Annotated in this window: 52 protein-coding genes and 1 CRISPR repeat array (1 of these 53 running past the window's edge); of the genes, 12 read left to right on the forward strand and 40 right to left on the reverse strand. The window is 46.9% G+C overall.

Annotated elements, in window-relative coordinates:
* Positions 1 to 51: 51 nt before the first annotated feature.
* Positions 52 to 1668: direct repeats of the CRISPR family, unit length 33 nt; unit sequence ATCGCGGCCCGTATGGGTCGCGTGAATTGAAAT.
* A gap of 246 nt (positions 1669 to 1914) precedes the next feature.
* The 8 genes from cas4 to DW085_RS15375 all read left to right on the forward strand — a co-directional run bounded on the left by cas4 (position 1915) and on the right by DW085_RS15375 (position 10613).
* Positions 1915 to 2571, forward strand: a complete 657-nt coding sequence (gene cas4, locus DW085_RS15335; RefSeq protein ID WP_118493451.1) for a CRISPR-associated protein Cas4 — start codon at positions 1915 to 1917, stop codon at positions 2569 to 2571.
* A 5-nt stretch (positions 2572 to 2576) separates the two neighbouring features.
* On the forward strand, positions 2577 to 3626 hold the full coding sequence (cas1, locus tag DW085_RS15340) for a CRISPR-associated endonuclease Cas1 (RefSeq protein WP_118493453.1): 1050 nt from the start codon (positions 2577 to 2579) through the stop codon (positions 3624 to 3626).
* 4 nt (positions 3627 to 3630) lie between these two features.
* Positions 3631 to 3915, forward strand: coding sequence for a CRISPR-associated endonuclease Cas2 (cas2, locus tag DW085_RS15345; RefSeq protein ID WP_118493455.1), 285 nt, complete (start codon positions 3631 to 3633; stop codon positions 3913 to 3915).
* Between the two features lie 78 nt (positions 3916 to 3993).
* Positions 3994 to 4275 carry a hypothetical protein gene (locus DW085_RS15350; RefSeq protein ID WP_118493457.1) on the forward strand — a complete coding sequence of 94 codons (282 nt, stop codon included), beginning with the start codon at positions 3994 to 3996 and terminating at the stop codon, positions 4273 to 4275.
* A gap of 460 nt (positions 4276 to 4735) precedes the next feature.
* Entirely contained in the window at positions 4736 to 7270 is a 2535-nt protein-coding gene (locus DW085_RS15360) for a hypothetical protein (protein ID WP_118493461.1), read from the forward strand.
* A gap of 722 nt (positions 7271 to 7992) precedes the next feature.
* Complete coding sequence (locus tag DW085_RS15365; protein ID WP_118493463.1) at positions 7993 to 8985, forward strand: hypothetical protein; 993 nt, start codon at positions 7993 to 7995, stop codon at positions 8983 to 8985.
* Positions 8986 to 9879: 894 nt separating this feature from the next.
* The gene (locus DW085_RS15370) at positions 9880 to 10191 is read left to right on the forward strand and encodes a PHP domain-containing protein (RefSeq protein ID WP_118493464.1); all 312 of its coding nucleotides are present in this window, start codon (positions 9880 to 9882) and stop codon (positions 10189 to 10191) included.
* A gap of 77 nt (positions 10192 to 10268) precedes the next feature.
* On the forward strand, positions 10269 to 10613 hold the full coding sequence (locus DW085_RS15375; protein ID WP_147353964.1) for a hypothetical protein: 345 nt from the start codon (positions 10269 to 10271) through the stop codon (positions 10611 to 10613).
* 308 nt (positions 10614 to 10921) lie between these two features.
* Here the strand turns inward: DW085_RS15375 and DW085_RS15380 are convergent, their stop codons facing one another.
* From DW085_RS15380 to DW085_RS15455, 16 genes are all read right to left on the reverse strand, one after another.
* Positions 10922 to 11257, reverse strand: a complete 336-nt coding sequence (locus tag DW085_RS15380; protein ID WP_118493468.1) for a HigA family addiction module antitoxin — start codon at positions 11255 to 11257, stop codon at positions 10922 to 10924.
* A 76-nt stretch (positions 11258 to 11333) separates the two neighbouring features.
* The gene (locus DW085_RS15385; protein WP_118493470.1) at positions 11334 to 11561 is read right to left on the reverse strand and encodes a BrnA antitoxin family protein; all 228 of its coding nucleotides are present in this window, start codon (positions 11559 to 11561) and stop codon (positions 11334 to 11336) included.
* A gap of 581 nt (positions 11562 to 12142) precedes the next feature.
* Positions 12143 to 13207, reverse strand: a complete 1065-nt coding sequence (locus DW085_RS15395) for a tyrosine-type recombinase/integrase (protein WP_118493472.1) — start codon at positions 13205 to 13207, stop codon at positions 12143 to 12145.
* Positions 13208 to 13677: 470 nt separating this feature from the next.
* Positions 13678 to 16227: an MYG1 family protein gene (locus DW085_RS15400; RefSeq protein ID WP_118493474.1), complete on the reverse strand. Its 2550-nt coding sequence runs from the start codon at positions 16225 to 16227 to the stop codon at positions 13678 to 13680.
* Positions 16228 to 16419: 192 nt separating this feature from the next.
* A complete protein-coding gene (locus DW085_RS19225; protein WP_182430904.1) occupies positions 16420 to 16587 on the reverse strand; it encodes a hypothetical protein in 168 nt (55 codons plus the stop codon).
* A 130-nt stretch (positions 16588 to 16717) separates the two neighbouring features.
* Positions 16718 to 17278: a metallophosphoesterase gene (locus DW085_RS15405; RefSeq protein WP_118493476.1), complete on the reverse strand. Its 561-nt coding sequence runs from the start codon at positions 17276 to 17278 to the stop codon at positions 16718 to 16720.
* 163 nt (positions 17279 to 17441) lie between these two features.
* Positions 17442 to 17984: an ADP-ribosylglycohydrolase family protein gene (locus DW085_RS15410; protein ID WP_243034060.1), complete on the reverse strand. Its 543-nt coding sequence runs from the start codon at positions 17982 to 17984 to the stop codon at positions 17442 to 17444.
* The gene (locus DW085_RS19985; protein WP_118493480.1) at positions 17873 to 18469 is read right to left on the reverse strand and encodes an ADP-ribosylglycohydrolase family protein; all 597 of its coding nucleotides are present in this window, start codon (positions 18467 to 18469) and stop codon (positions 17873 to 17875) included. The genes DW085_RS15410 and DW085_RS19985 overlap by 112 nt, the downstream gene beginning before the upstream one ends.
* A 197-nt stretch (positions 18470 to 18666) precedes the next feature.
* Positions 18667 to 19200 carry a hypothetical protein gene (locus DW085_RS15420; RefSeq protein ID WP_118493482.1) on the reverse strand — a complete coding sequence of 178 codons (534 nt, stop codon included), beginning with the start codon at positions 19198 to 19200 and terminating at the stop codon, positions 18667 to 18669.
* Positions 19201 to 19672: 472 nt separating this feature from the next.
* Entirely contained in the window at positions 19673 to 21907 is a 2235-nt protein-coding gene (locus DW085_RS15425) for an MYG1 family protein (protein ID WP_118493484.1), read from the reverse strand.
* 69 nt (positions 21908 to 21976) lie between these two features.
* On the reverse strand, positions 21977 to 23356 hold the full coding sequence (locus tag DW085_RS15430) for a type IV secretory system conjugative DNA transfer family protein (protein WP_118493486.1): 1380 nt from the start codon (positions 23354 to 23356) through the stop codon (positions 21977 to 21979).
* Positions 23357 to 23590: 234 nt separating this feature from the next.
* Complete coding sequence (locus tag DW085_RS15435) at positions 23591 to 24190, reverse strand: hypothetical protein (RefSeq protein ID WP_118493488.1); 600 nt, start codon at positions 24188 to 24190, stop codon at positions 23591 to 23593.
* 578 nt (positions 24191 to 24768) lie between these two features.
* Positions 24769 to 27567, reverse strand: a complete 2799-nt coding sequence (locus DW085_RS15440; protein ID WP_347475122.1) for a glycoside hydrolase family 2 TIM barrel-domain containing protein — start codon at positions 27565 to 27567, stop codon at positions 24769 to 24771.
* Positions 27465 to 32270, reverse strand: a complete 4806-nt coding sequence (locus tag DW085_RS15445) for a SpaA isopeptide-forming pilin-related protein (protein ID WP_118493492.1) — start codon at positions 32268 to 32270, stop codon at positions 27465 to 27467. Before DW085_RS15445 ends, DW085_RS15440 begins: the two co-directional genes overlap by 103 nt.
* A 548-nt stretch (positions 32271 to 32818) precedes the next feature.
* Entirely contained in the window at positions 32819 to 33064 is a 246-nt protein-coding gene (locus tag DW085_RS15450; RefSeq protein WP_118493493.1) for a type I CRISPR-associated protein Cas7, read from the reverse strand.
* 380 nt (positions 33065 to 33444) lie between these two features.
* Positions 33445 to 35013: a hypothetical protein gene (locus tag DW085_RS15455; protein WP_118493495.1), complete on the reverse strand. Its 1569-nt coding sequence runs from the start codon at positions 35011 to 35013 to the stop codon at positions 33445 to 33447.
* A 329-nt stretch (positions 35014 to 35342) separates the two neighbouring features.
* On the opposite strand from DW085_RS15455, the gene DW085_RS15460 reads away from it, so the two are divergent.
* From DW085_RS15460 to DW085_RS19230, 4 genes are all read left to right on the forward strand, one after another.
* Positions 35343 to 35798: a hypothetical protein gene (locus tag DW085_RS15460; RefSeq protein WP_118493497.1), complete on the forward strand. Its 456-nt coding sequence runs from the start codon at positions 35343 to 35345 to the stop codon at positions 35796 to 35798.
* A gap of 79 nt (positions 35799 to 35877) precedes the next feature.
* Positions 35878 to 36000, forward strand: a complete 123-nt coding sequence (locus tag DW085_RS20235) for a hypothetical protein (protein WP_284525755.1) — start codon at positions 35878 to 35880, stop codon at positions 35998 to 36000.
* Between the two features lie 56 nt (positions 36001 to 36056).
* Positions 36057 to 36488: a hypothetical protein gene (locus DW085_RS15465; protein WP_147353966.1), complete on the forward strand. Its 432-nt coding sequence runs from the start codon at positions 36057 to 36059 to the stop codon at positions 36486 to 36488.
* A 71-nt stretch (positions 36489 to 36559) separates the two neighbouring features.
* Positions 36560 to 36736 carry a hypothetical protein gene (locus tag DW085_RS19230; protein ID WP_182430906.1) on the forward strand — a complete coding sequence of 59 codons (177 nt, stop codon included), beginning with the start codon at positions 36560 to 36562 and terminating at the stop codon, positions 36734 to 36736.
* 5 nt (positions 36737 to 36741) lie between these two features.
* Here DW085_RS19230 and DW085_RS15475 read toward each other — a convergent pair whose 3' ends face one another.
* From DW085_RS15475 to DW085_RS15600, 24 genes are all read right to left on the reverse strand, one after another.
* Positions 36742 to 37479 (reverse strand): hypothetical protein, encoded by a 738-nt coding sequence (locus DW085_RS15475; RefSeq protein ID WP_118493502.1) that lies wholly within the window; start codon positions 37477 to 37479, stop codon positions 36742 to 36744.
* Between the two features lie 428 nt (positions 37480 to 37907).
* Positions 37908 to 38498 (reverse strand): hypothetical protein, encoded by a 591-nt coding sequence (locus DW085_RS15485; protein WP_118493506.1) that lies wholly within the window; start codon positions 38496 to 38498, stop codon positions 37908 to 37910.
* The gene (locus tag DW085_RS15490) at positions 38491 to 39078 is read right to left on the reverse strand and encodes a hypothetical protein (RefSeq protein ID WP_118493507.1); all 588 of its coding nucleotides are present in this window, start codon (positions 39076 to 39078) and stop codon (positions 38491 to 38493) included. Before DW085_RS15490 ends, DW085_RS15485 begins: the two co-directional genes overlap by 8 nt.
* A gap of 12 nt (positions 39079 to 39090) precedes the next feature.
* Positions 39091 to 39483, reverse strand: coding sequence for a hypothetical protein (locus tag DW085_RS15495; RefSeq protein ID WP_118493509.1), 393 nt, complete (start codon positions 39481 to 39483; stop codon positions 39091 to 39093).
* Positions 39484 to 39755: 272 nt separating this feature from the next.
* Positions 39756 to 40835, reverse strand: a complete 1080-nt coding sequence (locus DW085_RS15500) for an RRXRR domain-containing protein (protein ID WP_118493511.1) — start codon at positions 40833 to 40835, stop codon at positions 39756 to 39758.
* On the reverse strand, positions 40832 to 41254 hold the full coding sequence (locus tag DW085_RS15505) for an RRXRR domain-containing protein (protein WP_182430907.1): 423 nt from the start codon (positions 41252 to 41254) through the stop codon (positions 40832 to 40834). Before DW085_RS15505 ends, DW085_RS15500 begins: the two co-directional genes overlap by 4 nt.
* Positions 41255 to 41464: 210 nt before the next feature.
* Positions 41465 to 41944 (reverse strand): hypothetical protein, encoded by a 480-nt coding sequence (locus DW085_RS15510; RefSeq protein ID WP_118493514.1) that lies wholly within the window; start codon positions 41942 to 41944, stop codon positions 41465 to 41467.
* Positions 41945 to 41967: 23 nt separating this feature from the next.
* Positions 41968 to 42426, reverse strand: coding sequence for a hypothetical protein (locus DW085_RS15515; protein ID WP_118493516.1), 459 nt, complete (start codon positions 42424 to 42426; stop codon positions 41968 to 41970).
* A gap of 34 nt (positions 42427 to 42460) precedes the next feature.
* A complete protein-coding gene (locus DW085_RS15520; protein ID WP_147353967.1) occupies positions 42461 to 43009 on the reverse strand; it encodes a hypothetical protein in 549 nt (182 codons plus the stop codon).
* A 142-nt stretch (positions 43010 to 43151) separates the two neighbouring features.
* Entirely contained in the window at positions 43152 to 43811 is a 660-nt protein-coding gene (locus tag DW085_RS15525; RefSeq protein ID WP_118493520.1) for a hypothetical protein, read from the reverse strand.
* A 35-nt stretch (positions 43812 to 43846) separates the two neighbouring features.
* Positions 43847 to 44251: a hypothetical protein gene (locus tag DW085_RS15530; RefSeq protein WP_118493522.1), complete on the reverse strand. Its 405-nt coding sequence runs from the start codon at positions 44249 to 44251 to the stop codon at positions 43847 to 43849.
* A gap of 215 nt (positions 44252 to 44466) precedes the next feature.
* Positions 44467 to 44793, reverse strand: coding sequence for a hypothetical protein (locus DW085_RS15535; protein ID WP_118493524.1), 327 nt, complete (start codon positions 44791 to 44793; stop codon positions 44467 to 44469).
* 306 nt (positions 44794 to 45099) lie between these two features.
* Positions 45100 to 45894 carry a metallophosphoesterase family protein gene (locus tag DW085_RS15545; protein WP_118493528.1) on the reverse strand — a complete coding sequence of 265 codons (795 nt, stop codon included), beginning with the start codon at positions 45892 to 45894 and terminating at the stop codon, positions 45100 to 45102.
* Between the two features lie 19 nt (positions 45895 to 45913).
* The gene (locus DW085_RS15550; RefSeq protein ID WP_118493530.1) at positions 45914 to 46192 is read right to left on the reverse strand and encodes a hypothetical protein; all 279 of its coding nucleotides are present in this window, start codon (positions 46190 to 46192) and stop codon (positions 45914 to 45916) included.
* Between the two features lie 77 nt (positions 46193 to 46269).
* A complete protein-coding gene (locus tag DW085_RS15555) occupies positions 46270 to 47133 on the reverse strand; it encodes a hypothetical protein (protein ID WP_118493532.1) in 864 nt (287 codons plus the stop codon).
* Positions 47134 to 47243: 110 nt separating this feature from the next.
* On the reverse strand, positions 47244 to 48626 hold the full coding sequence (locus tag DW085_RS15560) for a sigma-70 family RNA polymerase sigma factor (protein ID WP_118493534.1): 1383 nt from the start codon (positions 48624 to 48626) through the stop codon (positions 47244 to 47246).
* 111 nt (positions 48627 to 48737) lie between these two features.
* Entirely contained in the window at positions 48738 to 49295 is a 558-nt protein-coding gene (locus DW085_RS15565; protein WP_118493536.1) for a hypothetical protein, read from the reverse strand.
* A gap of 266 nt (positions 49296 to 49561) precedes the next feature.
* The gene (locus tag DW085_RS15570) at positions 49562 to 49963 is read right to left on the reverse strand and encodes a hypothetical protein (protein ID WP_147353968.1); all 402 of its coding nucleotides are present in this window, start codon (positions 49961 to 49963) and stop codon (positions 49562 to 49564) included.
* 403 nt (positions 49964 to 50366) lie between these two features.
* Positions 50367 to 53063: a hypothetical protein gene (locus DW085_RS15575; RefSeq protein ID WP_118493539.1), complete on the reverse strand. Its 2697-nt coding sequence runs from the start codon at positions 53061 to 53063 to the stop codon at positions 50367 to 50369.
* Between the two features lie 24 nt (positions 53064 to 53087).
* Positions 53088 to 55175, reverse strand: coding sequence for a hypothetical protein (locus DW085_RS15580; protein WP_118493541.1), 2088 nt, complete (start codon positions 55173 to 55175; stop codon positions 53088 to 53090).
* Between the two features lie 235 nt (positions 55176 to 55410).
* Positions 55411 to 55722 carry a hypothetical protein gene (locus tag DW085_RS15585; protein ID WP_118493543.1) on the reverse strand — a complete coding sequence of 104 codons (312 nt, stop codon included), beginning with the start codon at positions 55720 to 55722 and terminating at the stop codon, positions 55411 to 55413.
* 145 nt (positions 55723 to 55867) lie between these two features.
* Positions 55868 to 56134 (reverse strand): hypothetical protein, encoded by a 267-nt coding sequence (locus DW085_RS15590; protein WP_118493545.1) that lies wholly within the window; start codon positions 56132 to 56134, stop codon positions 55868 to 55870.
* Between the two features lie 321 nt (positions 56135 to 56455).
* Positions 56456 to 57508, reverse strand: a complete 1053-nt coding sequence (locus tag DW085_RS15595) for a hypothetical protein (RefSeq protein WP_118493547.1) — start codon at positions 57506 to 57508, stop codon at positions 56456 to 56458.
* A 30-nt stretch (positions 57509 to 57538) separates the two neighbouring features.
* On the reverse strand, positions 57539 to 57671 hold the 3' end of the coding sequence (locus DW085_RS15600; RefSeq protein WP_182430908.1) for a DHH family phosphoesterase. It continues 1622 nt past the right edge of the window; only the last 133 of its 1755 coding nucleotides appear in the window; its start codon lies beyond the right edge, outside the window — the gene reads right to left on this strand; the stop codon is at positions 57539 to 57541.

A 57671-nucleotide genomic window follows, 5' to 3' on the forward strand; every position in this document is an offset into this window, starting at 1 on the left:
TGGGTCGCGTGAATTGAAATAACCAGACAGATGGTGTTGTGTACACGGGAGATCGCGGCCCGTATGGGTCGCGTGAATTGAAATGTATGCATTTAACCGGGTCCCAGCCTGGTTGCTATCGCGGCCCGTATGGGTCGCGTGAATTGAAATTGTATGTGACTAACACCCCCGTGCACGGGGGTGATCGCGGCCCGTATGGGTCGCGTGAATTGAAATCAGAGACTTTTTGTAAAGTTTGATGCTGATGTATATCGCGGCCCGTATGGGTCGCGTGAATTGAAATTGTACAAGGTCTTTCTGTCGCTCTGCTGCATTATCGCGGCCCGTATGGGTCGCGTGAATTGAAATCTATAAAGAGACGAAAAACGGTTTCGAATGGTGGATCGCGGCCCGTATGGGTCGCGTGAATTGAAATACTGAATTTGGGCAGTTTGTGAACGCCCCTTGATCGCGGCCCGTATGGGTCGCGTGAATTGAAATGTTCTTTCAAAAATGGTTCTACCTGTAGATACGGCATCGCGGCCCGTATGGGTCGCGTGAATTGAAATATGTCATGGGACAACGTGGAGTTAATCCGAAACGATCGCGGCCCGTATGGGTCGCGTGAATTGAAATAGTGCAGACGACTTATGCAGAGTTTTTCCGGTCCCATCGCGGCCCGTATGGGTCGCGTGAATTGAAATGTGTGACAGAACGAGATATCAATCACATCAAGGATCGCGGCCCGTATGGGTCGCGTGAATTGAAATATCGAGGTCGTAATCCAGTGTCCTGCAGACTGCATCGCGGCCCGTATGGGTCGCGTGAATTGAAATTGGTTACGCTGTTTGAGGACGCTGTGGCGGAGCAATCGCGGCCCGTATGGGTCGCGTGAATTGAAATAAAACCCGATAGATAAGCGATAGACTCAGAAAGATCGCGGCCCGTATGGGTCGCGTGAATTGAAATAACAGACAGAAGCAGGTGGGGTACGGAACCCAGTAATCGCGGCCCGTATGGGTCGCGTGAATTGAAATCGACATGAGAACGTTGAGACTGCAATGATATACGCATCGCGGCCTGTAGGGTCGCGTGAATTGAAATGATAACAGTTTTTGGTAACACGGCAAAAAATCGCGGCCCGTGTGGTCGCGTGAATTGAAATAATATGGTTCCACCTTTTCCCCTACCGCTGCGGATCGCGGCCCGTGTAGGTCGCGTGAATTGAAATAACAAATAATCCGGAAATCTGTTGCATGTTTCCATCGCGGCCCGTTTGGTCGTGTGAATTGAAATGACTTATTGCCGCCCATATACATGCAAGGAATGAATCGCGGTCTGTGCGATCGCGTGAATTGAAATCAGGTGCACGTGGACGAAAAGCACCGAGGACCGGATCGCGGCCTGGGAGGTCGTGTGAATTGAAACAAGCATGGACATTTTGCATATGATCCGATTATTGTTCGCGGCCCGTTGGGTCGCGTGAATTGAAATAGATATAGACTGTACAAAAATGGAATCTTTGGATCACGACCCGTGGGGTCGTGCGGATTGAAATGGTAAACATCGTATCGTCTGCTGGACGATAAAAATCGCGGCCGTGTAGGCCGTGCGAATTAAAATAACACGGTCAATACCTGCCTCTGTGCGGTCAAGTGTCACGGCTCGCGTGGGTCGCGTGAATTGAAATAGCACATAAATCACTATCTCAACCGAGCGTTCTATCGCGGCCTGCGTGAATTTATACTGATTATACATACTGATTCCGGATGTCAAATCGCGCTCTACTGGTTGCATTGTTCGGAATTATACTAACCGAATTTGAAAAATTTGGACCAGGGCGGCGTGACCCATGCGAGCCGCGTAAATTCAAAATTCATGAACACATAGGCTGTAACCAGAAATAGTGGACCCATTTTTGAAAGGAATTGGCATATGAAAGAAGATCCAATAATTTTATTATCCTGGATTTCGGAATGGGCGTATTGTAAGCGCCGATTTTATTTACGGATCCAAGAACAAAATCACGAAGAAAATGAATATGTAGTAGAGGGCTCTATCGAGCACGCCCGTGCACATACTCACGCAATCGAAAAGCGTGGCTCTAAAATTATAGTAAGAGGGTTACCTGTATATTCGGAAAAATATCATTTATATGGCATTTGCGATGTCGTGGAGTTTCACAAGAATGACCATGGATCATGGATCCCATTTCTTGAATGCCGATGTGATGTTGTGCCAATAGAATATAAACACGGACGAATTCGTAATGAAAACGAATATAACTTGCAAATGGCCGCGCAAGCAATATGCATAGAGGAAATGTTTCACTGCAAAATTTCAACGGGATATGTTTATTATACCGGCTCTAACGAGCGCTATGAACAAATCGTGGATGAAGAAATCCGATCGGACGTATTGAAAATATCATCAGAAATTATGCAATACATTAAAAATCCATCAACAATACGTCCCGAATTGCGGCGTAGATGCAATGGATGCAGTATGAAAGACTTATGTGCTCCGAAAAGAATTTTGGTAAAAGAGTACATGGAGCGTTTAATAGCAAAATATGTTAATGGCGAGGAGTAAAGGGTATGAAATTGATAAAAAAAGTTTTATATATAAATACCAATACTTATCTTCATTGCGATCATGATGCGTTTGTCATCACTCAAACTTGCATAAACGAAAAAGAAGAAGAGGTAAAGCAAAAACATACCATACCGGCTCTGGATGTGGAACAAATTATTATCTTTGGGCAGACAACAGTTTCGAGCTATCTGCTTGGGTACTGCAATAAGCATGGGATTGCCTTGAGCTATATTTCTGAATATGGAACATTTTACGGTAAACTATGCGGAAGCAATATAGGTAATGTTTTGTTACGTATGGAGCAGTATAAAATCGCAAGCACGGAACGCAAACTGGAGATAGCCAAATCTTGTGTTTTGGGCAAAAGTATTAACCAGAAAAATCTATTGGCAAATGCATCTGAAAATGCAGAAGCAAAAAGCCGTGAAAGACTGATTGATGCCTCATACAAGATCAGCTCATTATTAGGGGATGTTACCGAAGCGCCAACCGTAGAATCACTTCGCGGAATAGAAGGCAGTATCGCTTCGATTTATTTTTCCGCGTTTGATGATATGATTAAACGCAAAGACACCGGTATGGAATTCATTGAACGCAGCAAACGGCCGCCGGTGAATTGCTGCAATGCGGCTTTATCATTATTATACACTATTTTAATTTCTCATTGCGTTGCCGCACTGGAATCGTTTGGATTAGAACCGTATTTAGGCTTCCTCCATGAAATTTTGCCAGGTCGAAAATCATTAGCATGCGATTTAGTAGAGGAATTTCGAGCCCCTCTCGTGGATCGATTTGTCCTCAATCTGATCAATCGGAAACAATTGACGCAAAATGATTTTGTTACATCTGATGGCGATATTCGCTTGAAAGACGCAAGTCGTAAACGCGTTTTATTGTTGTGGGAACAATGGAAAAGCGAAAAGGTCTACTTCCCATTATACGAAAAAGATGTTGAACGCAAAATATTGCCTTATTTACAGGCGCAATTATTGGCACAATATATTCGAGGCGATATTCCAGAGTATCCGCCGTATATATGGGAGGTTCGGTAAGTATATGTTCTTATTATGCTCTTATGATATTGCTGATAGTCCAGAGAGATTGCGGAAAGTGGCTCAAATATGTAAAAATTACGGAGTTCGTGTTCAAAAATCTGTTTTTGAATTAGATGTATCGATGGCTGATCTTATCAAAATGCAAGCAGAATTGCAAACAGTCATCAATAAAGACTGTGATTCCGTAAGATTCTACAGACTGGGAAAAAACTTTCGCGATCATGTGCAAATTCTTGGAATGCGCGAAATTGTAGAGTTAAGTAAAGATGATGCCTTAATATTTTAATTTCCTGCTTCCCCCACGCTCCTTGCAGCACCATACTGATAGTGTCGCAAATAATGGAATCGAGAAAGGAGAAAAAACATGGAAGTAACAAGAACTTGGAAGGTGTATGGCGCTGATGGGCACAGGCAGAAAGCATCCTTCGCGCCGTCAGCAACTTACGACTGGAGTTCCGAGGGAGATGTAAGAAAAGTTGCACTTGAAAATGCGGATATGACTGGAACGAATGAGTATGTGATAATTCGGATTACTAGGAACACCGCAGAGGAGTGTGAAAGAGAACTGGACGGCCAGATTTCCGATGGCTTTTTTGAGAACTGCGTTGTAGGGAAAGTAATCGAAATTTCGTCCCAAAATCCGTAATCCAAACGGGCCCTATCATGGCACATATGGACGGAATAACAGGAAAGGAGAAAAAGAGAAAAGAAAAATAGAAAATTGCAGTGAAAAACGCATAAGCGTGATACATACTGATAGTGTAGTTATGAAAGGAATTGAGTCTTTTGTAATTTACCGGGCGTACGGAAGGCGTTCCTTCTATTTTCTAATGGGAAGAGCCGTTCGAATGGGTGTTTATATGTTTTGTGCATATAGCATCTCGATGGGACGGCAACATGTTTTCCCTTCCACTGGCCCTGGTATGGAGTTACGTACAGCGTTCCTTCTATTTTTTAAAACATATACAGTTGTCCGGGATATCATATCCGGCGGGCAACAACATGTTTTCCTGTACACTGTCCATACCTTAAGGCTGACGCACATTTGGTCGTCAGCCTTTTTTCTTTATAAAAATATCAATCATTGCCGAAAGGAGAAAAAATAAATGAGTAAAGACAGAAGCAAGCAGGATATCATCCGCTACCGCATTGAACAGCAGAAACAGGCCGTCAAAAACAGTGCATATTTTGCGGCTCCGATGTCTGTACCGGAAATGGATTTTTTTGCGAAAACACGCGTATTCCAAGCATCCAGAAAATATATCGTGGATTCCATGGATATGCAAAATCCACAGGATCGCGAAACACCCGATCTTCAGCTGCGCAGCGCATTAACCATAGACCGGAACCTGCGTGGCGCTTATGGCATTGGACTGGATGCGGAATTGCTCCGGACGTTTGCTGCAGCTTCCATAGAAAGCCAGGCGATCGCATATCAGGAATTGGACCGCTTGATCCGTGACAGAATCGGATTCGATGAATTTCAGCAGGCCCACATGTTTTATCCGGGATTCCCGGAAGAAGTCATGGGAAAAAGTGATGTGGAACTTTATCTGAACGCGATCATTTATTACGGGGCTCGGTACGGTGCTGATATCATGGGGTTTGCGAACGTCATGCAGGAATACGGCATGATACAGAAAGAACCCACAGAACGCACGCCACTAACAGAAACCCTGAACAGAGAGATAAAATACGTCGGCGTCGGCCATGATTCCGATTTCCACGCCTTAATGGACGGCCATATTCATGGCAATGCTTTATCAGCCTCTGCGCGTGCGGATGTTTTGCGCTATGCTGCTTCCTGGACAGCCCGCTTTCTGAATTCTATGAGCAGGCCGTTTTCTTCCAAGGAAAATGAAGCGCTGTGTGCGGCATGGCTGCATGATAGCGACCTTGATTTTGTGGCATATGAAAATCATCTGTGTAAGGATGCAACCGATATTCTTCGGGTTATCTCCGTCATCAGCTGTACCAATGGCGCGCGTAATGGGCGTACGTACCGTGATGAAAATTATGTTCGCCAAGCTGGAAACCCGGAAAAGCTTTTGACCCCGAAAAGCTTCGAGGTCCGTCTGACGAAGAAAGACCGGCGCTTTATAAAGGAATTGATGGACCGGTGTCCCGGATTATATCGGGATATGTGGAGGGAAGAGAAGTACTGGAAGCGGGTTATGCGAAATATTGATGCCAGAAAAGGCCCGGATCGCGTTGTGCAGGCGTTTGATCACCTTGCAACCGGAAAGCATCTGGACGAACACGGGCAGAAACTGGATTCCCAGGCTGCCATGTTCTTGCAGGCGAAAGAAGCATTGCATGATGGCAATGGTTCTGCCCGCATGGCTGCTTTTGCCAGAAATAATCCTGGCTATTTCTTACAGCGTTGTCTTTACGTACTCAGCATGGCTCCGGATATAGAGAAACAGGCCGTTTATGATATGGCTCACGACGCGGCACAGAACGTGGGGCCGGCAGCAGCCTTGAAAGCGGAAAATGCAGTCCGGATGCGTGGGATGGCGGGGCCGCGTATTATCCGTAATCACAGCCGCGCACTGGTGCCTGCGCGTATCCAAAACGCCGTCCAATTGCCAGCGGAGGAGCGGGAAGAGCTTTCTGACGCAATCCATACCGGTCTTCTTCGCAGGCTTGAAAGCGCCAGGGAAATGCATCAGGTATATATCGATCCGGCATTAGATGGTATTCGCGTTCCGCAGAGACAGGATACAAAAGCTTCTAAAAATGCTTCCGTATCGACTGGCAGCCTGATCCCTGGCGTACACGGTGCAAACCTTGGCGCAGCAGGGATTAGCTGGAAAACGCCATGCCTTGATCTGGATCTACATGCATATCCGGTTGCCGTACGTAAAGATGGCTCCATGGAATACGGAACGGAAGTTGACTACACGAACTTACGGGAAGCGTGGGGAGTCCATAGTGGTGATTTCACGGAGGGGGATCCATATCGTGACGGGAAAGGTGCCCAGGAAATCGTCATGTTTGATAAGGATATCCTGAAACAGCATGGATATGATTATCTGATTTTTTCGCTTCATGGATATAACGCGAGCCTGGCTAATGACGACAGTATCCGCGCAATCATCATGGAGCGCGAAGGCACCCTTGATACGGCTTATAGTGGAAATTACCGCGATGAGCGTCCGTCCTTCTGCGGTGAGTTAATTGAAGCAAAAACGTTTACGGAGGCGTTTCAGATTTCAGCAACAAATAAGGATGTCACTATGTTTGCCTACGATGTCAGCCGGGACGGGTTTATCTGGCTCGACGAGCCATCCCTGAACCTGCCGGAACCGGGATATCAAAGTTGTGAGTCCATGGATGATTGTTCAAAAGCATTAGTCCATGCCCTTCAGAGTCCGGAGCCGACCATGGGACAGTTATTCCATGCATATGCAGAAGCGCAGCAGGCAACGATTGTGACCGATATAACAAAGGCTGACGCAGTGTTCACGTATCAGCCTGTAGATCGGGAAGAAGCAGGGATCCGCGAAGACGCCTCCTTAGTCAACAGTCTGGAGACACAAAAGATTTATGCGGAATATTGTGAATGCGGAGTGTCGGCAGGCGATGATAAGGGAGAACATGACCGCAAGGACAGAGTGACGGATGAACTGGAATTGTAGCCAAAAAGTGTTATCCGCAAAAACGCCTTCTGAAAATATACTCCATACTGATTCTACCATAGACATTTAAGATTGGATTGTGATTTTGTAGCCTCAGAGATTTTTGGAAAATTTAGTATCTGCCCCGTATGCACGGGGATGAACCTACGGCAAAAAATCGAATCAAGCCCAAAAGTGAATCTGCCCCGCATGCATGGGGATGAACCCAGATTCAGCTGATCGTGCTCGGTCAGCGCAAAATCTGCCCCGTATGCACGGGGCTGAGCCTTGGAACGGATTTCATCCGGTATTACTCGTCAGATCCGCCCCGTATGCACGGGGCTGAACCGGAGGTGAATAACTAATGGATATTAAAAAATACATCTGCCCCGTACGCACGGGGATGAGCCTCTGACCGGAATAAGGAAGTCAACCATCCTCAAATCCGCCCCGTACACGCGGGGATGAATCTCCTCCTCTCTTAGTTATCGCCCAGCCGATGATATTCGCTCCGTATGTACGGAGATGAACCTTTTAAAGGATCAACGCATAGGTGTATTATCCGCCCCGTATATACGGGGATGTCTTGCGTAGTCAACGCGCTTTGCAAAATATTACCTTACCACCGGACCTTGTCCCTACAGGGCCCGGTTTTTTATTCATAAAATATATCCTTCCCCGCCCACGGCAAAGCCATACTGAATATGTCACAAAAACAAAAGGAATCGAAGGAGGAAGAGAAGATGAAAGAAGAAATACGCAAAACAGGAAAATGTATGGCCGGAACGATTATGGCCACAGAAGTCGAAAAGCGGATATTTGAGCACAAGTGCTACGAAGCATACCGGCTGTACTGGATGCTCTCCCACGGAAATACGCTGCAGGAGTTATCTGGCGCGATCAACAGCCTGGCAGCAGAGCTCGTGGAAACCGACCCGGTCAGCGCGGCGACAGATGGGGATAGCACCAGACACTTGATGGAGAACGCGGAGCAGTCGTTTTTGTGCGACTCTGGATTTTGCGGGGCGGTCTGGGCTAACAAAGAGAAATTCCTGAGTGAGGAATTCTGCGACCCGGATTACATGAAAACCCTGCTCAGTCTCAGAAGCGACGGTGATGAAATGTGGAAATTTTATAAGGCACATTACATGCCAGATTCGAGCGGGGGAAAGAAGCCATATACTAATCAGGAATTGTTTCATGTTCTGTGCGAGCAGGTTGAAATGCCGGAACATCTGCAGTCGGCAATGCCAGCTGATGACGTGCGATCCATCAAACGGGCGGACGGACTATTCTGGAACCGTCTGGAATTTGGCAACAGCGGAAATATTTATCTGGAGATCGGATTGGAATATTTCAACCCTGAACATGAGATCATTGATCTCGGATGTTTTCTGACGCAGGATACCAGCCTGCAGGCAATAGAAGACATGGGAAAACTTCTGGCAGATCTCGTATATGTGATGGATGATCTCGTGAAAAAACACAGAGAAGACTTCGAATGGGAAGGATACCGGATTTGCGGTATCAAGGATGATGGCCAGCCATCTTATGCAAGTCGCTATTACCAAATCGGACTTACGATGTACGAAGTAGGCAAACTCTTAAAAAGCTATCCATACGTCCGATTATTTGATTACAGCGAACATACCGAATCGTATTACTGCACGGGAAAAGACAACGCATTGGTCAAGTGCAAAACCCTGGAAGAGTGCAAGCAAAAAAGAATGTCATGATAAGGAAACAAAATGAGAAAGAGGTGCCGCCGGCATCTCTTTTTTGCGAAAATAGTAAAAAATGACCAAAAAGTGTCATCCGCAAAATGCATTCCAAAAAGATGATACATACTGATTCTGTCATGGAATTTTGAGGCGGGAGCAGCTGCTCCGCAACCTCAGAAATTTTCTTAGGGAGTTTAGTATCTGCCCCGTATGCACGGGGATGAACCCTTGATTTCTACATTTTACTCATTGCCGGATGAGATCTGCCCCGTGTATACGGGGATGAACCATTCCCGGATGGTTTTGTAGTAGGTATTGACGTATTCGCTCAGTACGCACGGGGATGAGTCTATCACTTCTACATTCTTCGCACCACAACGCAAATCCGCCCCGTATCCACGGGGATAAATCTATCTCATACTGCCTACGCGACCATCGGTAGGGATCAGCCCTGCATACACAGGGGTAGGCTCACCGCAACGCTATAGACCTAAAATGTATCATTTCTGACTAATATTGACCAAAAAGTGTTATCCGCAAAAATATACCAATCTAAAATGATACATACTGATTCTGTTGCGGAAGTCCAAGACGAAGGAAAACGGCTTGCTAACAACAGGAATCTGCTTGAGAAATTTAGTATCTGCCCCGTATACACGGGGATGAGCCTAGAGCGAGTGATATGAGAGATATTGAATCATGATCTGCCCCGTATACACGGGGATGGTCCCTTTCGTAGCTTCCATACGAGATTTCGTAGAGAATCCACCCCGTATGCACGGGGATGAACCCAATAGATAGACCATAAATGCGGTGAAAAGCGTTCTGCCCCGTATGCACGGGGATGATTCTGTATCGCCCGATCAAAGGGGTTAAATTGTGATACGATCAAGAAAGAAGGAAAAATACATGAGAAGAATGGTTTGTTTGAACCCAGAAGAGGCTTTCCATATTCACACTTGGCGGTGCGGACATGCCGGAGATGAACGGGAAGATGCTTATATTAGAGTTGCCATGTATCTGGGCGCAAAACAAATCACATTCACGGATCATGCGCCGTTCCCAGGAGACTCTTTCCATGGAAGAATGAAGATGGCAGAGCTTCCGGAATATATTGAAACGCTTTCGGAACTCAAGGCTAAATATCAGGGAAAGATCCAGGTGCGGATCGGACTGGAAGCGGAGTACCTGCTGGATTTCTGGCATATTATGAGAAATTAAGGGAAGATGAACGGATTGAGTATTTGCTTCTGGGACAGCATTTCTATGAACTGGCGCCCGGAGTGTACAGCTTCTCCATGAAAGAGAAGAGTGGGCAAGTGGACGGCATTGTCCGGGCTGAACTTGCCGGGGTAGAAAGCGGATATTTCTCCGGTGTCGCGCACCCGGAACGAAGCTATCGATATCTGAAACCTGGAGAATCGGCAGATATGGGATTGGCAAAAGAGTTCATCATTGTCGCAAGAGAACACCATATTCCATTGGAGCGGAATCTTAGCTCCATGGAAACAGGCCAGTATTACCCGGAGGTATTCTGGAAATATTGCCCCGATGATTACCTGGTAGGGCTGGATGCGCATTCTGTGTCGGAAATGGTAAGAAGATATCATGAGGCTGCTTTCTGGAATAAAATGGAAGAGTAAGAGATGATCATGAAGGCTACAAAGCAACAGTTAGTAGAGAGGTAGTTGTCAATCATCCGAGTTGGAATATATTAGACAGACAGATTTTATTTTTGTCTGTCTTTTTTTTGACCAAAAAGTGTTATCCGCAAAATAGGTTAACATCAGTAGAATGCATTTGGGATATGTCCCCAAAATATCCAAAGTAGAAAATGTATATCTTTATACAATCAAAGAATTTACTCACTTGTTTGTAGATATAAAACACATGAGGCCAGTCACGGAAATTCCCGTGGCTGACCTCACATTTTGGTTCAATGGAGGCTCCATCAATATGGTGGATCCATTTTTACATCTGGTAGCGCAGCAGCCTCTTCAGACCGTACGGATGGAAAGGGGATAACATTCTTTGGAAGGTGCACCTCTGCTTCCCAGAGTGTCAGTTTCTGCTGCATATTCATCCAGCTTTCCGGCCATGTGTTTGTCGCTTTTGCAATGCGAATTGCCATATCAGGACTTAACATCGTTTTTTCACTTACAAATTCTGATAATGCTCTCCGGCTTACACCAAGCATCCTGGCTGCATCGGTGATAGTAAGCCCCAGTGGTTTTATAACATCTTCCAAGAGGACAACTCCAGGATGAGTTGGTTTTCTGCTTATCATACATGTTTCTCCTTCTAATGATAGTCCTGGTAATCCACGAAGTCTGAAGAACTCACTCTGCCTCAAATTCTTATTTTCATGAAACGCTCTGATCCCAGATTACTTCCGGATGACGGTTATTCTTCATGCAATCACGCAGGTACAGGTTAATAAGCGTCTGATATGGAATACCGACTGCATCCGACTGATTCTTAAAATACTCAATAACATTTTCATCAAGATTGATGGTTACCTGCTTTTTATTCGTTTTTGCAAGCGGATTTTTTTTCGGGTTTAAACTCATAATATCATATTCTTCACGCATGATCTCACCTCCAAAATGGTTGTTCATTATAAACATTTTGCTCTGTTTTCGTTGCTTTTCTTGCGGATATGATTCTAATTTTTTCATCTTCTTCGTGATAGCAATGGCTAACAATACAAACACCTTTCCTGTCGGTCATACCTATAATCAGAAACTTGTCTTCTTCAGAATCACCAGATCATCAAACAGAATCGTATATCCCACTTCAAAATGGCCTGAGCCTCTTCAAAGGAAATCCCATGCTTTTTTGGTATTCTTTTCTTCATTCCATTCAAATAGCACTTCTTCACTTCTCTTGATAATTATATAATACTTATATTATAATTATTTGTCTACCTCAAAACTTACTTTTTGAAATCGCTCTATTTTGGAAATTTCAAAAATAGTGGAATGAAGCGGGTTACAAGAATTCCAAAATTGAACTTTATTTTAGCAAAATACTATTTTCACTTTACACGGAAATAAAGTACGAAATTAGCCTTTTTCATCGAAAAAATTTTTTTTACTTTTAGCGGATACCTAAAATTTTTTTACTTTTTTCTCTTTTTTCTCTTTTTTCTCTTTTTATTGAATTTTCTGAATTATTCCCTCAATACAACCTTATTTCTGGCACTTTTTCGATGCTCTTCGGAGAGGGCGGCGTAGTGCCGTTTCGTAGTGTTTACATCGTTGTGCCCGAGAACATCGGCGACCAGGTAAATGTCATTTGTCTCTGCATAAAGATTGCTGCCGTAGGTGCTACGTAATTTATGCACGGTAATATGCTTAGCCGGAGCAACGACTTTCGCGTATTTTTTGACCAGGTTCTCTACGGCATCAACACTGATCCTTTTTCGCTGCATCGATAAAAAGAATGCGCGTTCATGACCGGGTACTTCCTGGATTTCATCGCGTATGGTCAGGTAGTTTTCCAAAGCGTCATGAACTTCATCACCAAAATATACCGTCATTTCTTTACCGCCTTTGCGTGTCACCCGGACACCGTCATTTTTAAGATCGACATCATCGAAGTTCAGGCCGACGCATTCTGATACGCGAAGTCCCGTACCGAGCAGGAGAGTAAGAATGGCCAAATCCCTGGCAACTGTTTTTTTATAATATTTCTGCCGGTGCGGAGTCAGAGTAGCGCCGCAGCTTTCTACGTAGTCTAACAATTCAGCTACTTCATCCGGTTCCAGCCGGATAATATCTTTTTCGGCGATCTTTGGCATTTCTACCTTAGACGGTTCGTTTCGGCTGATCATGTCATGCCGGTATAAATACGTGAACAGGCTGCGCACCGTTGAGATCTTGCGTGCGATGCCGCCGGCGCTGTTCTTAATCAGGGTACCGGTCGCCGGATCTGTATATACTTTCAGATATTCCTGGAATTCTTCAAAATCAGAAAGCGTCAGCTGGTTTAAATCAGACAGGGAAATGTCCTGTATACGGCGATTTTTCCATGCTGGGTTATTCTGGATCAGGAACGTAAAAAACACCTTAAAATCATAGGAATATGATAACCGGGTTTTCGTAGAAGTTGACAATTCACGGCCGCGGAAAAAGTCCTTAATATATGGTGGTAAATCAGTTAAAAGCAAACGTATTTTTTGAGTATTTTCAATTTCTAATTGGTCATGGTATGTAAACCGATCGAATGATGCCATAAAAACCTCCTTTTATGTAACATAAAACTGAAATTTTCGGTACGAATGAGATGTTCAATAAATTCCGAAAATTATTCCGGACGTAAGCGGTACGAAGACGATCAATCACAATAAATCTGGAAAAAAACCGTTAACTCTCGGTAAAATCGTTATTTGTCCGATAGTTAGACATGTATAATAAAAACCCCTACCGCGCTCTTTTGGATGCTTCTATCTTCCTTCTTCGGCTATTTCTTTTCACAAAACAATACGGGCAGGCGTCTTCTGTAGTTACTTTAGAAGCATCGTGTTTTGTTGGCAATATTATAGCACATCACTACGAGTACAGCAATGCGCAATCTTTCTGTTGTGGAATGTATTCCATATTTTTGCGGATAACACTTTTTGGTCAGAAAACAGATAAGCAGAGCCACCCCTGCTTATCTGTCATCAATCCTATTTGTATGTGTATGGTTTTGCTGTCTGTTGCATTACTCCAGATTTGGGTCATCGTTATGCTTCTCCGCCTGCTGCATCTGCTCACGGGTTTCCATCTCTGCAACGAAATCTTCACCAAAAGCATATTCCAGGTCATCGTGCGATAATCCTTGCTCCAGTGCAGCTTCATACAGAGCTTCCTGGTGAGCCTGCAAATTTTCACTGTAATGATTTTTCATCGCACTCACGGACATATCGTAGGCAGGGGTTGCCATGGTATATTGTTTTGCTACATCTTCTAAGATCGCATGCAGGCATTCTTTCGGATGCTCACTAATCTTCTGCTGAATTTCAACGGTATCATTACCAGGTGTTAATTTTACATTCTTCAGAGAGAGCAAGGTGAATCCTGCATCTATCTCGTCATACATGTCAGTGTGGAAGTACTGGGCGGCTGAGCTTGTCAGATTATAATGGTTATATAATTCCGCTGTGACTTCATTCAGTGCTTGAAGTACAGTGCCTTTATCCAGGCCAGCGTTAGAACATACTTTACAAAATTCTAACAGTAAATCTCCGCGACTGCTTATGGTGTTTTCGAAGCTATCGTTACGTATTATGCGAAGCTTGGATTCCATGTTGTCAATGGACTGGTCACATGATGTCTCGGCGTCTCGAAACACATAACGGAATATATCTTTGGCTAAAATCGGTTTTGTCACTTCTTCCGATTCCTTACCATAATATTCTTCGCGATCCAGGATGATGTCCTCACGCGCTATTTTAAGCTCATAATCGATGTAAAATTCTGGTTTGATACCCTGAGCATGGCTAAGGAGAAACCGGTTTGTTTCGTTATAGCAACGCCAATCCACGCACGGTGTATTCTGCTCATCAATGCCCATTGTTTCCCGGGCATGCTGAAGGTTGATTTCCTCTCTGGCAAAGTCAGGCAATCCGTTGTACTGATAATAATCGTACTGTTCCTGCACGTACTCCGCCAGTTCTCCATAAAAGAATTTCTGGAAATCCTGTGCGGAAATGCCGTAATCTTCTTCAAGCCACTGTTCAAATGGTTTTTTACTGCTGAAATCTGGTGCCTGATACCCATCTGCAAGGATGGTAGGATCTACATCTATATCTTCTTTCTCGTCGTACCATGTTGGATCAAACTCCTGCCACGACATCTCTGCATCGGATTCAATATAGTGATAGAAATTTCCATCCGCGGTCAGAGCAACATTTTCTCCGTTTGCCAGGTCTTTTCCATACCAGAACCCTGGCTGCACGGTAAAGCCGTGGAAATCGATGTTTTCTTTGGTGTTGTTATATGTCAGCTGATAGTCCGCTTTTTGATTTTCCCATTTGGAGGCCTCGATCTGTGCGGTACGATCTTTTAAGATCGCATCCAAAGCAGCTTTTGCGTGTTCCATGGTATCAAAGCCGCAGACATGTCTTGCTGGAGCTACGAATTTGCAGCCTTCTGGCTTCTGGCTCAGCCACTCTTCCGGAAGTTTTGCCTTTGTTTCATTTCCGGTCAGGTTCTTTGGCACGCACTGGATGTTATACTGGCCTTTCGTTTCATAAAGGACGTATTCCGCTTCTGTTTCTGGAAGGACGTCTCTCCACGGAACGTAGGACTCCAGGATGACACTGGTTTTATCCGGGGATTTCTCGTATGCGTCCTGCACGATGGAACGTGCACGGAATGCGGAGTTTACGTTTTCGCGGTCTTCATCCAGGATCTTGTCAACCATTTCCTTTGCGGTTTCCGGGTTCACTTCTCCGAGTGCGGAAAGCCCTGCGGTTAACGGATCCTTGGCCTGTCCGTCGTACATGTCTCCCTGCAGAGCCATGTAGTTGTTCAGGCTTTTATCTTTGCATGACGCGTCCAGGAACTCTCCCGCTCCCATCATTTTCTGGGCTTCCATTAAGGTTTTATCATCGCATGCCGGCTCTGTTTTCCCGAGGTCGTTCACGCGATACCGTTCTGCTTCCAGGATGGCGGACATCCGGTCTACAGCCTCGTAAAAAGCCGCATCCCAGTCTGTTTTCTGGTCCCAGGATGGATTGAGGCCGCCAATGGCATGGCTTAACATATTGCGTTCCCCGCCATTATCTGTCACTTCGATCGGTTTAATGTAAGTATCCTCGAAGTACTGCTGTCCTTCTTTGGTGTTAAAAAGTGCATCTTTCCATTCCTGATACAGTAATCCGCAAGCGGCGTATTTTGCCCCGTCTTCACGCACTGCTGCGTCCGGCTGATGGTGATCGTATTTTCCGCCGCCGACGTCCGCGATATAAACGCCATTTCCGTTTAACTCGATGTCCATCGGGTCAAGGCGTCTCGTACGCTGGATCCAGACATCCGGATTTAATGATCTTGCCATTGCGGCACACAGAACGTCATCCGCATGGAATACCCCATCGTGGACGACTAATTTGGATATTGTGGCAGCGCGCTCGGCGGCACGCGTCTGCTCCAGTGTGTGGGCGGCTTTCAGGATACCGTATGCAACCGTAAGCTTTTCTGACAACGAATTTTTAAGCAGATCGCGATTACGGTCTAAATCACGGCGGTCACATTCGTCATATACATACAATGCGCAGCTTTTATCGCTTGCCTGACATCTGTAGCTCGCATTAATGGTGTACCAGCTTTCTTTGTCCGTCCACTGATGATATTCTCTGGTAGACCCTGTTTCGGATACGACATCATAGATTCTTCCGATTTCGGCCGGATCGACCCATTTTCCGTCTTTTCCTGCTACTGCATACGAACCATCCGGGCCTTGCTAGATCCCATACTGTGTTTCGTCACTTTCGAGGTCGAGGGAACCGACTTTGCGAATCGGATAGATGCTGGCTACTGGATCCAAATTATGGGTGGACGTCATAGGCTGATTTTCTTCGCGTTCCCATGCCTCCGCTTGTTCAATGCTCATAAACCTTACTTCAGGCATACTTGATTCCTCCTTTAAAAATTTGTTTTGAACCAATGCTATTTTCAGTATGTCGATGCAACCCGTGTTTTTGAACGCTTTTTTTGCGCACAAAAATACCCATCCCGTTTCAGATGGGTATATCAAGCTGTTAGTCTGCCTTGTTGAATTTCTGGTTGTTTGCAACCAGTTCGGCAAACGTTGCCGGAATGAAGTCATTCAGCATGCATCCCGCATTCAGTGCGTGCGGCATGCGTTTCATGGCCTCGTAAGCTTCATTTCTCTGCGCATGGATATGTGCAAAAATGTGCCAGCTACCACGCGTCTTGCCGTTCCATTCTGCCATCGGGTAATGACAGAGAATGATCTTCTTGCCGTCCTCTTTAATCTCCATGTATGAATGGATCTCGTCAAAGCAACGGCGGGAACGCTCATCTTTCAGGAGATCCCCGTCATGATTTCCCACGATCAGGATCTTATGACCCTTCATCTGCTCCAGATAATGCCAAGCAGGGTATTCGCTTCGGTAGCATACGTCGCCCAGAATATATACCAGGTCATCATCCGTAACACGGGAATTCCAACGCTCGATCAGTCCTGCTGTCATGCTTTCTACATCCGGCCACGGTCTGCAATCGTATTTGATCGCATTGAAGTGTCCAAAATGCAGATCCCCCGTAAAATAAACTTTTCCTACGCTCTGTTTATTCATAATTTCTCCTTTTCTCTATCCCTTTTATAATAAATTCGATTACAGTATGCGAATGAAGAAGGCAAAAAAATGCTTTTTTTTGGCAAATTCAGGGCATGACGGTGTCGTATGTACAAGCATCAGAAAGAGTGTTTTTGCGGATAACACTTTTTGGTCAAAAACATCATAAGATTTGACATGCTTTTGCGAAATCCCCAGCGATTCCATATACCATATCACTTCTTCGTAATGTCTTTTTCCATGCCATAGGGATACTCTTGATTCCGTAGATGATGCCTGCCGCCCCGCCCGTGATACACCCGATCGTATCCGTATCATGTCCGAGATTTACTGCGGTGAGTATGGCCGTCTCATAGGAATCTGTATGCAGCAGGCACCAAAGGGCAGCTTCCAGGGAGTCGACTACGTAGCCTCCTGATTTTATGTTGTGGATAGAACAGTCCGGCAGTTCGCCCGTAAAAATCTTCGAGAAAGTCTGGCTCATTTCTTTGTCGTGTTTATAATAAGACCGGAAAATTTCTGCGGTGTGACGATAGGCCCGCTTGATTGCTGCCGTTGCCCGCATGTCTTTCTGTCTTATTCTCACAAGTTGTATTAGGAATTCCACGTAAAAATGGCAGGCGATTTTTGAGATTGGGTGACGGTGTGTGATGGCTGAAGCATCATAAACGGCCTGTTTTCGGTCCTCGAACTCTCCGTGTTGTATAAGAAAAATGCCACCGGAAGGATCCGCATCAGAGACCCGTTCCCGTTATCTTCTATATGGTTCCCGCCGCACAGGACCGTATCCGTCCCTTCCTTAAATCGGTTCAGGGCCGTATTGGTCGTAAGTCCGATGTCGAAAACCATTCCATCCGGAGAAAATGCCCCATGATCCCTCCAGTTCAAAAAAGCAGTGGCGATTCGTTCTGGGTCAAACTCCATACCGGACAATGCACTGGCAGTTGCCAGGATCATGGACGTGTCATCCGACCATGTTCCGGCCGGCTGGTTATGGGTACCGTGTGCCCGCATACCTGTGACGGGGTTTTCGGATAACTGCTTGCGGTACAGGAATTCCACCGGCACTCCGATCGCATCCCCGATAGCAGCGCCGACAATACCGCTGATCATCGCGTCATTTTTCTTTTCATATTTTTGTATAAGGATTGTGCCTTTTACTTTTTTGGTTAAAGAGTGCATGTCTGTCATGTGTTTCCTTTCGTATTTTTTATTCTGTTTTCAGTATGCATGATTTTATGTCGGAAATAAAAAATCTCGGACATATTTCCGAATGGCATTTTTGCGGATAACACTTTTTGGTCACAAATATCATGGAATTTGAATTTTCGCATAAAAAATGAGCCTCCTCCGATTTCTGGAGAAGACCTATTGGGTTTGGCTGGACGTTACAGCCTGTGCACCGTCGTACCTGCGCTTTCGGCAAAGTGCGGCTTTGTATAGCGGAACGATGTTCCGTTATCAAAGTGATGCCCATGCTGCGCCAGTTCGTATGCACATTCGGCAAAATCTCCGATGTACATACGCTTGATGCCGGCCAGCTTGTCGTAACAGGAAACATGCATCAGATGTTTCCCGCTCATTACAAGCCCGTGCTCGTCTACAAAATTAATGTAGACATCTTCACAGCCTGACATCCCGCAGCGCCAGCGCATGGAGTACCGGTCTTTGCGGCCTTTCTGATAGTACCGCGCCAGCATCTCTTTGACATCCTTATCACGTAAAATAAACGCGATGATGTCATCGACATGCGGGTCACAGCCGGAAAAGAGCCGCAACTCGATGGCAGATTCTTCCGGATAGATATACAAACATCCGGTAGTCGGTCTGGTAGCTTCACACCAGGACTCTTCACCGTTTCCGGAAAAAGTCTTGCACAGGGCTGTAGTGTCGATGGTTGCATTTCTATTCAAACTTCTCATATTTTTCCTCCTTAAACACCCGCATAACAACGGGCGCCTTCTCATTGTTGTTAATGTGTTTTTATTCGAACGGCCACATTTTATGAGGCCGGTTATCTTGCAACCCTCACGCCGAAAAGACATTCACCGTATGTTGGTGCCACTGTCATGATTTTTTCTTTGTGCGAATTGCGTTCTCTATATAAAACATCTCTTATGGTCCGATTATCAATGCAGTAAATGACACTGCATATCTGTTCTTTTTATATCTTACGCATTTTTAAAATACTCAATACCTTCCATAATCAATGTACAGATACAGTATGCATATGGGAAACACATAAAAAATAGGGAAAATCATAAAATATACTTTATTGCGCAAAAAAAAGGCGGGGCATGATGCCCTGCCTTTGTGTCTTATCGGCTCGCAGTATTTTTTGATAATCGAATCGTTTTACTGCGGTTAGTGAACCTTTTCACCTAACCCTTCGGGTCAGATGGAGAGGTCCGCAAATTCCACTTCTTTGCCTCTTATAGCCTGGTTTACCGCATATTCGCATTGACTGTTAATGATCTCGGATGGCGCAGATAAATGTTCCATGCAGAAATCCTTACTGAGAAGTGCAGCACGTGCATGCACATACAAAATCTTGCATGCGTTATCGCGCGCTTCTGTCCAAACAGCAATTTCGTCCTTTTTGGCCTGTTTTAATGCATCATAGTTTTGAATGACTTCGGCAGCAGCCTGATACGCATCACGGATAATGTCAGCTTTTTGCGGCGAACCACTTGCAATAACCGCTTTCACAGGCTCCGTGATTTTTGCCTGCAGCGCATCTTCAAGTGCACGGTCTTCGTCAGGTGTTTTGTCGGCGACTGCATCCCACTGTTTTTTAGTGTTGTCAGTTACTGTCTGATATTGGTCTACAAGTTTGTTAAATTCTATCGTGTACATTTGCCGCGTGAGCACCCGTTTCGCGGTAGTGATCGTGCCAATTTTATCCATGGCTTTCTGATATGTCTTTTCATTTTCGATTCCTGAGCCAAGATCGAAGTGAGCATCCTGGACTGGGATCTGGTATAACCCTTTTGGGGTTGCGATCATATCATCCGGCCGTTCCTTCTGGTCATCAGTCGGGACCGGCACCCTCATGAGGTTTTCTTGGCTCGCAGCGAAGAGCGGGAGCTCGCCAAACGCATATAATGTGTATGCGTCTGTTATGCGCTGCCGGAATTCCCCAACATAATTTCTCCCGAATTTTTCCGGAGTTAATCCGTAATTATCCTTTAACCATTCATCAAAAGATTTCACTCCAACCGGGGTGATCCCGTCCGCCTGTACCGCATTATGTTCACTCAGGTCATCCGCTTTCCATACTTCCGGTGCGGTCAGTCTTTGCCAGGTGCCATGCTGACAGAAGCATGGATCTTCGTATTTTGATGCAAGCGCCCGGTTGAAAAACTTATCCGTCCACTTTGGTTCTTTTATAGGACGAAAGACCATCGGCTCCCCGGTTCTCATGTCCTTTCCATACCAATCACCTTTCAGCAGCATCATTCCATGGTATTTGAGACCCTGCTCATCATTATGCCTCGTCATCTGATAATCACCCTGCACAACGGTCTCTTTTGTCTGTTCTGCCTGACGTACCAGACCATTTGCGGCATTTATGGCGTGTTCCCTGGAATCGAAGAAAGCCATGTATCCATTATAGATTTTTTCACAACCCTCCGGTTTTTCCTGCTCCCATGATTCCGGGAAAGGAATGCGGCTGGAGCGGTCGTCTCTCGAAATCGGAATGCACTGGAGCGTATACGATCCCTCCTGCCGGATATTTGGATAAATTACGAATTTCGCATCGCTTTTTCCGAGCACCGGCCCCCATTTCAAGCTGGTTGGAAGCACGACTACTTTACCGTCGGATTTTGCAAGACAGTCTTTTACCGTTTCTTTCATTCTTTCTTCCGCCTGTGCGATTCTTTGCTCGTTGCCCGCGATTTCCTGAATCATTGCTTCTGCCCGTTCCGGGTGGTTGACCGCAACGGCGGTCAGCGCGGCACTTAACGGATTGCTGATTTTCTCGGCATAGATATCGTCCTGTACGGTCATATATTTTTTATGCGCATTGGACTGTAAGAACTGGCTCGGGAATGGCTTATCCTGGATCGCTTTTGGCAGATGTTGCAAGATTGTCGGATTGATTTCCGGGGCTGTTTTGCCGAGAACGTTCACCCTGTAACGCTCTGCTTCCAGAATTTCCGACATACGGTCTACGGCATCATAAAACGCTACATTCATGCGGATCCCGCCGGGGTCCGGAATATCTGAATCCGGTCGCATGGCGTTAATGGCCAGATTCAGAGCATTCGGGGTGCCGGTATTATCCATTAACTCGATCGGCTTGATATACGTTTCCTCAAAATATGCCTGTCCCTCCGGCGTTTTAAAGAGTTCATCCTTCCATTCGTTGTACAACAGGCCGCAGGCGGCGTATTTGGCCCCGTCCTCACGTACGGCCGCATCTTTTTGATGATGATCGTACCTCCCGCCACCGATATCTGCAACATAAATACCGTTCGTGCCATCATTTCTTGCGTCATCTTTTTCTACCGTATTTGTGCGCACGATCCAGACATCCGGGTTAATGGCCCGTGCCATAGCGGCGCACAGAACATCATCCGTATGGAACAATCCGGCGTGCACAACCAGTTTGTTAACTTCTGACATGTTTTGTTCCCTCCCTTATTTTGTAATCTGTAATCAGTATGGACATCGGCGCCGCTATTTTTTGTGGAATTATACGTTTCGATGCAGATGCTTCCAGTTCGGATGATCCTGGGTATGATATCGCTGATCCAAAGCCAACCTTTGTCCCTTAATGGCGATGAAGCACTGATCTAACTGCAATGAAACGTAATGCAAAACCTCGATAAGTTCTGCATCAAATGTTCGCCCCTGTTTGTGTGGCTTATAAGAAAAACAATCTTGCTCATCGGTCACTCTTGATTTTAGTTCTTCCAGCAGATATCGTCTTAGATCCGGCGGTAACGATTCCAAGTCAGACGTTCCGAGATATACCAGAGTGTCAAATGTATGGAATATGGCCCGCCATGTTTCCGTATAAACCTTCTGCAGCCACTCAAAAGACCGGGCGCAAAGCATGGATGAAATGCCGATATCTGCCCATACCCGTAATGTCTTATGGAAATTCGGAATAATAATATCGTCCGGAGTGGAATCCAGAATCATATTAAGCTGGCGGTCAGGATGTTCAGAGACACGATTCGCAGTACGATTTTTCAACGCATCCGTTAACTGTGTAAAGAATGTTCCAACGTACCATTCCAGACCGCTTCCCATTGACGGGATAAAAATGTACAGGATAGTATTTTGCTCGACAAAGCATTCCAAATCTGTATTTCCTGGACGCATGATGAGCGATAAGTATGACTGAGGAAACAGACCAATACGATAAGAAACGAGCTTCATGATCTGCAGTCTGATATTGATCGGGATTTCCAGTAATGGTGCATACGCCAAAGCACAGCGGTCTTTTGGATTTTCCTGTCGAAATCGACGGATGTTTCGCTCATACGTTTCCAGGTCCTGTTGTTTTTGCGTTCTTCCGCAACGCAGCATAGCAATTAATGTTGCCGGGTCTTTCCGTTCCTTCGGTATATGATCCAGAATATAACAGATGAACGCTTTTAGCAGACTTTTTTCGAGTATTGTTTCATCCGAATCATCGACTACACGTTCCGCGCTTGCATATTTTTGAGTGTTCAACATCATACAGTCAATCATAGCATCAATATCAGCATCACTTCGCAGATAACGGAACGGATTGTAATTGTATTCTTCGATTCCTTTTCCGATATAGGAATCCTTTTGGCGATCTTCCGGGCCATTCCAAAAATCTAACAGCATTACGCGATAGCCGGATTGACGAAAAAGCTCTTTCGTGGTCATAAACAGAGTGCCATCGTGATCCAGAACAATATACGAACCATTCATCTGCAGCAGATTTGGAAGAACGACATGCCATGATCTTCCACTTCCTGGTCCGCCAATTACCAGCACGTTATTGATTTTTTCTTTTGCGCTGTCGACCAGCTCTTGGGTATGTTTTGACAGAATGATGCCTTTGTTTGGGTGTGTTACCTGGCTATCGCCCATCACCTGCCACCTGTGCGGATCTAAATGGAGACGGTTTGAGTTGAACCATCGTATTTTCTTCTTATTTGCTTCTTGTATTTTGCGGAAAATTTTCAATGTTCTGTTTTCTCCTTTCCTTCTTTTTTATCAGTATGTTGCAGTTGCGAGAAAATTAGAATTTTGCGGATAACACTTTTTGGCATAAAAAAAGCCCTCCCCGATTTCTCGGAGAAGGCTTAAGGGTTGTGTGTCAGGCTACGCAAGCAGCGTCCTCAGCTCGTCTTTCAGAGCTGAAGACTCGCACTCAGCTGCCTTTTTGCAGGCTGCCTCGTACGCTGCCAGGGCGCGCTCTGTTCCGGCACGGTCGATCGGGAAACGCCAGCACAGGTGTTCCCAATCATAGTCGATGGTCAGCCACAACCACACGTCGTTGGGGTCGCCATCGTACCCTTCGCCGGCACCAAGCCGCACATTGATGGTCTTCCCGTCAGGAGAAACCACCTGCGCGCTGCGACCCATGGTATACGCTTTCGCGATACGCCATTCGTCTTCGGCGCCTGCACGCCAGAGCCGTGCCTGTGCGCGGTCATCCCAGTCGTATTTCTGGAGTGCTTTTAACACTCCAAGAACATACGTCTGGTACGTCGGCGCTGCGTTGTCTTCCATTCCGGTAACAAAAATTTTACCGAGAAGGGAAGCACTACGCAGAGCCTCGACCATACTCTGCTGCAGAAACATCTCCAGATATTCCCGAAAGAAATTATAGTTTCTTTCGATCTCAATCTGGACGTCTTCCGTACACCCCAACGCTGCTGAACGACCACAAATCATTTCGATTTTTTTTAACTCTTTCATACTTTCCTCCTTCGACGCCCGTACGACCGCGGACGCCTTCCTTTTTTATTTTTTTATTTTTTTACACTTTTATTGGACATACGTAAAGCATGTCCAGTTACATATCATCTCCGTACATAGTTACCGCACTTTGGTAATATTTTTGGAGATGATTCTCTTGTACATTCCATACGGAACGAATTTCATGTAGCGCACGTTGCTACATGTCTTTTAAATTCTTAGGCATTTTCTTTTTTCTCAATGCCTTTCCACTAATGTACATAAACAGTATGTATACGGATCCGTCAAAAAAAGAACGAAAAACATTGCCGGCATATCAGGCAGGAGGTGGACGAAAAATTCCCCACCTCAAACTGAGATGGGGAATGTAATTTTGTTTTTACGCTTCGTAAATTTCAGGTTCAACGCAACCATCAATCGGATTCCAGGTGTCTGCTTTCCGGCATGTATGATCCGTTGCCAGATATAAAAACTTCCGGGCGTGTTTTTTTGAAGGACATTTTTGCGGATAACAGTTTTTGGCTATTTTAGATATAAAATAAAGGAGAGCACAATCGCGCCCTCCTTTATGATACATGCTATTTGGATGTAACCGTTACGAATACTTTCATTGGAATTTTATCATCAATATTACCATTTACGGTAAATTCTCCCGGCTCCAATACCTGCTGCCACGGGATTTCCTCCCATGTCACCGGCAGTGTTTCGGTGGTTCCATCAGTGTACCGCACTTCAGCCTGGCTGGGCAAATCCGGCGTTACACCAATGGCAACGGTATACTTAGTCGATAAAACGTAACTTCGTATCGTTTTTTTCGCATCGGATGTTTCCGCATGTGCTGCAGTCAATGTGATCTCCGCAGGCGCGAGCCCTTCCGCCGATGCGGTTACCGTGAATTCACCTTCTCCATATGGCTTTACGATCGCCAGGACCTTTCCTGCGAACGCTTTTCTTCCGCCCGAGAAGAATGACTCAAGATCCGGCGAATTTCCGTTATCCATGGCAACAAGTTTTCCGGCTCCGCTCACGTTAACCGTTACGCGGGAGGTATCCAGCGTGCTTACCGTGCCATTCGCATCCCTGAGGGAGATCTCAATGAACGCAAGGTCGTCGCGGTCTTCATAAAATGTTTCCTGTCCTCCCCACACAGAAGCGTCGAGCGTGGTAGTCGCTCCTACTGTTTCGATATGATCCCGGCCGTCCGTATTGGCGATCATATTTCCGCGTTCATCGTAAGCAACTGCATCAATGGAACCGTCGGCGTATGGGACTTTCCATGCAAGGTATAAGTTTTCATGCGGTGTGGATGACTTATCCGCACCTTCATAGATCTGATAACTGTAAAGCCCCGTACTGCTCTGTTTGGTTGCGAATTCCTTCCGCCCCAGGGATGTTCTGTTGCCGTTTGTATCCGTGAAGAACAGTTCTACGGATTTTGCATCGCTGTAGACGACAACCTTCACATTTCCATCCAAATCGATGTCCACTGCGTTTTTATCCCATGTCGGCAGCAGGTGTAATGTATGGATCTGGTCATTCCACTGGGACTGATAGAGATAGAAACTGTCTTTTTCAAATCCTGCGGTATCCACGATGCCGAAGTAAGAACTCTTCGGGCTTGGCCATGTTCCCTGCGCTCCGCTGCCCTGGCTCTGCCACGGCGTCGGTTCGCCAAGATAATCAAACCCGGTCCAGGAGTAACTTCCGAACAGATAGTCCCTTTGAATCGTTGTATAGAGCGCATCGCTTGCGCAGGCACCCCATGAAACTCTGGACTCATCATAGGAGGTCAGCTGCTTATCCCTGTTCGTCCCGTTCTGATGTCCGGATGTCTTGTAGTAATTGCGGCTGTTGATGGCAGAAGCGACCTCAGAACCATATATCTTCCAGTCCGGATGAGCCTTATGTAAGGAATCATACTGGGAACCGCTTGCATAGTTCATACCGTTCGTACCGCCGGCATTTGCAAGATCATTCTGCATGGTGATGAAAGTTCCGTTTCCGATTTTACTCTTGTCGTCACCCATTGTGCATGGTCTGGTATTATCCAGATTTTCGATATATGTCAGCATTTTTTTATTTAATGATACAAAGTCGGTGTAAGTACTGATATTGGTCGCAAGTTCATTTCCAATGGACCACATGATGACACATGGATCGTTCCGGTCCCTGCCGATCGCAGCGGCAAGATCGTATTCATACCACGGCATGCTACTTCCGGTTGAACCGATGATCTGATTGTCAGCGCCTATGGTTTTCGTGATCCACGCACTGTAATCATTCACATTGCCGTTCTTGACACTCTCCCATCCGTCGAATATCTCTTCCGTAAGCAGGATGCCCTCCTCATTACAGATGTCGATCAGCATTCTGGATGGTGGGTTGTGTGTGGTACGGATGGAGTTGACGCCCATGCGTTTTAAGATCTGGACCTGTCTGCGGAGCGCCGATCCATGCATGGCAGTCCCCAGCGCCCCAAGGTCACTGTGCATGCAGACGCCGCGGATCTTCATATGTCTGCCGTTTAAGGAAAATCCCTGGTCGGGATCAAAATCCATGTAACGGAATCCATAATCCGTATCACAAGCCTGCAGGAGTTCTTCGCCATCGTATATCTCATTATGGATGGTATACAGGTTTGGTGCATCCGTTGTCCAAAGGTCAGGATTTTTTATGGCGAACGGATTGGAGATTTTTGTATCTGTTCGAGCCGCAGCGGTGACAGATGTATTCACAGAGGATAAAACGGTCTGTTCCCCTTTTTTAGTGATGCTCGTCAATACGGTCAGCTTCTTTGCTTCGTCGCCATCATTCGCGATCGTCAAATCGTTCTGCACGGTCACTGTGGTCTGGTTTGCCTCAAGATCCGGAGTTGTGACGATAATGCCGTTCTTTTTGAAATGTACCGCGTCCGTGATCGTAAGGCTGACATCACGGGTAATGCCGCTTCCTGAATACCACCGGCTGGATGGGACCTTGTTTTCGGTCCGCACGGCGATCACATTGGTTTCACCAGGCTTTAACGCATCTGTGATATCAAAGGAAAATGCGGTGTAGCCATTCGGATGCGAGCCAAGTTTTGTGCCATTGACATACAAGACAGCATTCATGTAAGCCCCGTCAAAATCAAGGGTTACGCGTTTGCCTGCCAGTGATTCAGGGATATTTAAAATCTTACGGTACCAGCCGGTCCCGCCTGGTAAATAAGCACTTTCCGACTCAAGATTCGCATCATATTCCTGGGTAATACTGTAATCATGAGGCAGATCGATCGTTACCCAGCTGCTATCATCAAAGGATACGTCCTGCGCATTTGCGGCATCGCCAGATTGAATTTCCAGTCTGTCATAAGCGGCGTGGTTCCGTTTTCCATGGATAACGGCACTTTAATCTCTTCCGGATCCGACACATCCTGCTTCGTCTGTCCGCTTTTTACTTGATTGACCACGGTTGTCGCGTGGCTGAATTTTTCATACTGCGTGATGTTATTGTTAAAAGTAACCTCAGCTTCTTTGTTTGTGGAAAGCAGGGCTGTCACAGTCTGATCTTCATTGACGGAAGCGTTCTTTACAACTGACACTGGCGTTTCGGATGGAATGTATCTGGATGTCCCGATCTCCTCGATCTGATAGTCATGTCCGTAATCCATCCGGATGGAAGTCGTCCCGTCGATGCTCCCTTCCGGGATTGTAATGGACGCATGATATACTTTTCCGTTTCCGGATATTTTGAACAGGAATGTCGCGTCGCCAAAAGGAGCATATCTCTCGTTGATGTGCTTGTTGATCGTCAAAGCAGCATATTTATAAGAATCGGTCACTTCTACGATCGTTTCATGGGAAAAGATATTGGACAGGTCTTTTCCTGTCAAATCGGAACCGGTCAGTGCGCCATTACGCCACTGGGTTCCGGTCTGTGCATAGACGGCGCTGCCTGTATCCCCTAGTTCGGCTTGGCTGCTTTCAACATACTGTCCGTCCTTATCGTATGAGAATACCTTTTTTTCACCGTTCTGGGTCCATTGGATCCTGTTTAATGTGCCGTCAACGCCTTCGGCGTATTTTCTTAACGGTGCCACAAGGATCCCAGGTTTATCTAACACCCTGATTCTGCTTTCACTGTCCGTACGATCAACAGCCAGCCCATTCGCCGTGGCGGTTATTTTTACAATGGAGTCATTTTCTTTGTAAAGCGTCGGGGCTTTGGTTTCTTTCAGGTAATAATGGCGGGCAGAACCATCGTCATTCAAGTGAAAAACAGCCTGCACATGGTTTACGCCTGCACTGTCGATTTCGGTATCGGCCGGCTGCGGAGAAAATTCCAGTTTCCCGTTTGTGCCGGTTTTCCCGGTATACAGCGCATTGGTGCCGTTTTTAGCATCTGCTTCGGTTGTGTAAATGCTGAATTCCGCATCAGCCAGATAAGTGCCGTTTTCATTTTTCTTTTCGATGATCAATTTTCGTTCACGGTTCGGCGCCATGATTTCTGCCTGGGTCTTTTTTGCGATGCTGTCTTTGCTCAACTGTTCCGCATGGATCCCATTTTTTATCAGCGATGCGGTCACTTCCCGTACGGCATTTCTTATGTCATCCGTGCTGCTGCCGGCTGTAAGCCTGCCCTTCACGAGAGATGCGAGGTAATCCGCGCGTTCCGGTGAAGCCAGATTTTTTACGCTGGTTAAAGCGGAAAGGTCGAGGTAATAATAACGGATGGCGATATCCTTATCCGTGCTCACATCAGCGTCTTCCGTGCCGTAGCGGTTGATCGCATATGGCAGCGGATCGACGGAAGCTTTTATCTGGGAACTTGGAGTATCGTAAGAAAACATCCAGTCGGCCGCATTTTCATTGCGGTAGTGCTCAAAGATACTGCCGATCATTGCTTCTATTGCCGCAGATTCTTCCTCTTGCTCCCCGGCATCCCAGTACCCGTGCTGTTCGGAGCCGTATATCGGTTTCCATACAGGTGTGTCAGCATTCAGGTTCCTGACGTACGGCACGGCCATAAAAACAAGTTTATCAGCTGAATCCGGATCAAAAGCTGCGTTTGAGCCGTTTTTCATCTTCAGATCGGCAAGATTGCCGGCGAGGCCCATGGTATGCGCAATGGAAACCCCAGTATCAAATCGGTTTTCCGTATATAAGGCAGCACTTCCGATCTGCAGGCTTAGGTCGGCGGGCATGTCATTTGCTGATGTGATCCAGATATCCGGCACTCCCGCGTAGCCGTTCGGAGCGGCAGTTTCCCTTAAGATGTAATGGTCATACGTGCTGAAATCAAAAACGTTTCCGTCAGCATAGTTTAAATTTACGGTACCGGTATTTGAAACTGCGATATCATCCAGTAAAGGATCCGGCTGCTCGTCATCAATCGTAAAGGTTCCATTTTCGTCCCGGTCTGCTGCATACAAAGCAAAAGAAGCTCCACTCAGTCCGTTTCCATCCTGATCCATTTTCTGTATCCGGTTGCCCGGGCGATGCTGCAGGTTGAACCTCATGATCAGGTTTGACGCATTGCTGCCGCGCTCCAGGTAGAAAAACTGCAGGGTATGGGATGTGTAGTCGGCAAAGGTGTCCCCATGGAAAGATGAGGTGTCCGCGCCTGCTTTTTCAAACTGCTCCCTGATGGTGCTCGTCTTTTTTGAGTCCGCAGTTGCATCGTAGCTTCTGTCACGTACGATCTGGCCGGTTGAGAAATCAATCGTTGTATATAACTCATCATGGATGCCGCCGAGATCGGATATCAGGATACCGTCAACGAATACCCATACATCATCATCTCCGATGAAGTGAAACTGCATTTTTTCGCTGGTGTCATCATTCATGATGATGCCGTCTTTTGGCTGTTCGAAATCAATCGTCATGTTCAGGCCGAAAAAGTGATTGATCCCTTCTGTCTGGCAGGTGGTATCGCCGGCGGCAATGCTTCCATCCGCCTGTACGCTTACTACATCGGCCGCGCGATTAAACGGGAAAAACTGTCCTATAGTGCCCCGGTTATCGATAATGGCAGGTATATTATAGACGTTAAAACGGCCGCTGTGATCATCTGTCTGGACGAATTCTGCGTAATTATCTCTTCCGTTATATACATAATACCCGTCTTCTTCGTGGAATATTCCATTTACGTTCTTATAAGAATCCTTGCCATTCTGGCTGAAGTCCGGATCAAACAGATAAGCAAGCGATTCATTCTTTTTTTCTTCTGTGTTTGGAAGAAATGTTGCTTTTGACATCTGGCTTTCCGAGAGGTTTAACACCGGGTAGCCATCTTTTAATTTCGATTTTACAAGCCCTTCGTAAGCCATCCCGGAAGACCCTGTCCATGCGTTAAAGTCACCGAACGCATTCTTGGTATCCCCGTTACGATTTAATGAGTTGGCGGTGTTTACAAATTGCAGAATATGATTTTTCCCGATCCCGTTTTCCCAGAATCTTGTCTGATATTCCGCATTGTTTTCACTCCCTTTAAAATAGTCTTTGTCTGTTTTCCTCGTATTCCAATAATCATGCAGATCGATACGCACATTTTCCGGGGATACGGTCTGCAGCCTGTTTTTTAATAAGGCTTCACGGTCAACAGCTTCCAGGTCCAGCGTATTAAAATCAAAGCTTAAAAATGATGCATTAGAACCGCGTTCAAGCTGGAAGAATTTCAAGGTGTGCGTAGTGCCGTCTGCAAACGTATTTCCGGAGAAAGAATCCGTCTTTTCACCGGCTGCCTCGAAGCATTCTTTGATGGTCGTGGCATGTGTGGTCTCATTGGTATTATTCGACACGCGTTTTACGATTACATCGCCTGTCGCAAAATCGATGTTAATTGCCTTTTCGTCTGAGTTTCCCCCGCCATCACCGATCAGGACATCATCCACAAATACCCAGATATCATCCGTACCGGAAACGTTAAAATGCAGATTGGATGACGTTGTATTGAAACGGACGGTGCCATTGTTAGTCTTTGCGAATTCCATTGATCCGGTCAGTCCGAAAAAATGGGTGAATTTTCTGGCGTCGATGCTGTTTGGCGTTAATGTGCCGTTATGATTCGTAAATACCTTATCAATGGACGCAAATGGGAAATACTGTCCCTTCTGCCCGCTATTTGTCTTGATCCCCCATGTATCATACACGCGATAATAACCATCGGAATCCTCATCGTCCGGGGTTTCGATAAATTCGGCGAAATTTTTGGTGCAGGAATAAGTATATCCGGCTCCATTTTTTGACAGTAAACCCTTTACGTTCCGGAAGCTTTCTTTTCCATCATGCTCTTCTTCCGGGTCAAACAGGTAGGACAAGGATTCCGTTCTATCCCGCCCGGATAATTCCGTTGCGGCAGATAATTTGTCTTCTGAAATATTTAAAGCGGGATATCCATTTACAAGTTTTTTCTGTACCAGCCCCTGATACGCAGACTGGGAACTGCCGATCCAACTGTTCCAGTCTCCAAATTTATCAGTATCCGTCACGCCGGAGAACTGCAGTACATGATCTTTCCCGATATTTTTCTTCCAATATCCGGTTGCAAGTTCGTTTTGCCGGTCTGACGCGCTCCATCCGAAATGGTCCGCTTCCGTCTTGGTTGTATTCCAGTAATCAAAAAGATTTAACGTCAGTCCGTCCGGAGAATCCGTTTCAATGCTGTTTGCGTTCAGTACTGCTTCATCAAATGCATTTCCAGCGGATAAAAGAACCGTCACTGAGACAGGCTCTGCGGCAGCTGATAAACGGTAAGTATCTGAGTTTATGGATGCATGGATTGTAAATTCTGCCGCCCAATATGGAGAGCCGTCCTCGTAAGATGCCGCATCAGCGTTTGAAGCAGTGGCTATAACGTCATCACCTTCATCAATTTCCGATTCTTCTTCATATTTCGTCAAATAATCAAACAGCGGATCCAGATCCCATGTGATCGGCACTGTTGCGATTGCCTCGGAAACGGTAGCCAATTCCGCTTCTTCTGTACTCTTTACTGTTTCGAATGTTTTTTCATGCTTTTTTGCCGCACTCTTGCTGCGGTCATCGAATAAATCGTAGTCCGGAAGATCTTCTTCGTCCTCTTCCTCTTCGTCATTCTGCACGGGACCAGCGATTGTCCGATCGATATTGCTATCGGACGCAACTGGCCATTCGCTTTCTTCCTGCCTGGTTGACGTGCTGATGCGTTGCTGGGCGTAGCCGTATCCGGCCGCAGAATGTAAATCTTCTGCGGCAGCCCCATCGCATCATTCCCGTCATCGGCACATAACGAATACCCTTCCATGCTGAGTTTTATTTCCCAGCGATTATGTGACTCAGACCAGTATACGGAGCTGCTGTCCGTATCGAACGTCCACGCACGGATAGGTGACTTCGCATTTCCTGCAAAAGATAGTTGAATGAAATTTACCGTGAACATGGAAATGACCAGCATGATCGCTGCCAACCGTCTCGGTAATGATTTGGATTGATTGTAAAAAAATTGCATAGCAGATACACACCCCTATTCTGTTCCAGCAAAAACATTTGATAAAAACAGTATGTCGGATGTTTGCGAAATCCCCGCAAAAATATAAGAGTAAAATGATCCGGCAGGAGGTGGATAAAAAATTCCCCACCTCAAACTGAGATGGGGAATGTAATTTTGCTTTTATGCTTCGTAAATTTCAGGTTCGACACAACCATCAATCGGATTCCAGGTAATTTTATAATCCTCGAATCTGCGTGGCTGGTCGATCTCGTCTTTTAATTCGCACTCCATGTTGCGGATAATCCGCGCGGAGCTGGTTGCCGGGAACGGCTCTTCATGTTTCCACCAATACATTTTCCTTACTTCCATGCTGCCTTCCGGTCTTGCCGCGGACGCGTCACCTTCAAATAAATGCATCAGTGCCATTTTTAACACATGGACTCATCAAATTCGTCAAGTCCACTGCTCAAGTGATAGTCGGATGTCTTCTCAAATTTCGCAAGATCAAAGCGTTCCACGCCCGTTTCCGAATGGTCGGTGACGTCCTCTCATGACTAAAGTCACGAGCTTCCCGTGAGAGCTCCTCACGAAAAGGCATCGTTCCCATAGATTGAGACTTCCCTTATATTTCCGGACATCACCATTCCCGAAGAATGGATATAGCCCGGGTTTTACGGGTTCGGGGGATGCGTTCGGTCCGGGACCTACTGGCTGACCCCACGGGAGTACGCCGGACTCCCAGGATATAAAAATGGTTACGTGTTTCTTATGACAGGTTTATGAGTTACGTTTTTTCAAGTTCATATTTAAAATCCAAAGCACTGCGGCATACTCTGCCCGGTGCTTTTCATTGTCTGAATGAGACGTTCCTGCAGCTGCAGGAAGTTCTGGAAGCGTTCTTTACATGCCTGCTGATTCGGTATGGCCAGATCGTCGGACGGGTTCTGGATCAGGAACGCGCTGTAGAGGTCCCTCTGGACGGTATGTCCGCCGATCTCCTTCTCACGTTCCGAGAGGAGTGCTTTGACGCATTCCCCTGTTACGTGGTTATACTGGCTGGCCTTATAGGTCCGGGTCTGGATCTCCAGGACGGCTACGCCAAGGAGTCCCGCCTTCCGTTTTAGGATGGTGAGAAAGGAAGCCGGGGCCCGGTTATTTAAGGACCGTCCGAACCGTTTCTTCTTTTTAAACTTCCGGATGAGCCTTACGGTTCCGTCTTTCTGCTTCACCGGGGAAGCATCTTCCTTTCTGGCGGTGTCCTTGGCCCGTTTCTGTAAGGCTCGATAGTCCATATGCTCGACGTAGATGGTATCCGCATGGGCTAAGAAGCGGTTGGCCCGTTCCTCATGATCCTGCTTGATGTAGGCTGTTTTCTTCCGGTAGATGGCCCGGAGCTTCTGACGCATCCTTTTATATCCCTTGGAGAAGATCCAACGGTCATGGTTCTTCTGGTTGATCGTTCCGTCCTCATGGTACTTCCTGGGGTTCGTCATCCGCTTGGAGATATCCATCCGGTACTGCAGGTCACGGATCTGACGGTTATATTCCGGAACACGTGGTGCGAGCTCCTCCAGGAATACGGCTTCATTACTGACAGCAGCCATGGTGGAAGTCCCAGGGTCAATGCCCATGGGGCCCTTCCCGGATGTCCGTCCGTTTACCGGGGCGTCACTGCGGACGCATACCAGTGCGTAATACCGCCATCCGGAAGGGAACATCTTCCGGCTGATGGTACAGTAGGCGATGGTCCCCTGTAAGGCTTCCGCGATATAGTGCTGCTCGGAAATACGGTTCGGAAGTTTGCAGGAAAGCGTCAGGCCGGTCCATTCCACCGTCATGGTCTCCGGATGGAACTTTGCCCCGTTGGTGTTTGACTTGCCTGTAATGGTACTCAGTTCACATTCCTTTTTGTAATGAAGCTTCGTTCCGTTCCCGAACAAGACTTTCTCAACACCCGCCCAGACGCGTCCTGCCTCTGCCTGGACCTGCTGGGAGGATACCAGATGGGAAAACCGGGAACCGCATTTCTTTAACCAGGACTCAAATCCGGACTTGGAAAGCTCCATGTCCGTACGGATCGTGTTTAATACCTGGTTGATGGATTTGATCTCCTTTTCCATAGCAGTAACCTGTTTTTCAAGTTCCCGTTCTTCTTTCCGGGTAGAGGGAACCTTCTGCTGTAGTCCGTCAAGTTTCTTGGATGTTTCCAGACGTTTCTCCATGGCGTCCTGGTACGCTTTATCATGCTCCAGGCGGGATAAAAGCTTATTCCCGTGTTTGACGCAGACGTTATGGATATGGGTCATGGCACGGAAGCGTTTTTCCATTGCCTGGGAACAGGCTTTGGTATTCAGTAGGATCTGTACGGTATGCATGTGTTCCCTCCTTTCAAGATTTACTATCAGTATGTCGCATCTTAAGATCTTGGCTTTTTGCGGATAACACTTTTTGGTCGAAATGATAAAAAGCATTGATTCATTTGGTTAGATAAGAGTACAAAAGAAAAAAGCTGGCACAATTCATCTCACGACTAAAGTCACGAGCATTCTTGTGCCATGCTGGTAAAATACCATTCCCGCACTCATATATCTGCGAAAGACACGGAAACAGGAGCAAGGCACAATCTATTTTTTGCGCGTATTACCGGATCACGGTTAGCATACTGATAACGGATCATAAAATAAGAAATTGAGGAGGAAAAAGAATGAACACAACAGCAGTTACACTGAAAGCGATGCAGAAGATCCCGGAGGAAGAATTCGGAAACATCGCCCGCATGCAATACGGGATCTCAAAAGGCATTGAGGAAAAGAAGGCATATGTCGTGAGCCATGCCAGTGAGGAGATCGGTGAAGATGTGTCAGCCGGGGTCTTTGAGCATACGTACCGTGCGATGCATGATTACGGTATGGATGTTCAAGATTCCGAAAGATGGGCGTGGCTGAATACATTGTTTGGATACGATATCGGCGCAGAACGAGCATTGGATGTGATCAAATGGTACAACGACAATGGTATGGATGTGCTTGGCCTGACTGCAGATGACAGGGAAAGTGTTCGTAATGTGGCGGAACTGGAACTTGGATTTCATTTTAATTTTGCCGCATTTGCAAAAGAAACCCCGGATGCGATCAGCTATCGCTGGCCGGAGCACATCTGACCAATAAGCACTCAAAGAAAACACGCAAACATAGCCGAATGGTATTTTACCGGGCTGTGGGAACGACGGAGGAAAAACGATGGGAAAAGAAGACAGAACCAATGGAACAAAAAGCACTCTGGAGGCAGAAAAAAGCGTTTTTGAGCAAAAATGCTATGAAGCTTATAGCTTCGATGGATGCTCGCTCACGGAGAGACGCTGAAAGAATTGCTCCATACGATCGGCGACATTGCAGCGGAATCTACAGAAGAACATGCTATGGTTGCTGCAACGAGCGAAAGCAGCGCAAAAGCACTTCTGAGTGAAGCCCATAACACTTTCATTATGGAGACTGGATTCGATGGTAGTCTGTGGGTCTGCCTGGAGGAATTTTTGCAGACAGAGTTCCAGGATCCTGGCTACATGATGGGTCTGATCGATCTGATGGACGATCACGAAGAAATGTGGAAGTTTTACCGCGAGCATTATATTCCGGAAAAGCAGGAGTATTATGTGACGATGAAAGTCGAAGGCAGGTTTATCACGAAAGTCCTTGCGGAAACGATCAAGGAAGCTAAGGAGCTGGCCGTCAGCGAGTACGAGAACGCAGATTTCGGGAAACTGGAAGATATTGACGGCGACTGTATTATCGTGGAAGATGCTGATGGAGATTATGTGTGGGAAACCGGAGACCCGGATCCAGAGGAATAGATTGGGTGCTTGCGCATCCGGAACAATATGCGCTGATCAAAATTGTATATGATCAAAATGGAGGAACGAATATGTCTGAGAAAGAGAAAAAGGAACTGGATGAAATCATTGCGCGTTGCCATATCACGAAGGACGATCTGTATATGGAAGCCGAATGCGTGGAAGAATACGGTGAGTGGATGCATATGTCTCTTATGGGATATAGTGCGGACAGTCTCCGCGAAGCGGCAGAGCGAATGACGAAATGATGTTATCACAAAGAGGACTGCAATTTTCGCAGCCCTCTTTTTTTCGCCTTACTGTTTGGCGTTGGGGATGTTACCCGGGAACAGTCTCTTATCTTTCTGCATAAAAAACGAGGCTCCCTATAGCGGGAACCTCGATAAAAATTAGCAGTATGCAGAGTAGTTAAATCTTCCGATGTGTGCATCCCAGTCAAAATCTTCTGGCAGGTACTGCCCCATCTTACGCCGGAACTCATCCACAAAATCTTCGTACGATCATACGGTCTCCTCACGAAACTCATAGGACCGTCCAGATCGCGGTCGCAGAAAACCATGTAACTGGTTTCTGAACGAAGGTCGATCCAGTTTACAAATTCCGGATTCTCGCTTTTCTCTTCGCCCACTATGACATATGGTACATTAAACTTACCGTTGACGCGGTATGGCATAAAGCGCATACCATCATAAATATCATCGGCCGGGATTCTTACGATGCCGAACCTCTTCTCTGATTCAGAATCCATAGCAATCTCCGTTCCTGCTAAGTTAGAAGGAACGTATCCGCAATCCTGATAAGCCTCAGCGGTTAGCTCAAATGCTTCATCCGGGTCATAGGTGGCTGCCGAATTAAATTCCTCATGGGAGTATTCCATTGCCATTTCCAGTTCTTTCGGGTTTAAGGCCAGGTACCGTTTAAGGAAACTCATAAATTCCTCCTCGTTTAGTCTTAAACCACTTCCATAATATCCTGCATTCCATTCGCTCATATCTTTTCTCCTTTTTTCTGGTATAATATTGTTTTCTTACGCATGACATATAATGAAATCATCCGGATAAATAGCGTCGATCATGATTGCCTGAAACTCAGCATATCGGAATGCCTGTCCTGGCATATATGGAGAATATCGACTGTCTGCATGAATTCCATATACGCGGCTTCCTACTTTAGGCTGTTCCAAGAACCACAATATCGTTGATCCAGTAGTTCCAAACTTTCCATGATATTCGTACAATGTGTGCATTTTTGGCACAGAATCCTGTCCAGGCCATGTGCACAATCGTCTTATTTTCTTCATCGGAACCTCCAAAATGTCCGTGTTATGATAGGTGTTTTTGCGTCTGTCATGCCCCGCCAGGCTGGCTCTATGTCAGCTGAACGGTTATAGCGGTCACTTTCTTATGACGCAAAGCTTTCTTATTTTTCCCAAACGAAATTCCCCTTGGCATCTTCGATGATGATGCATTCACTTCCAACCACTTCGAGCGGATCGAGGTTCACATCCGCGAATCTTGATTCTGCCAGCCCCTTCGCCTCATCTACTGATGTTGCCACAACCTGGGTGACATATCGGCCGTCGACTTTGATCGTTACCCAATACGTGGCCAGGACTGGCTGTCTGGTAGGTTTGATATAGTGATTGGTGTAGAATTTCCGTAAGGAATCTGATGTCCCCATCATGTTGAACAGGGAAGCCATATAACGCTGATCCAGAAATTCATTTTTTAAGAATGCGTCCCTGCTCTCCCATAAATTTCCGCCAGAGCCGGATAAGACCTGGTCTTTCGCTGTGGCGATCAGTTTTTCCTGATCTGTTTCAGCAGTTGCCGTGTCGGATACAAGCTTTTCCGTTTCTTTTGCGACCAGATCAGATACCGTTTCAAGCAGTTCTAACTGTGACATTCCGTGCGACATACTCCACCAAAACTTGTATGCTTCGTAGCATTGGTCCTCGAATGCTTTTTTTCGTTTCTCTAAAGTTGCAGAAGCTTTCTTCTGATTACCCATGGTTTAACTCCTTTTCTTGTGATTCAGTTTTTGTGTCTAACAGTCTCAAAAATTCATCCTTCAGGTTAAACATGACTTTTGCATATCCGTACTTTCGCATTAATCTAGCAAATGTACTGGAATCGTGCAGACGGAATAAATCTGCAAGTCTTGTTACGTTATCCGAGAAAGGACGGCGCTTAAATTGAGCTCCAAGAAGCCTTAAAGGCCCGGTTTTTGTCTGGTAAAATTGCGGCTCCAGGACCTGATAATCCACGCGGTGTACATGCGTTGGCACAGTACGGACCCATGATTCGCCATAACATCGCGCATCAGGTACATACTGGATGATTGCTTCTGTATTCCATATTTCCTGTGCCTGCATGTAATAAGCATGAATGATAGCTGGTAGCCCCAACTGCTGCATGGCCTGTATCGTCTCCGGTCCGGACGGCATCGCATTGACACAGTCTAAAATCCGGTTTGAAACGCAGATTCTTGGGATCGTGTCGTCCTCTCCTTCTATCCTGCTTTTCGGGACGCGCGGTTTAAAAGTATCCACGACGTCAAATGATACATGGATGTATTTTGTCTGCGCCATGGCCATACCTCCTCAATTTTTCTCAAATGAATGACAGATCGTCTTTGGCGTTTCTGTTGCCCATCTGGAAAAATCAAGCTGGAGTTTCTGGTTTTTGGCAGCAGTCATTACCAGTTTTTTATGCTTTGCTCCCAGTTCCAGAACGGAAATCTCATGATTCAGTTCCCAGCATTCACGATTTAACAGCAAGGCATCTTTCCAGGGCAGCTGATATCCCATCAGGGTGTTCAGCCATGCGATCTCGTTCAGGTCATATACGGACATCCCATATTCTTTGCCGCTTCCAAGCAGACCGTCATAAAAATAATGGATACACGCTTCATCCAGTCCCTCATCTGGGAACATGTACGAATTTGGATACGCTGCCTGCAGTTCTTTTAATTGTTTTTTGAGTTCTCGTTTCATTCTTGGTACCTCCATTTCTTTAATTGAATGTTTACGCTATCAGTATGGCGATATTGTGGCTGAAATTTGATGCAAATAAAAAGCAGAGCCGAAGCTCTGCTTAAGATGATGGTTGCTGCTGTTGTGTATACGGTTGTGCATATCAAGACCGGAAAGACTGGTTGCAAGCCTTGTCCTTTCTCATTTTATAAAATAGGCGTGTTAATACTCGCGACTTTAGTCGTGTAGATACAACACGCCAAACGGCAAGGCGGCTTTATGCCGCCTGCTGTTTACGCTACATATACCAGGCCCTTGTTCTTTTGGACAACCCTTACGACTTTTGCCGGAAAGTTTTTCTTGTCCTGCCCATAGGCGCGGTAATACGCGCCGCCAGTCAGCTGACCGGTCATCACGAACCGTTTTTTCTGGTATACAAATACAGCCCCCGGCATCATCCGGCCTTTCGTATTGTAATGCCTGGTACTTTTCTGCACGGTGACTTTGGACAACATCCGGTTGGCTGTTTCCTGCCCATACCGTTCTGTCATATCCGCAATCCAGTCCTCCAGGGAATCTGTTTTCTGATCCATCCGCTTCTTGCGGTTCTTTGCAATGATCTTCCCGTCATACCGGTAAGTGCGTTCCGTCTGGTGATGGATCCTGGCGCGGTTATGTCTGCGGAACTGTTTGATCTCATACGGTTCCGTCTGCATGACCGGCTGTACGTCCTTCAGAATACTGGCTGCGATACAGTAAGCGTCGATATCATGGTCCTTCTCCAGTTCGTGTTTCTCGCGGAATTCCTTGGTGTTCCATCCGTTCGTCACATGGGTATGTCCCGGATACCGGATCCCCAGTTCCTCTGTGAGGGACGGGATGATCTGGTTTAATACGGACGTCCCACCGTATTTCTTGCTCAGACCGTCCTTTCTTGACTGAAGTTTCTCGGCAGCAGCCTGGTCTTTATGTACCCGTTCATGACATTTTTCGCAAAGTCCGGCGATATTGTTTATCGTATTGCTGCCTCGCCTGCTTCTCGGTATGATATGATGGTAATGCTCAATTTCCCGTTTCCGGCATAACAGGCAGAGCCCGTCCTGCTGGAGGCTGACCGCGGCTTTTACTCCACCGGTCCCATGCAACGGTCCGCGGCAGAAGTCGATGTCCCGCTTTTCCATGTCCGGGTTATCCAGCTGCATGAACGCGAACCGGTTGACCTCCAGGACCATTTCCGTTACCGGGAGGATCCCGGACAGTTTCCGGAAAGCTTCCAGATGGGTCCGTAATAACTGTGTAGCCGTAGGCGTTAGCCATCCTTCCGGACGCAGCCGGTTGTTGAACCTGGATTCCGTATTGATAATGTCTTTCACTGCCAGCGGTTCCTTGCATCCCGGCAGGATCCTGCGTTTAAATGTTTGGCTGTTGTATGCAGCTTTTTTGCCAGACGTTTCCTTGCAAGGCGTTCGCCCCTTCGGGATGCCTGCCGGAATGACCGGCGGTCATTCATCAGGGATACGATCTCCTTATTACGCGTTTCAATATGGGCACGGTACAGCTCTGTTCCATCAGAACGGACAGCGGCCATACCAATGTTGGTTCTTCCGGGGTCCTGTCCGGCAATGACCGGCTGGAGGATCCTGGTTTTGGTTGGTTTTAATAGCTGGATCGTGAACGGCAGAGTATCCACTGCTTTTGCCTGTCCGGATTTTAACATCCGGCGGACCTTCCCGTAACGGCAGGTCGGCATGAGCGGTTCTCCGTTCATATCCAGTACGTAAACATATCTCATAGTTCTCCTTTTTTGCTGTAAGCCAGTCACCGCCAGTTCCGGCCCGGTAGATATCCGGTCCTGGCGGCTTCTGTTAAGTTTCCATAGCATTGGCATACCTAACCGGAGCGTGGGGCTTGGAGTTACCCGCACGGCGAACGGTATGTCACTGCTCTGCTCGATCATTCAAGCCTCCGTCGCGAGCTTACCGAGGCAAGCCTGTGACTTCAGTCATGGGTGATTGACGATCCGGACGACAGCAGGTGTTTCAGCCTTTTCCTTCCCGATGCGGCAATTGACCTCAATCGGTGCCAGCCACAAAACTTTCGTTTCTTTGCGTCCCGGCCCGATCCGGTAAATATGCCAATGGGCTTTCCGGATGTGCGGGCGCGGGGACTTTCCGGTACCATGAGGCCGGTTCGTATCTGACGATTCTGTCAATCTACGCCGTACCTCCGTTGCGTAGCGGACCCCGATATCCCATTTCCTGACTGCTGATGTCTTCAGCTTTCCGGATGGACGATAAAACGTTTTCTGTACTTCGTTTTCCGTGATATCCGGCTTCTCGGATGAGATATATGCCGCCAGCAGTAACGCTGTCCTTAATGCCTGCTTGATTTCCGGCATGCCGGCATTCGCTTCGATCAGGTCATTTAGGGTCTGGCTGTCATCTGCGTCATCGACAGCGAAAGAAACACCTCCAAATAGCAATTCCTTCGTTTCAGGTACGCCGGTTAAAACGACGAATCCTGCAAATCCGGCTTCTTCGCCTCAAAGGGTACCTTTCCGTATGTCAGGAAAATCCCTTCGATGAACGCATGTGCCGTATTGGAAATGCCGTCTCCGGTCGAAGTCATGCGGAGATCGGAAAGGTCAAAATATACCGTCCGAAACGGCATCTTGATCTTTCCGGCCGGGAAGGATAAGTCATCCATTCCGAGCAGGTCTTTCGCCAGTTCCGGCGTGATCTTGTAAGCCTGTTTGTATTTCGTCCAGTCCGCAGCTACAAAAGCGGTCCTGGAAAAATGCAGGCGTTGTGAGCCTTTGACCCCGTACCGGCTGACATCAGCCAGTTCGGCATAATGCTTATCGCAGTCAGCGACATCCGCAAAATACGGTGCGTCCGGATCCTCAATCATGTTTTTTATGAATCGGATCGGGAGGTACTCCTCATTTGCGTTTTTCCGTTTCATATTTTTCTCCTTTTCTTTCTCTGTGGTTCAGATTTTATTTTTTCCAAAAGGCATTCCCCTGCTTGCGGATTCTGCGTCCACATTTCGGGCAGAACCGAATGGCGTCATCAAACGAATCCATTCCGAAGTCATATCCGCAGCAGACCGTAATCCCGTCTTCCAGGTCCGTTTCTGAATCTTCGCTGACCGGACGCACACCGCCCCAGAACTCTTCGTTCGCAGTCTGATCAAACGTCTTTATGCGGATCACGCTCCAGGTAGTGTCTTTTGATTGACAAGTCAGGTCTGCGTCGCAGCGGTATGTGTCCAGGACTGTGTCATAATGTTCTTCGTCAGACACATCGCCATCCAGGATGTACTCGCGGACCAGATGCGCGGCTTTCAGTCCCATGATAAATGGATCTCCGCCCTGTTCCTTAACAACATACGCCGGCTCATCGTTCCAGCCGCGGTTTTTCACATCCTGCGTCCACACAGCAACCAGGTCGCCGACATGCAGGCTGTTGCCATCACTATCGTAAAGACCAGTCGGATCTCCGCAGGTTCCCATAAATACATTTCCGCTTTTTAGTATTCGTTTCATGTTTTCTCCTTTATTTTTTTGAAGTTGGCCGACAGTTCCGTTGCATTTTAGAATCAGCCGGTCCATCCTCCCGTGTCTACCCGTAGCCGCTTTGGGAACGTTTCCTTTAACCAGTTGTAAAGCCAGACGGTTTCTTTAGTTTTTAGGGCATGCCGCCCAAGCAGCTGCCATAATCGCATTGGATGATCCGCGGTGGCGAGCCATGCTCGTATCTGTCGCACAGTGTGCATCCGCCATCGCCCATGATCTTTAAGTGAGTCCTCAGATCTTTCGCACTGACCAGATGAAAGTTCAGGTGCGGCAGGACGTACTGCATCGTTCTGCATACATCCTGGCAGTAATCGAAACAATCCATGGCCCATTCCTTATTCTCTGTGTTGTCATCATCATAAAAGGTGATGTAGCGCGCGAACAGGATGCTGATTTGCGATATGGTATCCACAAAAGACAGGCATAGCTCCCGATGTTTAGCATCCGTCAGATACGCCTGTGTGGTTGAGCGCGTGATCCATTTTGGATCAATCGGCTTGTCGTATACCCATTCAGCGTATTGGCCATATCCAAACCGTTCCATACGCTCCGTCTCCAATCCGGATGCATCGATCTGCAGGATAGTTGCCTGCCCCAGGATCTGCTTCCAGTATGGGAGACTCGATTTTTCCGTCAGATAAATCCTTGTGTCTTCTTCCCCGGCAAGCCGGCTCCGCTGACCGATCATGGGGCAGAGTCCATTTTTAAGGATCTTTGCCGCCGTCGCCCGATCGGTCACATGATATAAATATTTGCATGTACAGCTGTCCATAATATTCCTCCCGATGTCCGTATCCTGCATGGTTCTTATCTTCGGCCATTTCGAAGACGGTCCAGGAGATAACTGTCGATCCAGCGGTCCTCGACCGGGGCCTTGACACTGGTTTCTGCGTCATTATCCACTTTCCAGCCGTTTTCTACCATCTCGGCCGCCCGGATATAAGCTGCATCCTGTGTTGCCGCTTCTGTTTCCGGGATCCAAACCTTCGAGTAAGCTTCCTGTTTGATGCACACCAGATGGCCCGGTTCATTATGCGCAATATCTTCCGCGCGCTTGATGGCCTTGGAAAGAACGATTATGTTGGAATTGATGGCAATGCTGTGCTCGGATATCGTGTAACGGCCGGCGTATCCCATCTCATCCAGAACACCGGGTAATGCTTCTCTTCCTTTTTCTGACATATCGGTCAAATAATATCGCTGCATTCTCATACCGTCGCACCTGCCTTTCTGTTGTGTCTGGTAGCACATTTCCAGATGAACTGTGCGGCCTTGTGCGTGTTACGTTCTGTCAATTTCTTCATTTTCACTTTCCTCCATTTCTTGTGTGATGTAATGGTTACGGTATCAGTATGGGAAAGTCAGACTGCTTTTTTGGCATAAAAAAACCTCCTCACGATGAGAAGGCTTTGGGTTCCGGTTTGCGATTATTTTCTTGTTGGTGCACCATGCATCACAGCACGGTATACTTCTGCGCGGCTTAATGGACGGCTGCATTCCGGATATAACTGATTCCGCAGCTCCATGATCTGCATATCGAGCATGCGATCGCGCTGCCGGTCCAGCAGAAACAGCTCCAGCATAGGCGTCTGCGATTCTTCTACCATTGTTACATTGATACGGGCATATTCATATGCAATCTCTAAGTCGCGGACCGTAATTTTTTCTTTGCGGTGGATGTCTTTGTAGACCAGGTAATTGATCCGGTCTTTTACATCTGCCGTGAGCTCGTGTAATACAGTATTCGCATCCACAAAAATCACCCCCTCTTTTCGCTTCAGTATGGCGCATCTGTCCGTTTTCCCTGGTGTGCCACAGCCTCAGGGAATAGGAACGCATGCTCCCGCTTCAGTGCTGTCAGTATGGGGATTGCAGAGCCGCAAAAACAAAAGGAAAAAAGCAGCCTCCGCTGTTTTGGATGGCGCCTGGCCGAAACCGATGCGTGCTTCTGATGAATAACTCGGCAAGTAGTTTCTTGCTTATTTTGCGGATAATATTTTTTGGTAAAAACGAAAAAATGGCATACAAAAAGACCTGCACGGTTGTGCAGGTCCTGTCTGTTAGAAAATTCTCGTGATCTGATGGTAGATTACGGCATCCTGTGCGGTGATCTGATGGTCCATGTGATGATGACCAAAAAACCATCTGTGATAATCCGTTCTCTGTTTGATCTTCTCAAAGTATTTGGTTAGCGGGTCCGACGCTAACGCTCCGCCGCCTAAGATAGCCAGGCTGGACGCCGGCCCGTCATGAGAAATGATAAAATCCGCTTTCCAGTGATTGGCTTTCAAGGTCTCATATCCATGCAGCATCTCGGTCTCAGATGGCATCTCGGCTCTCCACCAGTCGACGCCTTCGATTCTCGTACTGCATCTGGTCGTCCGCAGTATTTTCCGCTTTTCATAAATCAGAGGGTCATCAGGCTGCAGGATGCCGGCCGTATAGTCGCGTCTTAATTCTTCGGCGCTGGCCAGTCCGTTGATGTCGTGGGATCTGGCGCCGCCAAATGCAAACACATCCACACCGTCAATCCGGTACATCTCGCCCCGCATCAGGTGGATGACATGTTCGCGTAACTTATGGACGCGTCCGCCCTGCCATTCTTCTTTCGGCATGGCATTTAGCCGGTCGAAGTTCTCGTGGTTTCCATCCACGAATAACGTGGTAAAGTTCTTATCCTCCAGCCAGTTAAGCCACCAGGTTTCTGTTTTGCTTTCCTTGTCTTCTGCGAATACCAATCCGAAGTCGCCGCAGATGATCACGTAATCCTCGCGACATAATTCTTTTTGTTCTGGGAAGTTTTCCGTATTCAGCCGCTTGGGCTCCCCGTGGGTATCTCCTGTTACAAAGATCATCGAAGTACTCCTTTCTCTCTTATCTCCCGTCTGGGAATCTGTTGCGAAAATCCTCATCGATAGCTGCCAGATCGTTAGCATCATCTGTATCACCATATTGGATGGAATACAATGCATCTTCTACAACTTTTGACAGCGCTTCCTTTGTGAACATAATGCCGTCTTCAAGGCGGCTTTTGATATCATCTCGAATAATGGCTTCTAAGCTCTCGCTGCCAAAGTGTTTAGCATCAAACTCGTCATAATTGCACATTTTTTTGAAGGCGTCAAGGTAATCGTCTACCATTATCATTGTCATGATTCATATTCTCCTTTTTTGGTCCGTATTTTGCTTTCCGCTAATCGCTTGTTGCGATGATCTGGTTTTGCATCCTATCATTTCTCGCTCGTATGGTGTGATAGGATTCGAACCAGTTCCGGAAGGTCCGTTTTCGGAATCGTGGAACTGTATGCGAACTGCAGTCTGGCAGCAATCCGTTCCGGTTCCGGGACTTTGGTGCCGGCATCCGCCTCGAAATGGGACATTCCGTCTCCGGTCCCGGATTCATTCGCGATCACATTGGCGATGTACATACCATCACAAAGGCCGCGGATTGCCCAGGTTTTTAAGATCTCTTCCACCATCTCCTTTAATGCAGCCGGTACCTCATGTCCGTCAAACGGATCGAAGGAACTGGCTGCGGCAAGACAGGTACCGAGATCCTCAAACTTTTGCAGTTTTCCATCGGAATCTTTGCTGTAATATTCATACCGGTGGGCCGGACGGTCATATAACTGCACCGCGTCATAATGATCGACGGTCTTTCTTATTGTATCAAGCGCTTTCTCGCGGGTTTCGTACGTTACGCTATGCGGATCCATCTTTTCGTTCCGGATACCGCGTACCTCATAACCGGTCCAGTCGAAATCATCCAGGTTGTTGTTTACAAAATCACGGACCATATATACGATGTCAGCCAGAAGTCTTCCCATCTTTCGCATGGCATCCAAATCCGTCTGCAGTGTCTTGAAGGTGCCAAGGCGAATGATGCGGTTTTCAGACTGAAATACAGCGCCGATATCCAGATAAATCCCTTCGTTTTCCCCGAAGCGCAGGGAACTCCATACGTCCCAGTCATATCCGGTGATTGGGATTCGTCCGGGCGCCGGCTTAGCGTAGTCCAGGATTCCTTCCGGCAACGTAACCATATTACAGATCTGATTAAATAGCTCGTTGTTTGTGTAAGGTGTCTCTCTCATTTTTTCTTTCTCCTTTTCTTTTGATGTATCCATACATGCTCAGTATGGATATCGAAAACATTGTTGGAGATGCAAAAACGGCCTCCTATGCGGGAAGCCGTTTGGTTTTGTTAGTTATCGCTTTTTAAGTCAATCTGGTTCTTCTCACAGAACTGTTCCAATTCCACTTGGCAGGTCGTACCGAAATTCCGAACCAGACACAGCTCCGCCCAGCTTTTCGATTTTAATTCGTTGATGGTTGAGATTCCGGCCCGTCTTAAGCAGTTGTAAAGTCGGGTACTGAAGTTACAGCCTTCGATCGGAATTTCATCAGGTTCTGCCTTAACTTCCGCCGGTTCCGTTTGCTCTGTTATGATTTCGCCTTGTAAGATACGGCATAACCGGATGATACGCAACTTCCGGATCCCGCGGTTCATGACTTCCCTTACCCTGGATGGGGACAGACCCCGTGTTTCACCGATCTCACGGTAAGTCTTTCCGTCACGGAAGTACGACAGGATAAAATCCTGGTTTCTTTGATCGAGTTTTGCGAGTGCTGCATCCAGTTCTTTTTTCATAAACTCGGTAGGTTCCTTTGGGTTTTCGGTGTCCAGGATCTCGCCGATCAGGTTCTTTGGGTATTCCAGATGCTTCAAAGCCCGTCTTTTTCCGCTGCTTTCGTATACAAAATCAGAGGGTTTGTAATATTCCAACTGCAGGCAGTAGGTACAGTCTTTGGCATCGATGTCCATGGCACCGTGTTTACGTATGTCATAGATTGCTTTCCGCGCCGAACCTGTTCCGGCGCTTACGGAAGCTACCAGAGCTGGCATCACTTCTGTACTGGCTGTGCGCTTCACGCATTGAAGCGAAAAGGTTAAGATAGCACCATTTGGGAACGTGTGCGTCAAAAGCGTCTTCTTATAATCCGGGTTCTTTTCTGGGGCAGGGTCCGCCAAAAACTGCGTGATACTGGCGGTCATATCCTTCTGGAAACGGATTGTCTTGTAAAAGATATGCGCTTCTTTCCAGTATTTTTCCATCTGCCCCGCTGTTGCATCCGCCTGTTTGAGCTGTTCGCGGACCTGCTTCAGGCACTCGCAGCGTGATTCATATTCTGTCCGTTCCGGCAATGTAAGAATCCGTTGTTTCATCTGTCTCCTGCAGTATTCCAGAACGTGGTTTGTTAACTGTCTCATGGCAAAATTGCGCGTTCCTGCCGGTTCGAATAAATACGGCAGGTAAAAGGCGACGGACCCGGTGATCTTATCGCGGTACTGCTCATTTAAGAGCTTGACCGCTGCAGGGATCCGGCTTTCTTCCGGCATCGTGTAGGCATTCATGAGTAGTTCGCAGACAGTTTCCGCTTCTTTTTTTGGCTCCAGCGCGCATACATAACAAAAGATGGCTGCGGCCTGTAAAAGTTCCTTACGGATTCCGTCCGGCGCATAGGGGCTGCAGCGTTTTACCGCTTCCTCTACCCAGGCGCTTCGGGTCTTTCTGGTTTCTTCCATAACTGCGTTTTCCCCATGTTCTGCATCTTTCTCATTATTTCTTCCATATCATCCTCCCGCAGCCGCTCATGTGGCTGCACTCCTTTCTCTTTCTGTTTTCTGATGTATCTGCTACGGCTGTGTGTGGTCTGTCATGAAGACCTCAGCAAGTGCAAAGATCGTGCGCCCGGTTTCCTCCGCGGACCTTCGATCTGTGCAAATCACTACATCCGGATGCAGGTCCTGAAAGATCGCATCGTCCCGGCGGATCCGTTCCTGAATCTTATCATCCGTGCTTCCGCCACGCTTTTTCATACGTTCCTGCAACACTGCTTTGGAAGCAGTCAGTGCAACAGTGAAAAACGGACGGTCCTGATAGGCTCTCCGGATCATCTCATAACCATCCGGCGTCACTACGTAAAGATCTGCCTGGTCAAGCTGTTCCCGTTTCGCGCAGTAGCGGTATCCGCAGTATTCCATATAGGCAAAGCGGTCACATTCCGGGATCTGGTCAAATTCTGCCTCTGTGATAAAATGATGTCCGGTCTCATCCTCGGACCTGCGCGGTCTTGTAGTATAAGATTCGATCTGTGTCCAGCCGTATGCGTCACGCATGGCATTTGCCACGCAGGTTTTTCCTGCACCGGATCGTCCCATGATGATCACAAGCGGTTTTTTCTGCTTCTCCATTTCTGTTTCTCCTTTCACAATTCCTTTTTTCTTTTAGACAGTATCAGTATGCGGACAAAGCCACTTCCTGGGCCGTCGATTTTCCTTTTTGTTTCTTTCTGAATGGTGTTCCCGGGAAACACCTCCTTCGGGGCAACGGTAGAAAAAACAGGACTGTTTTTTGCAGTCCTGTATGGAAAAATCATATTTTGCTGGTGCGCGCATGCGCTCACAGAGATGCGGGCGTCTGTCGCATGATGAGCAATGCCATTTGTTTTTGCCGTCTGTTAGTGGTCCAGTTCGTCACCGGCATCCCTTTGGAATTTCGGATTTTTGTTTCCTTCCGTGTCAAGATCCATGGCATTTAATTCATCGATCAGAGACACGGACTGGTCTTTTCCGTGCCCGGACAGGCATGCCTGTCTGGCAGCTTCGGCATCAAACCATGACAGATCCTGTTCCTTCCCGTAATCCGGACCATATGCTGCGGATGCCGTTAAGGTACTCTCAAACCGTCCGATTTCCGCCTGCACGGTCTGCATCTGAGGAACGGTGAGTTGTTTTTCGAGCGCAAACAGGCTTAAGTTTCCGTAGATCCGGTTCTCGCAGGCAATGGAACAGTTTTTGAGATTGCCATCATGGGAGTCATTCACCAAAATCGGCGCATGGAAGCTCGTGACTTTAGTCATGAGAGGAAATGCGCCGGGATAAAAGATGCAAATACCGAGCATATACAGGCAGAATACATATTCTTTGCATTTTTGCCTGTTTTTTTGCCAAAAAGTGTTATCCGCAAAAACAAGGAACCGGCACGCGATACATACTGACGGTGTAATGATTTTTGGAAAGGAGGCTGCGGCATGGATGTAACATTAACAGAACAGATCAAACTGACTTTTGGTTGTACTCGTATGGTTTTAGCAGATTCCGGTACGGGAACCGTAGCATATACTGACCTCCCTTTTTGTTTTTCTTTCCTTCATCAGTATGTATCACCCCATCCGTTCGTCTCTGGGCAAAAAAAGAGCATCGCCAAACGGCGGTGCTCTTCATGGTTTGTTATGTTTCGTTCGGGTCTGCTTCTAACTGCGGTCATTCGCTTACAGAGATTTCGCTCTGTTGCTTGCAATAGCATGTCGCTTTTACAAACACGTTCTCACGATGACTGTCATATTTTTTGTTACTGTAGACTCCGCCAAAGGAATCCAAATACTGGTCACCGGCCTTTGATTTTGTAATGAATATGAACCGGCGGTCAGGTTCAAAATCCGAAGCACCAGCTTCGGACAGGCTTCCTTTTATGTAGTCACTTGCGATAATCAGCTCACAGCCCATTTCTTTTGCTTTCTCCGAGACGAACCGGATCAGTGCTGCTTCCAGTTCCGCTCTGCCGTTTCCCTGCACTCCGGAATAACAGCGTTCCAGGAACAGTACTGGGGTTTCGATTACCGGCTCTTCCGTTATTTCCTGTTTCTCATGCTCTTCGGTCACGTCCGTGAATTTCAGTACGCTGTCCTGATCCACAACCCGGTTTACGGTTTTCGTTAAACGGATTACGGCGCGGCCGACAATACTGCCGTTTTTCTTGACATACACGATCTTTTTGTTGCCGTCAAAATAAGCCAGCAGGCATTCCCGGTACATCCCGTCGATGTAATTCATGCAGGTCCTTGTCGGGACGGCACCCATTTTCATGATGCCATTAAAGGAAGTGTCCTCGTACACGGTGAAATCGGAGATCTGGCTGCTTTGGTCCGTTGTCCATGCATGGAGCATGGATCCCGGGATCCGCATGCAGCACTCCTTCTCCAGATCTGTATATCGAAGCTCCGGGAGCTTTCCGGACATGGCTGCTTTTAATACTACCTTAAACGGTGACGCGATGATTGATCGTGTCAGGTATTCTTTTGCGTACTGTCCGCTTCCGTCTAAGAAAAACCGCTCCACATGTTCGTTGTGTTCATCATAAAACTCATCTGGGAGTTCCAATGATGCTTTCACAGACTGGACGGTTTCATCTTTTAACAGAAATTGCCGCATGCCGTCTTTTAGTCCGTTTTTACAAAGTTCCGGATTTTCGATGGCAAAAATACATTCCGTTTCCGTTGTCGCTTCCTCGAAGGCTTTTTCTGCCTCTGCTGATGCACAGATCGCTTTTGCAGCCAGCCTCATGGATACTGGTATCCGGAATAGCATGTTTGCCGCCGTCGGAAGGTCGTAACGCATCAACACTGTCGCCGCATTCCTTGCTTCGGCGCTTGACATATCATGATCATAATACCTTGCGAACTGCGACACCCTGCGACAAGCCGTTTCCGATCGCATTTTGCTAAGGAGCACGAAGAACATTTCCAGTTCATTCCGATACTCCTTTGCATTCGTGCAGATCTTGTGGATGGTACTTAATTCCTGACATGTGTATGGCGGACGCTTTTTGTATTTTTCACCGAATTCCAGGATATCATCCGTATATTTTGCAATGACATCCAGGACTTGATTCTTTGCTATGGCATTGATGTCTTTTGCACTCCACGCATTTAAGTATACGAACATTCTGACTGGTTCCTGGTACTCCTGAAGATATCCCACTGTTTCTTCGGCTAACTGATTTTCCTTTAGATAGCGAAGGACTGTTTTCTGGTTCTTTACAATCGCATCGGTTATGAAGTCACTACCGGCAAATTCCTCGTCATCAAGGGAAACTGATGGAATACGGGCCTCCCATGTTCCGGAAAACACTTCGCGTCCACAGATATTCAGTAAAATGGATACCAGTGGCCGGGCTAACAGGCGGTCCAATTCTTCCTGCGTATGTCCCTGCACGAACCGGTCAAGACACCGCAGAAAATGCGGCTCGCCACCGCCATATGCGAAAAGACACAGCAATCTGGCAGTCTGAGTTGTATCTGTGATGTTCCATCGTTCCAGATAACTGATTGCTGTTTCCGGGGCGTCCTGTGCAGCCGCCATGCTGACTAATGAATACACGCTTATCTTTTCCCTGAGTTTCCTGTTGCAGAGGACCCAGTTAAAATATTGCGCAGTACTTGGATGCTCGGTAATCGCCATCGCCATGGAGTGCTGTGCGTTTCTGTAATGGGTCGTGCGGATCGCGGGAGTGAAAAGCAATGTCCGGTAGAATTTCGCGATCTCATCGTTTGTCTTTTCTGGATAAATGGAAAATAAGATGCTTTCACCTAATTGAGTCATCACTATTTTTTTACGCCAGTATTCCTGGCGCATGACTTTGAGGATTTCATCCGGTGTGAAGTAACACATTAAAAAGAAAATGTTCTTTATCGCGTCTTCCTCGCTCATTTCCGCATATCCAGACAGTTCTTCCCAGAATGGATCCATATCCTTTGAAAACCAAGCCGTAAGGTGCTCCTTATCGCCTTCATAAAGCCGGCAGAATTCCGATAATTTCTCGGTGATACAATTCTTTTCGGGGAACCACGCCAGCAGTTTGAGACTGCGCGGCGTACCACAGAACAGATCCAGCAGCCCTAAGATCTTTTGGTAGTCAGCGCCGAACCCGGAGCCGATATGAAGCGAACTCAGATATACCTTGTGGGCACTTAGGATGCGGATGACACTGGATAGACGCTGTAATCCGTGTGTCTGTTCGCACTTTAGCAACCATGCATTCATCCACGATGGTACCTGATACGGATAATAACCATATCTCCAGTTGGGTCGGACCTGTCCATCATGTTCGTCGCGATCCTGGTCCTTATTTGTTTTCTGCCATGCGATGGCAAATTTTGTTCTTTCTATGATCTTTTTCATTTTTTCTCCTTTGTTATTTCTGCTCTATGATCTTTCTGTCTCCGCATCATCCACAGCCCGCCATTCGGCATCTGTCATCTGCTGGATCCGTTTCGCAAGGATCTGTAAAAAATACGAATCTTTACAGGCTTTTGCTATCGATGTCATACTGTCTGCATATTCAAAAACATTGCATCCATGGAGTCTCATGGACTGATAAAGCGTCTCATCCAGTATGCCGGAATTACCGGTCATGCGGACATTTGTGTTTTTGAGGATTTTTAAGATTGTTATATCCCTTCCGCCCCGACGGTAAACATAGTCGTAATGCGTGAAAAAGGCTTTCGGGTTTGTTAACAACTTCATGACCGCTTTTTCTGTTTCCCGCTGCAGATCCTGAAGCTCTTCCAGTTCTTTGGCTATGGTCTTTATTTCTTCCTCTTTGTTTAAGTAATCGGTAAATTCCTGCTTCGAAAGAAGATTTTTAAGGACTGCATTTTTTTGGACTGGAAAAACATCCTGACGTAATAGTGTTTCAGCCAGATCTTTTGCCGTTTCTGTGCTCATATAATCCGCAAATGCAATATCGTTCTTTAGCATGTGTTCATAAAGCTTCAGTAAGTTTAATGGCTGATTCTGGTAAACAGAATCGGCATACAGCTCAAATAAGCCCATCCGTTCTGTCTTTGTCAATGGCTCTTTCTCGTTATTGCACATTGCAGCGAAGAACTCAGCGGGGTATTCGGTAAAGACTGCATCCGGCAGCGTGCGGGAAGTTTCCTGATAACGCTTCAACAAGATGCGAAGCGTCCAGTTATCCAGTCTTGATAAGGACTGTACGCAGCTCCAAAAATCCTCAAAGGCTTCCGTCTCATATCGTACGAGCCCGGCTTGGATAAATGCAGGGGTATAAGGTCCGGCATATTGAATGCATGTCTTTAATTTCGTCTCTTCATTTACTTCTACGCTATTCTGCTGCATGGTCCAGATGATCAGGCTGAGGGCTGCTTTTAATACTTCCGCTTTACGGCCTGACTTTTCGTCTGCTTTTGACGACGCATCATAAATCGCAGCCTGCAATAATTCATATCGGTCATATTCGGTCACTGCCAGCCATCGGTTCCGGTTTTCTGTCGCAAGACAATCAAATTTTAAGATCCCAAGGAATGACATGAATCCTTTTTTGTAGGTTTCGCATACCATTTTCTGATAAAGGAACATCCAGTTTTCTTCCGTTAGTTTCGGCTGCTCATACCGGTCCGTCTGGATCATCTGAACGAAATCCCGCATCTTGGAATATCCATTGATTTTAGGCTTTAATTCACGATCGCACGTCTGGAGTAACAGTTCCTTTTCTATTTCCGTATAGGGTGCTGTCTCATCATCACCGGAACATATCAGGTTCTGGATGAAAGATGCGTCAATCTTTTGCAGGATCGCATCGGATAACCGGGCGCGATTTGCCAACTTTGCGTTCAGATATCGGATCTGGCGCATGGAAAAATATTTGCTTAGCCTGCGGGCGCCATCGGACTGATTCGTCACGTTCTTTTCCTGAAGAAGCCGCATATCAAGGATTTTTCGGTTCTTCGTCCGTAGGATTCCCTTTGTCAGGAGTCCGAGGATACGCTGTACTTTTTCCAGATCCTCCGGGGACCATACATCCATGCTTTCCACGAAAGCCTCAAGCGCTTCTTGGAAGATCATCGCAAAATCAGGGAAGATCTCTGTAAGCTCGATCATGTCCTGACAGCTCAGACGGTTATCTGCTACCACAGCCGCAATGTGTTCCAAGCTAATCTGCTGTTTCCCGGCGTCTAACGCAGGAAGGCGACCAGATTTACTGCCGTAAACCCTGTACGCATATTCCAATGCCTCCATGAAAGCATCTGTTCTGGATTCTGTTTGAATGCACGCAAACAATCGCTGGTACTGGTCATCATTGATAAAATCCCGGAATAACGATTCTACCGAATCCTTCGCATTGCATGCGATGATATGGCACATCTGGCGTAAATCATTTTTGTTCACGCCTGCCATACGGATCTGGTCGATAAGCTCGCCCAGGTACTTGCCGTTGCAGACGCCATAACGGGCCGCAACTTTTAATTGTTCTTTCTGTTTTTCATTCATTTTTCCTTCCTCCATTTCTTACATTTCGTATTTACGGTATCAGTATGGAAATCTGTTCCCGAAAAAAATGGAAGAATATACGCCATGATGGCTGCAACGTATTCGGATGATGGAGCGTTCCGGCTGATATGCCGGATGGATGAAATGCATTAGGACGCAAAACACCCCGGGCAAGCATATCTGTCTGCTTATCCAGGGTGTTGTTTTGTATCATAGAAACGACCGATGCGGTAGATCAGTCGGGGTGTTTGTTATCGGTTGTTTTAAGAGGTGATGCCTCGATTTGGCTTTGGATCCCGGTTTCCCGGATGGCTTTCGCCCATGTTTCTCCGGTAGCCACCAGAAAATCGATGCCAAGCATGCCCAGGGCGCTGCCCATATCCACCAGGGTTCTTAAGGACTGGATTGGGAGGCCTTTGTTATAATACAAACCTTTGATCCGCTTTCTGCTCCGGTCCGACATGATCCGTTTGGAATTCCATTCGATCTCCTTGCAGATCATTTCCAACTCACGTTCTTCCTTTGTCAATTCTTCGTGCTCATTCATAAAAATCAGTCCTTTTTGGTCGCGTTTTTTTTGGATTTCCAGTCGCAGTCATCGAATGATTTGCATCACCCTTATCTTTTCCATTACCATTTTTCCTTTCGTTATTCGTTTTTTTCTTGATACTGAAACATCCATTTTTGGGACATCAGACTTTTTGGCTGCCCACGGTGCGGGCACATCCGTACCGGGTCAGGTCACACCATCCGAACTGCAGCAGCTTCGCACAGACCGATTCGCAGATATTTTTAGAAACTGCGGGGATGTATTTCCACTCGCCGTCCCGGCAAAGAAATTGTAGCCCGCCGGCGACGAAGCCTTCCGACGTTTTCATATCCTGATGTCTGAGAGTTATGATCTCCGTAACACAAATATGCGCGGCGCCATGGTCGCCGTCTTTAAACAAAATCCTCATCGTACGCTTTTCCTCCTTCCTTTGATCGGTCAGTCGGCCAATCGGTGACGCAATGGGTTGGACGAGTTCACGATCAATGTGATACTGTCAGTATGCAACATGTAATCATACACGATTTTTGCGGATAACACTTTTTGGTCAAAAACGGCATATTTTTGGTCCGCCCGCATTTGCAATATCTTATGGATGTATACCTGATGCCGTGCAGGAAAACGCATACACAGAATTCGGGCTTCTGCATCAGATTTCAGTCTTTTCTTCCTTATGATTTCCAGGCATGAGAAAAGCCGCCCGAGGACGGACGGCTTTTGTGATCGTTTGTTACCCTTTTTGTTTTTCTTGCGCCCGTCTACGATTGTCGTAAAAGATCCGTTCGTCTTCGGCGCGTTGCTGTTTGTAAATGGCCATTTTATAATATTCCAGGTTGTTCTTCATGGTTTCATAAAACTCGACCATTTCATTTGATGTTAGATAATAAGCGGCTTCCTTCCGGTCCGCTTTTGTTGCAAGCGGGTCATTCGACCCGATGTGAATGATCTGTTCCAGCCCATCTTTTTTTAACGTATCTACGTACTGGTTCTGGATATAGACCTTATAATTGGTCTTTTTGTTCTGCGGCAGAAAAGTAATCCGCAACAGATAGGAATTTACCAGTTCCTTCTTTTTACCGGTGGCATCTGTCACTTCCTTTGTCTCCGAACGGAATGTTTTTTCATTTGGTTCGTAGATTGGAATTTCTGCCGGGGCCGCCTGTTGGACGGGCGCGCCTTCTGCCTGGTTCAATTCTCCTTCCTTGTAAAACCGGAATGCCATGTCGATGGCATCGATCATGGCCTGGTTTGCACGGTACTGTGCCAGCTTGCTTACCAGGAAATTTTTCTGGTTCTGCAGTCCGTCTGCGGTCCGCTTGACGCTTTCTGCACCTTCCCGGACGGCCTGCAGGAGCAGTTCTCCCGGAGCTTTGTTTTTCCAGTCCGGAAAAGACGGCGGTGCGATCTTAAACCGCTCCGTGAATGCCGCTGTCTGAAAGATCCCTCCGCTTTCTCCCGCGGATGGTCCCGGGGTTGCAAGATCGAATCTCATGTCAAACAGTTTTTCTTCCGCCCTCTTAAGCCGGATCCCGATCAGTGCCAGTTCGTCCAGCCGGATGTTCGCCTTTACGACTTCCTTTTTCTTGGTCTCATCATTAATGGTTAAGATACTGACTCGGTAAACGGAAGCCGGGTGGACCAGCTCCAGATATGTGGCGTTCGCGCTGTCATCCACGCGGGACAGCCTGTCTTCGATCACGATGGCCTGGCTGCCTACCTTTGTGCTCTTTTTGGCATCAAAGATCTGCTTTGGATATGAGCGTGCCTTTTCGTTGTTTCCCATGCGTTATGTACTCCTCTTTTGTCCGTATTGTTATGCCGTGCCGATGCGCTTTGCGGTCCGGTCCCTTGCTTTTTGTTCCAGCCGTTTTGCGAAGCCGCTTTTGCCTGGCTTCTGGTTATGACCACTTTCCTCCAGACCGGAGAATTCAAAGCGGTAATCGAAC

Origin of the sequence: Clostridium sp. AF50-3 (assembly GCF_003477445.1) — a bacterium.
GTDB lineage: Bacteria > Bacillota > Clostridia > Lachnospirales > Lachnospiraceae > Otoolea > Otoolea fessa.

Coding starts and splice junctions, on each gene's coding strand:
- cas4 (WP_118493451.1), top strand. CDS start 1,915: ATGAAAGAAGATCCAATAATTTTATTATCCTGGATTTCGGAATGGGCG.
- cas1 (WP_118493453.1), top strand. CDS start 2,577: ATGAAATTGATAAAAAAAGTTTTATATATAAATACCAATACTTATCTT.
- cas2 (WP_118493455.1), top strand. CDS start 3,631: ATGTTCTTATTATGCTCTTATGATATTGCTGATAGTCCAGAGAGATTG.
- DW085_RS15350 (WP_118493457.1), top strand. CDS start 3,994: ATGGAAGTAACAAGAACTTGGAAGGTGTATGGCGCTGATGGGCACAGG.
- DW085_RS15360 (WP_118493461.1), top strand. CDS start 4,736: ATGAGTAAAGACAGAAGCAAGCAGGATATCATCCGCTACCGCATTGAA.
- DW085_RS15365 (WP_118493463.1), top strand. CDS start 7,993: ATGAAAGAAGAAATACGCAAAACAGGAAAATGTATGGCCGGAACGATT.
- DW085_RS15370 (WP_118493464.1), top strand. CDS start 9,880: ATGAGAAGAATGGTTTGTTTGAACCCAGAAGAGGCTTTCCATATTCAC.
- DW085_RS15375 (WP_147353964.1), top strand. CDS start 10,269: ATGAAAGAGAAGAGTGGGCAAGTGGACGGCATTGTCCGGGCTGAACTT.
- DW085_RS15380 (WP_118493468.1), bottom strand. CDS start 11,257: ATGATAAGCAGAAAACCAACTCATCCTGGAGTTGTCCTCTTGGAAGAT.
- DW085_RS15385 (WP_118493470.1), bottom strand. CDS start 11,561: ATGCGTGAAGAATATGATATTATGAGTTTAAACCCGAAAAAAAATCCG.
- DW085_RS15395 (WP_118493472.1), bottom strand. CDS start 13,207: ATGGCATCATTCGATCGGTTTACATACCATGACCAATTAGAAATTGAA.
- DW085_RS19225 (WP_182430904.1), bottom strand. CDS start 16,587: ATGCCTGAAGTAAGGTTTATGAGCATTGAACAAGCGGAGGCATGGGAA.
- DW085_RS15405 (WP_118493476.1), bottom strand. CDS start 17,278: ATGAATAAACAGAGCGTAGGAAAAGTTTATTTTACGGGGGATCTGCAT.
- DW085_RS19985 (WP_118493480.1), bottom strand. CDS start 18,469: ATGACAGACATGCACTCTTTAACCAAAAAAGTAAAAGGCACAATCCTT.
- DW085_RS15420 (WP_118493482.1), bottom strand. CDS start 19,200: ATGAGAAGTTTGAATAGAAATGCAACCATCGACACTACAGCCCTGTGC.
- DW085_RS15425 (WP_118493484.1), bottom strand. CDS start 21,907: ATGTCAGAAGTTAACAAACTGGTTGTGCACGCCGGATTGTTCCATACG.
- DW085_RS15430 (WP_118493486.1), bottom strand. CDS start 23,356: ATGGGCGATAGCCAGGTAACACACCCAAACAAAGGCATCATTCTGTCA.
- DW085_RS15435 (WP_118493488.1), bottom strand. CDS start 24,190: ATGAAAGAGTTAAAAAAAATCGAAATGATTTGTGGTCGTTCAGCAGCG.
- DW085_RS15450 (WP_118493493.1), bottom strand. CDS start 33,064: ATGGCACTGATGCATTTATTTGAAGGTGACGCGTCCGCGGCAAGACCG.
- DW085_RS15455 (WP_118493495.1), bottom strand. CDS start 35,013: ATGCATACCGTACAGATCCTACTGAATACCAAAGCCTGTTCCCAGGCA.
- DW085_RS15460 (WP_118493497.1), top strand. CDS start 35,343: ATGAACACAACAGCAGTTACACTGAAAGCGATGCAGAAGATCCCGGAG.
- DW085_RS20235 (WP_284525755.1), top strand. CDS start 35,878: ATGGGAAAAGAAGACAGAACCAATGGAACAAAAAGCACTCTGGAGGCA.
- DW085_RS15465 (WP_147353966.1), top strand. CDS start 36,057: ATGGTTGCTGCAACGAGCGAAAGCAGCGCAAAAGCACTTCTGAGTGAA.
- DW085_RS19230 (WP_182430906.1), top strand. CDS start 36,560: ATGTCTGAGAAAGAGAAAAAGGAACTGGATGAAATCATTGCGCGTTGC.
- DW085_RS15475 (WP_118493502.1), bottom strand. CDS start 37,479: ATGAGCGAATGGAATGCAGGATATTATGGAAGTGGTTTAAGACTAAAC.
- DW085_RS15485 (WP_118493506.1), bottom strand. CDS start 38,498: ATGGGTAATCAGAAGAAAGCTTCTGCAACTTTAGAGAAACGAAAAAAA.
- DW085_RS15490 (WP_118493507.1), bottom strand. CDS start 39,078: ATGGCGCAGACAAAATACATCCATGTATCATTTGACGTCGTGGATACT.
- DW085_RS15495 (WP_118493509.1), bottom strand. CDS start 39,483: ATGAAACGAGAACTCAAAAAACAATTAAAAGAACTGCAGGCAGCGTAT.
- DW085_RS15505 (WP_182430907.1), bottom strand. CDS start 41,254: ATGAGATATGTTTACGTACTGGATATGAACGGAGAACCGCTCATGCCG.
- DW085_RS15515 (WP_118493516.1), bottom strand. CDS start 42,426: ATGAAACGGAAAAACGCAAATGAGGAGTACCTCCCGATCCGATTCATA.
- DW085_RS15520 (WP_147353967.1), bottom strand. CDS start 43,009: ATGAAACGAATACTAAAAAGCGGAAATGTATTTATGGGAACCTGCGGA.
- DW085_RS15525 (WP_118493520.1), bottom strand. CDS start 43,811: ATGGACAGCTGTACATGCAAATATTTATATCATGTGACCGATCGGGCG.
- DW085_RS15530 (WP_118493522.1), bottom strand. CDS start 44,251: ATGAGAATGCAGCGATATTATTTGACCGATATGTCAGAAAAAGGAAGA.
- DW085_RS15545 (WP_118493528.1), bottom strand. CDS start 45,894: ATGATCTTTGTAACAGGAGATACCCACGGGGAGCCCAAGCGGCTGAAT.
- DW085_RS15550 (WP_118493530.1), bottom strand. CDS start 46,192: ATGACAATGATAATGGTAGACGATTACCTTGACGCCTTCAAAAAAATG.
- DW085_RS15555 (WP_118493532.1), bottom strand. CDS start 47,133: ATGAGAGAGACACCTTACACAAACAACGAGCTATTTAATCAGATCTGT.
- DW085_RS15560 (WP_118493534.1), bottom strand. CDS start 48,626: ATGGAAGAAACCAGAAAGACCCGAAGCGCCTGGGTAGAGGAAGCGGTA.
- DW085_RS15565 (WP_118493536.1), bottom strand. CDS start 49,295: ATGGAGAAGCAGAAAAAACCGCTTGTGATCATCATGGGACGATCCGGT.
- DW085_RS15570 (WP_147353968.1), bottom strand. CDS start 49,963: ATGACTAAAGTCACGAGCTTCCATGCGCCGATTTTGGTGAATGACTCC.
- DW085_RS15575 (WP_118493539.1), bottom strand. CDS start 53,063: ATGAAAAAGATCATAGAAAGAACAAAATTTGCCATCGCATGGCAGAAA.
- DW085_RS15580 (WP_118493541.1), bottom strand. CDS start 55,175: ATGAATGAAAAACAGAAAGAACAATTAAAAGTTGCGGCCCGTTATGGC.
- DW085_RS15585 (WP_118493543.1), bottom strand. CDS start 55,722: ATGAATGAGCACGAAGAATTGACAAAGGAAGAACGTGAGTTGGAAATG.
- DW085_RS15590 (WP_118493545.1), bottom strand. CDS start 56,134: ATGAGGATTTTGTTTAAAGACGGCGACCATGGCGCCGCGCATATTTGT.
- DW085_RS15595 (WP_118493547.1), bottom strand. CDS start 57,508: ATGGGAAACAACGAAAAGGCACGCTCATATCCAAAGCAGATCTTTGAT.